The sequence below is a fragment of the Roseovarius salincola genome (assembly GCF_026891095.1).
GTDB classification, from domain to species: Bacteria; Pseudomonadota; Alphaproteobacteria; order Rhodobacterales; family Rhodobacteraceae; genus Roseovarius; species Roseovarius salincola.
In genome coordinates, this window is the sequence record NZ_JAPTNL010000004.1 from 113,968 (window position 1) to 167,397 (window position 53,430).

Below are 53,430 nucleotides of genomic sequence, written 5' to 3' on the forward strand. Positions count from 1 at the left end.
CACCGATGGCGAGGTCAATGTCGCCATCGTTGGCAAATATACCCAGCTTGAGGATGCCTATAAGTCCATCAAGGAGGCCCTGACCCATGGCGGCATGGCCAACCGCGTGAGGGTGCGCGTGGAATGGGTCGATGCCGAAATCTTCGACACCGAAGACCCCGCCCCCCACCTTGAGGGTTTTCACGCGATCCTCGTGCCCGGCGGCTTTGGCGAACGCGGCACCGAGGGCAAGATCAAGGCCGCCCAGTTCGCCCGCGAGCGCAAGATCCCGTATATGGGCATCTGCCTCGGCATGCAGATGGCGGTGATCGAAGCGGCGCGCAACCTGGCAGGGTTGCAGGATGCCGGCTCCGAGGAGTTCGACCACGAGGCCGGCAAGAAGCGGTTCACCCCGGTGGTCTATCACCTGAAGGAATGGGTGCAGGGCAACGAAAAGGTCAAGCGCAAGGTCAGCGACGACAAGGGCGGCACCATGCGCCTTGGCGCCTATGACGCGACCCTCAAGGAAGGTAGCCGCGTCGCTGAAATCTACGGCACGACCGCCATCGACGAGCGCCACCGCCACCGCTACGAGGTGGACATCAAGTATCGCGAAAAGCTCGAAGAGGTCGGCCTGTGCTTTTCGGGTATGTCGCCCGATGGCCGCCTGCCCGAGATCGTCGAATGGAGCGATCACCCCTGGTTCATCGGCGTGCAGTTCCACCCGGAGCTGAAATCCAAGCCCTTCGATCCCCACCCGCTCTTCGCCGACTTCATACGCGCCGCTCTGGCAACTTCGCGTCTGGTGTAAGCGTGAGGCCGCGGGCTGACGATGCGACGGTCGTGGCTGGCGTTTTGTCCCGGCTCGCCGCTCCGCCCTTCGCGCCAAGGCGTGACCCGACCAACCGTCAGGCCGATGCCCGGGCACGATTCGCCGCCGCTAGCGGCCGTTCTTGTAACGCAGGAGGCGCCGGGACACGCCCAGCCCGGTCAGCGGACTCAGAATATCGCTCAGCAGGCTCCCCGGCGGATCATAGACCGCCGTTTCCTGCGAACGGTCCAGCCGCAGCGTATCGTCAAGCAGCATATTCACGACCTCTTCGTCCAGAAAATACCGCCCCTTGCGGGCCATGGCGTGATCGTCACGCTGATAATTCATCCATTTCGCCAGCCGCTTGCGCTGTGCCACGTCGCGGCCCGGATCGACCAGATAGAACCCGCTGTTCACCCGCAGGCAGATATTGTCCAGAAGTCGCGCAACGCCTTGATACTCTTCGGTGATGTGGCGCTTGGAAAGATAGTTGAACCGCTCCGGCTCGCCATTCAGAAATGCCGTCAGCGCCGACCCCAGGTCAATACAGCGCTGCGCCATGACAAAGCCCATGACCCGCTCGGGATAAAGGCCCCAGTCATAGCTGCGGGCCAGCTCCCGCAACTCTGCGGGGCTGGCGTTGCGGGCCATCTCGAGATGCTCGTCCTCGGTGCCGGTGCTCCAGTCGAAGTCAGCGATGGAATCCATGCCTTGCTCCACAAACGCAGAAGTCTCTTCTGCTTTGACGTCGGTCGCGTTTAGATTGTCCTCAGAAATCGCAATTTCTAGGGAGCAATTGTGACCGAGATGCGGCCATTCCAGATCAGGCGGATTTTCGCGTGTTGCCTCGCTTTCCTTGCGGCTCTCGCATCCCTGCCAGGCACCGCCCTGGCCGAACCCGTCCTGCTGCCCGCGCCCTATGCGCAACTGGAACAGGAACTCGATGCCCGCATCGATTTCGAGACCCTGCCACGGCGCGCCGAACCGGGCATCAACCTTGTTGCGCCGATCCGGGACGGCGGCGCCTGGCTGGGCGAGCGCCTTGCAGGTCAGCGCGTTTCCGGCCGCGTTCATGACGGTCTGCACGGCACCCCGGCCCTGCCGCTTTCCGTGCGCGCGGGCGCGCCGGGGGCCAGCCTGTCGCTGGCCTATCATCGCGGATTCGGATCGACCGCGCTTTTTCCGCTCGGACCGGTCGGCTTTCCCGCGCTCAAGGCGCGCGGCGAAGGCGCGGTGGCGGTGCTGTTCGATCACGGCCAGCGCGCCATGGGCCTGCGCATCCACAGCGATTACCCCACCCCGCTGGGGCAGGCCCGCCCGCAGGGCACGATAACGCTGACCTTCTATCGCGCCGACGGGCATGTCATCGGCCAGATCCGACGCCGCCTTTCCGGCGGTGTCAACGAACTGGGCTTCCGGCGGGCGGGCGACATCGCCGATATCGCGGCATTCACGCTGACCAATGACGATCCGGGCGGGATTGCTCTTGATGATATCCTCTATCAGACTGCGCCCATGGCGTTCTGAGGGAAAGGAATACGATGATTCGTGATATTGCGCTGGTCGCGCTTTTCCATGGCGACAGGGCCTGAGATGTTCACGCGGCTCCTTGCGGCGCTCGCCGCGCCTTCGCGCCCGGCCCCCCTGCCCGAACCCGATGCCAAGCTGGCGCTTGGCGCGCTGATGGTGCGGGTGGCGAGATCCGACCATCTCTACCGCTTTGAGGAAATCAGCCGGATCGACCGCCTCCTGTCACGCCTGCACGGGCTCAACCCGGTCGAAGCCGCCAAGATGCGCGCCACCTGCGAAAAGCTGGAACATGTCGCCGACACCGAGACCGCCAACCTGGCTCATCTGATCCGCGAATCCGTGCCCCATGCCGACAGGATCGACGCGCTGGAAGCCATGTGGGAGGTGGTGCTTGCCGATGGTGTGCGCCGCGACGAGGAACTCGCCGTGGTCGCCGCCGCACAAGAGGCGCTTGGCCTTTCGGATTCCGACAGCGACAGCGCCCGCACCCGCGCCGAAGCGCAATAGCCATTGGCGCGGATGCGCCAAGCGCCTATATTCAACCGCATGTTTGCAGATCTTATCAACAGACTCACCGGCGCCGCTCCCGAACAGCTCGATTCGCTCGATGCGCGCCGTGCCCTCACCGCACTTCTGGTGCGCGTTGCGCGGTCCGACAGCCATTACGCCGCGACGGAAATCATCCGCATCGACCGGATCATCTCGACCCGTTTCGGCCTCGACAAGGACGAGGCCGAGACGTTGCGCGTGGAAGCCGAGCAGCTTGAATCCGAAGCCCCCGACACCGTGCGCTTCACCCGCGCCATCAAGGACGCCGTGCCCTATGAGGACCGCGTCGGCGTGATCGAGGCGCTTTGGGATGTGGCCCTTGCGGATGGTGCGCGCGATCAGGACGAAGACGCGCTGGTGCGGCTGGTCTCGAACCTTCTGGGCGTGTCGGACATGGACAGCGCCAAGGCCCGCCAGCGGGTGGATCAGCGCCCTTGATCGCCAGCCTGCCGATGTATGACCGCCCCGAAACAGCGGCGGCGCATGACCGGCTGTGGCGTGCGATCCGCGATCAACTGGGGGACGGCCCCGCCGCCCTGACACGCGGCGGCGATCCCTGGCAGCACTGGCAAAGCCCCGATCTTCTGCTCTCGCAGACCTGCGGCTATCCCTACCGCGCGCGCCTGCACGGCCATGTCACCCTTGTCGGCACGCCCGATTTCGGGCTTGAAGGCTGCCCGCCGGGGCATTACCGCAGCCTGCTGGTCGTGCGCCGCGACGATGCGCGCCGCGAAGTCAGCGCCTTTGCAAGCGCGCCTTTCGCCTATAACGAAGCCCTCAGCCAGAGCGGTTGGGCCGCACCGCAGAACATGGCGGCGGCGCAGGGATACGCCTTCGTCAATCCGGTCCGCACCGGCGGGCACCGCGCTTCGGCGCAGTCCGTGGCCGAAGGACGCGCCGACATCGCCGCGATCGACGCCCAGACATGGCGCATGATCCTGCGTTACGACGCCTTCGCCGCTGATCTGCGCGTGATAGCGCGGACCCCGTCCAGCCCCGCCCTGCCCTATATCACCGCCACCCGGAACGATCCGGCGCCCCTGTTGCGCGCGCTCGACGCCGCAATCAAATCGCTCGACGCGGGCGATCGCGAAACGCTCGGCCTGCGCGCGGTGCTGCCCTTGCCCGCCGCCGCCTATCTCGCGGTGCCCAATCCGCCGCCACCCGCGTTCGAAACGGGCTGACGCAGCGTCGATATGGGGGAAAATCCGCCCGGCCAGCCGTTTTGCAAGTTGCATCATGCGTTTTTTTCCGTCCTATTGTCGGGTCAGACCTGACTGAAACCAACGGATGCCGCCCTTGCCAGATCCCACGCCGGTCATCGAAATCCGCAACCTGCACAAAGCCTATGGTGCGCTCGAGGTCATCAAGGGCGTCGATATCACCGCCCATAGTGGCGACGTGGTCTCGCTGATCGGCTCATCGGGCTCGGGGAAATCGACGATCCTGCGCTGTGCCAATCTTCTGGAAGACAGTCAGCAGGGTGATATCCTGTTCAAGGGCGAGCCCGTGAAATGGCGCGGCAGCGGACTGCACCGGCATCCGGGCGATTTCAAACAGGTGCTGCGCATCCGCACCAACCTGTCCATGGTCTTTCAGCAGTTCAATCTCTGGGCGCATATGACCATCCTGCAAAACGTGATGGAAGCCCCCGTGACGGTGCTGGGGCGCGACCGCGCCGAGGTCGAGGAGTCCGCGCGGGGCTATCTCGACAAGGTCGGGATCGGTGACAAATGCGATGTCTACCCCGCGCAGCTTTCGGGCGGCCAGCAACAGCGCGCCGCCATCGCCCGTGCGCTCTGCATGGAACCCGAGGCGCTGCTTTTTGACGAACCCACAAGCGCGCTCGATCCCGAACTCGAACAGGAGGTCGTGCGCGTCATCAAGGCCCTCGCCGCCGAGGGCCGCACCATGATGATCGTCACACATGACATGAAGATGGCGGCCGATGTCTCGGATCACGTCATCTTCCTGCACCAGGGGCTGATCGAGGAGGAGGGCGCGCCCGATACCCTCTTCGGTGCCCCCAAATCCGGGCGGCTGCGGCAGTTTCTCAGCTCGACCATGGCCGCCTGACCACAGCAAGAAAAGGGAGTAACCTAATGAGAAAATTCATCCTTTCCACCGCCGCACTGGCCGTTTCGGCCAGCATGGCCATGGCGCAGGACGTGGTGCGCCTCGGCACCGAGGGCGCCTATCCTCCGTGGAACTTCATCAACGATTCCGGCGAGGTCGACGGGTTCGAGCGCGAATTGGGCGACGCGCTGTGCGAGCGCGCGCAGCTCAATTGCCAATGGGTCACCAATGACTGGGATTCGATCATCCCCAATCTCGTCTCGGGCAATTACGACGTGATCATAGCGGGCATGTCGATCACCGACGAACGCGACGAAGTGATCGACTTCACCCAGAACTACACGCCGCCCGATCCCTCGGCCTACCTTGCCATGTCCGACGGCGTCGACCTCGAAGGCGGCGTGATCGCGGCGCAGGCCGGGACCATTCAGGCCGGCTATGTCGCCGAAAGCGGTGCGACCCTGGTCGAATTCGCAACCCCCGAGGAAACCATCGCCGCCGTGCGCAACGGCGAGGCCGATGCGGTTCTGGCGGACAAGTCCTTCCTCACCCCCATCGCGGGCGAAGATGCCGAGCTGATGATCGTCGGCCCCGATGTGGCGCTTGGCGGCGGCGTCGGGCTTGGCGTGCGCGAATCCGACCCCGAGCTGAAAGCCACGCTCGATGCGGCGATCCAGTCCATGAAGGACGATGGCAGCCTCAACGCCATGATCGAGAAATGGGACGTCGCCTCGACGTTCTGAACACCTGAGACACGCCCGGCCCCGGCCGGGCGTGCCCTCGTCAAGGCGGAAACCATCGGAAACAACCCATGTTCTCCTTCTGCGCCGATCCAGACACGCTCTCCGGCCTTTCGTGGCTGTCGTGCTATCTCACGACCGGCAAGCACATGCAGTTCTACCTTTCCTTCGGGACGGTGCTGCTGTTGCTGGCAATCACGGCCCCCTCGGCGCTGCTTTTCGGGTTCTTCGGCGCGGCGTCCGCACGCTCTCGGGTCTGGCCGGTCGCATGGTTTGGCAAGGGCTACATCGCCATCGTGCGCGGCGTGCCCGATATCGCCTTTTTCCTCTTTTTCGTGATCGCGCTCGACCAGGGCTTCGAATGGGTTCGCCACCAGGTGCTCTGCCCCGACTGGGATCAGCCAATCCGCCAGGGAAATGATTTCATCGTCTGCGCCCAGGCCAAGCTGCCGCGCGGGAATACCGCGCAGTGGGTGCACGAGGTCTATGGCTTCTTTCTGGCGGTGCTGACCTTCTCGATCGTGTTCGGCGCCTTTGCCGCCAATGTGCTCTTTGGCGCCATGCGCGCGGTTCCCCATGCGCAGCTTGAAACCGCCGAGGCCTATGGCATGTCGCGCCGCCAGACCTTCTGGCGCATTCTCGTGCCGCAAATGTGGGTCTATGCGCTGCCCGGCCTCAGCAATCTGTGGATGGTGCTGATCAAGGCCACGCCGCTGCTGTTTCTTTTGGGGATCGAGGATATCGTCTATTGGGCGCGCAGCCTTGGCGGCACCGCCAACCCGCGCTTCACCCAGTATCCGCATGGCGACTGGCGCATGTGGTACTTCCTGGCGCTGCTGATTTTCTATCTCGGCTTCACGCGGATTTCCGAAATCTACCTCGAGCGGCTGATGCAGAAACTGATGCGCGGACAGGCCACCAGCGGCGGCGGCGACCAGCGAAAGGCCACCGCATGAGCTGCTGGCAGACGGTTCAGGATTACGGTCTGCGCAGCCTCGGGATCGGCGAACGCCTGCTCCCGCGCGAGAATTTCACGCTTTGCGAACAGGTGACGCTGATCGGCTCGGGCCTGCTTTGGAACATCTATTTCGGCGCACTGGCGCTTCTGGCGGGATTTTTCCTCGCAACCGCGCTGGCCGTGGGCAAGGGCGCGCGAAACCGGGCGATCCGCAAAAGCGCAAGCTGGTTCATCTTCGTGTTTCGCGGCTCGCCGCTCTTCATCCAGTTCTTCTTCGCCTATTTCGCCTTCCTGCAACTGAAATCCGTCAGCCCCGTCTTCGATCCCTTCACGTCTGCCTGGCTCGGGGCGCTGATCGTGCTGTTCTTCAACACCGCCGCCTATTCCGGCGAGATATTCTACGGCGCGCTGCGCGCGATACCGCGCGGCGATATCGAGGCCGCCGACGCTTACGGCTTTGCGGGCTGGCCGCGCTTTCGCCGCATCGTCTGGCCGACCATGCTGCGCCTCGCCTGGCCGGCCTATACCAACGAGGCGATCTTTCTCTTTCACGCCACGACGCTGGTGTTCTTTTCGGGCTTTCCGGCCTGGCAGCAACGCGGCGACGCGCTCTATTACGCCAATTACTTCGCCGACAAGACCTTCAACCCCTTCGTGCCCTACCCGATCCTGGCGGGCTATTTCATCCTGCTCACACTGGGGATCATCGCATTTTTCAGCCTGATCAACCGCCGCCTCAACCGCCACCTGCCCCAGGCCGCGCGCCGTGGTCTCAAGCTCAGGGTCAACATCATCCGCTAGGCTGGATCGGGGGCGCTGCCCCCGTCGCAGCAAGCTGCGACTCCCCCGAGGTATTTTCCGCCAGATGAAGGGCAGCTCGCAAAAAGCGGCTTGGGTGCGAGAGCAGTCTGGCATTGACAGCGCCCCCATCAGACAACGTCGCCTCGAGATTGAACAAGGCAACCTGAAAGAAGGACGGCTCGGGCCTCTGGCCCTGAAGGCTTACGAGACGCATAAACAGAACTTAAAGCGTAAAGGATCGGATGGCAGATGGTTCAGCCCCCTGCGGCTGCATGTCTTGCCGAAACTTGGCAAGATGCCAATTGTCAAGATCGACCAGGAAGACACCGAACGCCCTCATTCCTCCCTTGAGCACAGAACGCCGAAGGAGGCATATTGGCGCGGTCGAAACAAGACAGTGGCGGCATCAAACCGTGACAGGTCCAATCAGGGACTGTCGCGCTCTGATCCCAAGCTGAGGTGATCCGGTCGGCGGCCTGGGCCACGGGCAACGTGCCGCCAACGACAAATCCGTAATACTTCGGTCCATTCGAAACCACTGTGGCGGGTGACCCGTTTTTGTCGAGAAGCGCAAGCGTGTCGGCAGCATCGGTTCCGGCGTCGGGCAGATGCTCGTCGAAATCGGCCAGGCCGTCGAGCGCGCGGTCGGGATCGTGACGGCCAGTTTTGGCCGGCACTACCAAGGCTTGCGGATTGGCAGGAACGCAGGAACACGCCTGCGGTAATCCCGGTAGATATCTCCGAGTTCGGCCACGAGATCGGCTTCTTCGAAGATCGTTGCGATCAGCACGTAGGCTGCCGTTCCCATCGCGAAGACAAGCTGGCCCATGGTCATATGCGGCGTAATCCACGGAACGAGCATCCAGCCAAGACTGATCGGATGACGGATCACTCCGTAAAGCCAGCGTGCAGTGAAACCCGCTTCGCGTGCAGACACATCCGTCACCCTTTCCCATGCCTGAGCGAGGCCGAAGAAACGGAGGTGACCGATCGGAAAGGTGGCGCTGAACATCAGGCCCCAGACTCTGAGATAGGCCGCCCACAACAGCCCGGCGCCGATCGCATCGCTTACATGCCAGACGGCCTCGGGAATTGGCTGCCAGAGCCCGACGAGGATCACGGTCAAGGCGGCAGTCATGTAGAGATAGGTCGCCCGTTCCAGCTCCGGTGGTATCAGCCGCGTCCAGTGTCGTTTGAACCAGCGCCGCGCCGTGATGGAATGATGCAGACCGAAAACCCACAAAAGCCCGAGGTTGATGGCAACGGACGGCCAGAAGGCACCTGGCTCACCCGCGTCGATCGCCCAAGGCAACGGCAAGTCGGCGAGGAAGCTGACGATCAGCGCAATGCTCGCCAGTCCCGCGACGTAGCCTCCGGCAGCGTAAAGAAGGGTAAGACATTTCCTCAACATGTGTCTGTCCTTTCCATGAGGATGAGGGTCAGGCGAGCCGCAGCGCGCGATAGCGCCGCAGGCGCAGAACTGTGAGCGCGGATGCGATGAGGCTACCGCTTGCCAGCGCGATCCAGAGGCCGGTCACTCCGAGACCAGCGGCGGTTAGCAAGAGAGCCGTTGGCAGTGTCACGCCCCAATTGCCGAGGAGCGAATAGACCATGGGCATCCGGGTGTCCTTTAGCCCGCGCATCAGCCCTGTCGCCACGGCACCGATCGGCACGAGCAGTTCAGAGAGCGCGAGAAGCATGATCAACCCCGCTGCCGTGGCCGCAGTTGCAGGATCCTGAAGGACGGCACCGGCCAGGGGGACGGCGACCGCGCCGAGAATCGCGGCATGGGCCAAGCCCGCAGCCAGCGCCAGACGTGTGCATGCAGTGAACGTGAACCTCTGGTCACCAACCTCTGATCGGCGCGCCATGCGCACGGCGGCCCCCTGTTGCAGTCCAATTGAGACGGCATAGACGAGACCGGCGAGGCGGATCGTCAGTGCATGGGCGGCCGCCGCCTCGGCTCCGAAGCGGGCCGCGAAGAGGGTGGCGCCAAGAAAGACGCCCAATTCCGCGAGCATCGTGAAGCCGATGGGCAAGCCCACGCGCAACGCTTCCCGCAATTCACGGATCGCAGCGCATTCAAGGCCCCAATCGCCTTGTCTCTTGCAGGCGAGCCCAAGCACGACCGCGATCCCGCAGGCGACAAGCAGCGAGGACAGGCCAAGACCCGTGATCCCGAATCCGCTCCAAGTCCCCACGCCGTGCATCAGCATCCAGTTCAGCGCGGCATTTGCCGGAATCGCGCAGGTCGTGATGCGGGCGATGAGACCCGGGCGTTCCAGCGCCAGCAGGCGATTTCGCAGGACGGCGACACAAAGCATCGGCACGAGAGTCGCGGCCATGGCCTGCGTGTACCCGCGCCCGTCGTCCAGAAGCGCCTCTGGGATGCCCAGCCAACGCAGATAATCAGGTGCCGCCCAGACCAGCGGCACGGTAACAAGGGTGAGCAACACGGCGAGCATCCATCCGGCGGCCCGCAGGCGGCGAAGCGACGTGTTATCCTGCGCCTCGGCTGCGGCGGCATAAAGCGGCGCGAGCCCGCTGATGCATCCGGCCGCGAAGACAAAGACGATGCTGTAGAAATCGCTGCCAACCGCGACGGCGGCGAGGCCCCCGGCGCCGAAGCTCGCGGCCATCAACGTGTCGGTCACGCTCATGGCCATATTGACAAGCGCAACGAGTGTCATTGGCGCCGCAAGGCGGAGAAATGCGCCCGTTTCGGCACGCAAGGGAGAAGCCGGGCGCAGATGCGCGCCCGGTAAGGTTGTTTCGGTCATCGGTCTTTCTTTCGGCTAAGACGGTCCGCGCGGCCTCTCAGGCCCGGGCAACGAACCAGACGTTCAACGGATCATGCGGCAGGACGTGTCGCTCGACAGTGGCGAAGCCCGCATCGGACAGCATCGCTTCGGCCGTTTCCCAACCCCACATGGTCCCAAGACCTTCGCCGCCCTGCCCGATCGAGACCGGTGTGCAATGCGTCAACGAAATCGCGTAGAGAAGCGAAGCCATGGGGAAATCGAGATTGTTCTCAAGTCTCGAAGACCCGCCAATATCCTGTACCAGATAGGTTCCGCCCGGCTTCAGCGAAGCCCTGAGGCCGTGGATCAAACCTTCAGGGTCCTTCTGATCGTGAATCGCGTCAAAAGAGGTGATGAAGTCAAACCGTTCCTGCTCGGCGAACCCGGTCAGATCTTTGGCCTCAAAGTTCACATTCCCGAGGCCGAGCCGCCGCGCGGCTGCCCGGGCCCAACCGATAGCATCACCGCAAAGATCGTACCCTGTGAAGCTGCTGTTTGGATAGCGCTTTGCCATCTCGATGAGTGCGCCGCCCCGGCCACAACCGGCATCAAGGACCTCGATCCCATCGGCAAGCCTGTCCTCTATGCCTCCCGCCAGCGGCAGAACATGGTCAAATAGCGCCTCCGCTACGGTTTGCGCGCTGTCTTCGGCCATGATCTGGTGAAAGCAGGGATAGTCAACATAATCTGTCCCCTCTCCCGTTTCGAAACAGGCGATGGTCCGGTCCTGCACCCCGCCCATAAGCGCTACATGCTGGGCATAGACCGCGAGGTTGCCAAGCGGCGCGCCGCGCGTGAGGCAGGCGGCACGATCGGCCGGAAGATGGTAGCACGATGTCTCGGGGTCGTAGTCCACGACCCTGCCCGTCACCATGACGGCAAGCCACTCACGGACATAGCGTTCCGCCAGACCGGCCGCGGTGGCGATCTCGAGGCTTCCGGCCGGGGCCATATCCGCCATCGTGTCGAATAGACCTGTCCTGTGACCCAGCGACAGCGATACGGCGATCGCACCCTGGTCGATGATTCCCGCGATGGTCTCAGCGAAACGCTCGGCATTCGCGGCGGAGATGTTCTGACGTTCTGCGGTCATGTCGTTTGTTCCCGTTTTGCGGATGGATGCACTGGCGATAACCGTACAGGCGGCCCCTCGATAAGGGCGGGACTGGACAAGAACAGGCTGATCCTGCCATTCTTGGCTATGAACATTGAAAAAATGACTGCCGGCCCAAGGATTGCCCTCCTCGCGCTCCCCGAAAGCACGCCGGCAGCCATCTATGGTCTCTACGAGGTCTTCCTGTCAGCCGGCCGGACCTGGGAACAGCTGACCGGCGAACCCTCGGACGTGCCCTTGATGACACCGCGCATCGTCACCGCAGATGGCGCACCGGTCGAGACAACCTACGGTCTTGCGATCACGCCGCACGAGGCGATGGGAGAGGCCGACATCGTGATCGTGACGGACCTCGTGCTTGACCTCGACAAGCCGTTCGCGGGCCTCTGGAGCCGCCAGATCGAATGGCTGCGCGAGAAATACGCAACCGGCGCCACGGTCTGTTCGGTCTGCACCGGGACCGCCGTTCTGGCCGAGGCGGGGCTTCTCGATGGTCTCGAGGCGACAACGCATTGGTCACTCGCGGACCTGCTGCGGCATAACTACCCTGAGGTGCGGCTCGCGGCGCAGAAGATCCTCGTCCCCGCCGGTCCCGAGCACCGCATCATCACCGGAGGCGGCGCGACCGCTTGGGAAGAACTCGCCCTTTATCTTGTCGCAAGATTCTGCAGCCCGGACGAGGCCGTGCGTATCGCAAAGATCTTTCTGTTCGGCGACCATTCGGAGGGCCAGTTGCCATTTGCCGGTGTCCGACGTCCCCGCCGGCACGATGACGCCGTGATCTCGGAGATCCAGGGTTGGATCGCCGACAACTATCACCGCGCCAATCCCGTGGCCGCGATGGTGGAACAGTCGGGCCTCACCGAGCGCACCTTTATGCGCCGCTTCCGTGCGGCGACGGGCTCCACCCCGATGGAATATGTGCAGACCATGCGGATCGAAGAGGCGAAGCATCTGCTGGAGACGAGCGAGGCGGCCATCGATCAGGTGGCGATAGAGGTCGGGTACGAGGATTCCAATTTCTTCCGTCGCCTGTTCAAGCGACGCGTCGGCGTAACGCCTGCTCGCTATAGGCAACGCTTCTCTAAGCTGCGTCTGCTCGGAGGCAGGGCCTGAGATCAAATTCAATGGCGCAGACGCAGTGCTTAGGCGCGACCGCGTGCCCAAAGGTGCGCGCTCATTGTGATGGTGCGGACCCCTGGATTCTGGGGCAGGGAGATGAGAGGAGACGCTGCTGACGGGCGCGGCGAATTCACACTTTCCGCTCTGTAAACATTTCTAAAATGGTCCCAGTGGAACACCATGTCAGGTGTTTGGGGTGAAAATGGCATGTGGATAAAAGTGAGGATTGACCGGGTGCGAGATTGCGTAGGTGCATAAGAAGATTGTTTTTTATGCTTTACAGATCTCCCGTCGGAGGCGTCCCCCAGTCGCCACGGGCACCGGCGGGGCGCGGGGTCACTGGCCCAGCATCCAGCGCCCATCGGGCCAGAAGGCATGAAAGGCGAAGGCGAAAAGCAGATCATGCGGCAGGTCGCGCCCGCGCGCATCGCGCACCCGGATATTGCCCACGTCACGCCCCTCGGCGATCAAGGTGGAATCGAGCGCCGACGCCTGGCCGGCCTCCCAAGTGATCGACACCCCCGCCTCCTCGATTTCGCCGGCACGGCGCACCCGCTCAAGCGGCCAGGCCCTGTCGCCCACACGCACCACGCGCGCCAGCGCCGGCACGCCATGCGGCGGAGGCGCGCCGTCATACAGAAAGGGCCGCACCGCGCTGTCATAGCCACCATAGGGATTTTGGCCATAGCGGCGCGCATGGTCCGGTTCGGCCATCACAAGCCCGTCGGGGTGGCGCGCGCGGAACTGTTCCCAGCTTTCCATCCACGAGGGCAGCTGGCGCAGCTCGGTCCCCGTCATGCGCCCCACGATGGCCTCGCCCAGCGCCTGTTGCCACCAGCTTTCGCTTTGGCGGTCGAACATGATCATGTCCGAGTTGCGCAGCTTACCCGAAACGCCGAACTCCAGCACCCCCTGCGCGCTGCGCCGGTCGAACACCATGGCCGAGTTGCACAGCGGGCAGAAGGTGACCGCCACCGGCACCCCCGCCACGCTGTCATTGACGATCTCGTGCCAGGTCAGATAGCGCAACGGATAGGCGCGCGGGACGGCGTCCCCGATCTCGAGCGTGATCACCGGCTCGCGCGCGCCGATCCCGCTTTCCTCGCGCGCTGGGATGAATTCGGGGGCGCTCAATGCCGGGATGCCGTCTTTCGGCGGGCCGCCCGATATGATCTCATTCCAGCTTTCCACACTGGTGGTCGTGAAATCGGTGCGCGGCCACTCTCGTCGCCAGGTCGAGGGATCGGCGGCGGCCAACTGGCCACTCAAAGCGAGGAGGACTGTAGCAAGGAGCGAGAATCTGAACGGTCGGGGGAAAAGGGGCATGGCACATCCTCCTGGCAGGTTGCCCGCATGATGCCCGCGCCGCGCCGTTCCGGCTAGAGGCGCGCACGCAGACGTGACGCACCGTGTGAATCAGTGCGGGTCCTCTTTCCCTTTGCGCGCCTTCATCTCGCCAAGCGCCTTGTCCCAGCGGCTGTGGTTCAGCACCTTGCGGAACGCGCGCTCCAGTTCGGCGACGCCGTTGTTTTCATACCAGCGGCCATGGGCGATAATCACCCGCTCGGGCGCCCAGGCGATCATCCGCTCCACATCCGTGCCCAGTGCAGTGCGGTCGCGAAAGCTGCGCCGCATGTCGGGGGGCATGGTGCCGTCGGGATCGTCAAGCCCGGCGATCCAGACGATGGGGCGCATCCAGACCGGCAGCTTGGCGGTCTCGAAGGCCTCGATCAGGTCGGTCAGGATGAGGGTGCGGCTGGCGCGGTGAAAGAACACCGCCTCGCGGTGCAGCTTGCTGCCGCGCACGATCATCTGCTCGATCTGCCCGCACCACGGCTCTTCGGCGCAGTCCCATTGCAGCGCGTGATCGAGATGCAGCGCGAGACCCTTCTTCTCAGCCCGCGCGGCCACACCCGGCGCGCCCCAGGCCAACGCTGCGGGAAAAGCCGCCTGCCAGTCACCAAGATGCGCGTAATGCAGCCAGTTCGGGGCGATCAGGTGGCGCACCGGGCCGATCGCGTCAAGCTCGCGCCGCAGCCCGTCGGTCAGCCGGGTCGGCGAATGCACCCAGATATCGCCATTCTCCAGCCGCACGACGGTGGCGCGGGTGGAAAACGGCATCCCCATGAAGCGGATCGCCGGCCCGTCGATCAGCCATAGCCCGTCGGCCACGGGTTTGAGCGTGTCGAGCGGCTCGTATCCCGTGGCCTGCATGGCCTACTCGGTCACCGTGACCGACTGCATCACATCGGGCTGGCCGACAACCGAACCGTTGCGGCCCTTGCCGCGCTTGATCGCATCGACCACGTCCATCCCGTCCGTCACCTCGCCCACGACGGTATATTGCCCGTTGAGATGCGTCGCCGGGGCGAACATGATGAAGAACTGGCTGTTGGCGCTGTTCGGGTCCTGGCTGCGGGCCATGCCGATCACGCCGCGCTCGAAACCGATATCCGAGAACTCGGCCGCAAGGTCGGGGCGGTCACTGCCGCCCATTCCCGCGCGGCGCATGTCGCCGCCCTCAAGCTTGCCGAATTCCACATCGCCCGTCTGCGCCATGAAACCCTCGATCACGCGGTGAAACACCACGCCATCATAGGCCCCCGCCTCGGCCAGCGCGGTGATCCGCTCCACATGCTGCGGTGCGACATCCTCGAAAAGGTCGATGGTGACGGTGCCATTGGCCTCGCCCGCCACGTCGATCTGCAAGCCGGTGGCCAGCGCCGGACCGGCCATCAGGCTGAAAAGAACGGCCAGTTTACGCATCGCCCGCCACCTTCACGCTGATCATCCGGTCGGGATTCGCGGGCGGCTCGCCGCGCGTGATCGCGTCCACATGCTCCATGCCGGAAATCACCCGCCCATAGACGGTGTATTGCCCGTTGAGGAAATGGTTGTCGCTGAAATTGATGAAGAACTGGCTGTTGGCGCTGTCCGGGCTCTGGCTGCGCGCCGCGCCGATGGTGCCGCGGTCATGCGGGATGCGGCTGAACTCGGCCTTGAGGTCCGGCAGATCGCTGCCCCCGGTGCCAGCCCGGCCAGGATTGTAATCCTTTTCCATGTTGGCATTGGCCACATCGCCGGTCTGGGCCATGAAGCCGTCGATCACACGGTGGAAGGCCACGTTGTCATACTGGCCGCTGCGCGCCAGTTCCTTCATCCGCTCGCAATGGCCCGGCGCGATGTCGGGCATCAGTTCGATGGTGACCGTGCCGTCCTTCAACGCGATCAGGACGGTGTTCTCGGGATCCTTGATTTCGGCCATCTGGCCCTCCTTGACTGCATGCTTTGCCCGTTACCTAAGACGCCAGACCGCAATTGCCAAGCGCAGAGCTTGACGCCCCGCGCCCGACAGGCCATGAGAAGCGCGCGTTTTGATGAGGCGGCAGGAGCAGAACAGTTGGGTATGAACTGGAAATCCATCGACGACATGGATCTTGACGGCAAGACGGTGCTGACCCGCGTCGACATCAATGTGCCCATCGAGAACGGCCGCGTCACCGACGCCACCCGCATCAACCGCATCGTGCCCACCATCGAGGCGATCCTGGCCGCGGGCGGCAAGCCCATGCTGATCGCCCATTTCGGCCGCCCCAAGGGCAAGGTGGTGGACGAAATGTCGCTGCGCCCGGTCGTGCCCGCGCTGGAAAAGGCGCTCGGGCGGCGCGTCACCTTCATCGAGACGCTCGATGGCGCCGAGAACCTCACCGACGAGGCCCGCGCCGCCGATGTGCTGCTGCTCGAGAATATCCGCTTTCACCCCGGCGAAGAGGCCAACGACCCGGATTTCGCCGCGCGCCTTGCGGGCCTCGGTGACATCTATTGCAACGATGCCTTTTCCGCCGCTCATCGCGCCCATGCCTCGACCGAGGCGCTGGCGCGCCACCTGCCCTGCTGCGCCGGACGCCTCATGCAGGCCGAACTCGAGGCGCTCGAGGCCGCGCTCGGCACGCCGCAACGCCCGGTGGTGGCGGTGGTGGGCGGCGCCAAGGTGTCGTCCAAGCTCGACCTGCTGGGCAACCTCGTGGAACGGGTCGACCAACTGGTGATCGGCGGCGGGATGGCCAATACCTTCCTGGCCGCGCAGGGCCTCGGCGTCGGCACATCGCTGTGCGAACACGACATGGCCGACACCGCGCGCCTGATCATGACCAAGGCGGGCGCCGCGGGCTGCGAAATCCTGTTGCCCGCCGACGTGGTGGTCGCACGCGAATTCAAATCCGGCGCGGCGCATGAAACCGTGCCCGCCCATGCCTGCCCCGAGGATGCGATGATCCTCGACGCCGGGCCGCAATCGGTGACCCGCATCACCACGGCCTTTGACGCCGCGCGCACGCTGATCTGGAACGGGCCGCTTGGCGCCTTCGAGATCGAACCGTTCGACGCCGCCACCAATGCCGCCGCCGCCCATGCCGCAGGACTCAGCCGCGCGGGCAAACTAGTTTCGGTGGCGGGCGGTGGCGACACGGTCGCGGCGCTCAACAAATCGGGCGCGGCGGCGGATTTCACCTATATCTCCACGGCTGGCGGTGCCTTCCTCGAATGGATGGAAGGCAAGGATCTGCCCGGCGTCGCAGCACTTCAGACCTGACGCCGCCACGTTCACGGGGGCCTGCCCCCCCGGCCAAAGACACTGCGGCACGCTCTTCGCACCTGCTTCAAAAAGACAGCTTTGCGAAATCCCTCCGATCTTGTAACAGGTCGGCACAACATATGAGAAAGCAGGCAATGCCCGATCAATCCGAAGCTGCCCGTCAGCTTGGCGAGGACCGTCCTGCACGGGAATGGATCAGAATCCTCGCGGAGTACCGTGAACCCGACCCAAAACGCAGTTCATTCGAACTTGCGGTCACTCTCGGCCCGTTCCTGATCTTGTGGGCGCTTGCCTGGTGGTCCATGTCGCTCAGCTATTGGCTGACGCTCGCGCTCTCGCTGGTGAACGCGGGGTTCCTGCTGCGCCTCTTCGCGATCCAGCACGATTGCGGGCATGGCGCATTCTTCCAGAACCGGACCCTGAGCGACTGGCTCGGTCGCGTGATCGGGGTGCTGACACTGACACCCTATGACGTGTGGCGGCGCTCCCATTCGATTCACCACAGCTCGGCGGGCAATCTCGGGCGGCGCGGCATGGGCGACATCCAGACCATCACCGTCGCGGAATATCGCGACCTGAAACCGCTCAACCGTTTGCTTTACAGGCTTTATCGCAACCCGGTTGTCCTGTTCTGCCTCGGGCCGGGCTATCTGTTCTTTGTCCAGAACCGGCTGCCGCTGGGGCTCATGGGCAATGCCAGATACTGGGTCAGCGCCATGTGCACGAATGCCGCGATATTCGCCTGGGTGGCGGCGGTTCTCTATTACGGTGGCCTCGTGCCCATCCTGTTGATTTTCCTGCCCTCGACACTGCTTGCGGCCACGGCCGGGGTCTGGCTCTTCTACGTGCAACACCAGTTCGAAACCACGCATTGGGACAACGAGGAGGACTGGCAATTGCATGACGCCGCGCTTCACGGCAGTTCGCACTACGTGCTGCCCCCCGTCCTGCAATGGGTGAGCGCCAATATCGGCGTCCACCATGTGCACCACCTTTACAGCCGCATCCCCTTCTATCGCCTGCCCGAGGTGCTGCGGGATCATGCCGAACTGGCCGAAAGCAATCGCATGACCATCCGGGAAAGCCTGCACAGCGTGCGGCTGCATCTCTGGGACGCCAAGTCGCGCCGCCTGGTCTCTTTCGCCGAGGCGAAGGGGCTTTGAAACCCGGCCCGCAGGCGTCGCGCCGTTAGCGCCACCACGATTGCATAAATCCGCCCCCTCGCCTAAGACGGCGCAGACCTTCGCGCGCGCAGGCGCGAGGCAGAAAACAACGTCCATGAACCGGGGAGTCAGATCATGTCCAGGGAACGTCAGGCCGAGCAGGTCCGCAACGCAAACGGCTTTATCGCGGCGCTCGATCAGTCGGGCGGCTCGACCCCCAAGGCGCTGCGCCTCTATGGCATCGAAGAGGACCGCTACGGCTCGGATGCCGAAATGTTCGACCTCATTCACGCGATGCGCTCGCGCATCGCCCGCGCCCCGGCCTTCAATGGCGATCACATCATCGGCGCGATCCTGTTCGAGATGACGATGGAGCGCGAGATCGACGGCAAACCCTCGCCCGACTACCTCTGGCAGGAGCGCGGCGTGGTGCCCTTTCTCAAGGTCGACAAGGGGCTGGCCGAGGAGGAAAACGGCGTCCAGCTGATGAAGCCGATGCCCGATCTCGATGCGCTGCTGGAACGGGCGGTGAAGGCGGGAATCTTCGGCACCAAGATGCGCTCGGTCATCAACGCCGCCAATCCCGAAGGGATCAAGGCGGTCGTCGCCCAGCAGTTCGAGATCGGCCGCCAGATCCTTGGTCATGGCCTCGTGCCGATCATCGAACCCGAGGTGACGATCAGCATCGCCGACAAGGCCGAGGCCGAGGAAATCCTGCGCGACGCCATCGCCGCCGAACTCGATGCGCTGCCCGACGGCCAGCAGGTCATGCTCAAGCTGACCCTGCCCGAGACCGCGAATCTTTATGCGCCGCTCATCGCCCATCCGCGCGTGATGCGCGTCGTGGCGCTCTCGGGCGGCTATGCGCGCGACGAGGCCAATGCCCGGCTGGCCCGCAACAGCGGCATGATCGCCAGCTTCAGCCGCGCCCTGACCGAAGGGCTTTCGGACGCGCAATCGGACGACGCGTTCAACGCCACCATCGGCGAGTCGATCCGCAGCATCTACGACGCATCCGTCGCGGGCTGAGGGCGGCGGTGCAAGGGGGGGCGCTGCCCCCCGTCCCGGACAGGTCCGGGACTCCCCCCGGGATATTTCGGAACAGAAGAAGGGCGCGGTCCGGGGCAGGGCCAGAGCGGCGCGATATTTTGATCAAATTATTGTGGCGTCCGGCGCGATGACCGATTAGCCTTTGGGAGCGCTGTTCTCAGGAGTGTTCCGCGATGGAGCTTGCCGATTACCCCACGATCCGGGTCGCCGCCTGCGACCTCAATGGCCAGATGCGCGGCAAGCGCATCCCCGGCGCCTATGCCCTGAAGCTGGATGCGGGCGCGGTCAGGATGCCGCTTTCCGTGCTCAATGTGGATATTTTCGGGGCCGATATCGAAGGCTCGCCGCTGGTCTTTGACTCGGGCGATGCGGATGGGGTGCTCTATCCGACAGGGCGCGGCCCGGTGCCCCTGCCCTGGCTCGACGCGCCCCAGCCGCTGGTGCCCATGGCCATGCATCACGAGGACGGCACCCCCTTCGAGGGCGATCCGCGCCATGCGCTCGTCGGGGTGCTGGACCGTTTCGGCACGCGCGGCTGGCAGGTGATCGCCGCGACCGAGCTGGAATTCACCCTGGTCGATGACAGCGGCGAGGCCCTGCGCCATGTGCGCGACCCGCGCTCGGGGCGGCGGCTCGAGGCGCCGGGGATCCTGTCGATGGCGCAGATGGATGCGTTCGACCCCTTCCTGACCGCGCTTTACGAGGCCTGCGCGGCCATGGGCATCCCGGCACAGACCGCCACCAGCGAGGCCGGAATCGGCCAGTTCGAGGTGACGCTGGATCATCAGGACGCGCTGCGCGCCGCCGATGATACCTGGCTTTTCAAGACGCTGATCAAGGGTCTGGCACACCGGCACGGCTTTTCCGCCAGTTTCATGGCAAAACCCTTCGGCAACGATGCGGGCAACGGGATGCACCTGCATTTCTCGGTGCTGGACGGCGACGGGCGCAACGTCTTCGACGACGGCGGCGCGAAAGGCACCGACACGCTGCGCGCCGCCGTGGCCGGCTGCCTTGCGGCGCTGCCCGCCTCGACGCTGATCTTCGCGCCCCATGCCAACAGCTATGCGCGCCTCGTGCCCGGCGCCCATGCGCCCACCGGCGCCTCCTGGGCCTATGAGAACCGCACCGCCGCCATCCGCATCCCCGGCGGCCCGCCCGCCGCGCGCCGTATCGAACACCGCGCCGCAGGGGGCGACATCAACCCCTATCTCACCTTCGCCGCGATCCTCGGCGCCGCGATCACCGGGGTCGAGACCGGCATGGAGCCCCCCGACCCGATCACCGGCAACGCCTATGAGCACGACCTGCCCCGCATGGCGCCGGACTGGGAAACCGCGATCGACCGCTTCCGGGGCGATCCGCTGATCGCCGCCTTCCTGCCACCGGAACTCATTGCCAACCTCGTGATGACCAAGCGCCAGGAACTGCGCCTGATGCGCGACATCGCCCCCGAAGCCCAGTGGAAAACCTACCTCGAAACGGTGTAGGCTGCGCCACAAGGCACCATCCCGGCAAGATGCGCGCGAGGGGCTTGCCCGCGCCTTTTGGCTGGGTTAGCCTGAATTTGATCAAATTATGGGGTTCCCATGAAAATCGGGATACTGCAGACCGGACACGCCATCGACATCGTGCGGCGCGAACTGGGCGATTACGACGCCATGTTCGCGCGCCTGCTTGCGGGGCATGGCTTTACCTACCAGACTTGGAACGTGGTCGATGAGGACTATCCCGCCAGCCCCGCCGACGCCGATGGCTGGCTCATCACCGGCTCCAGGCACGGCGCCTATGAGGACCACCCCTGGATCGCCCCCCTGGAGGCGTTCATCCGCGCGGTCTATGCCGATGGCCGCCCACTGGTGGGCGTCTGCTTCGGCCATCAGATCATCGCCCAGGCCCTTGGCGGCAAGGTGATTAAACATCCCGACGGATGGGTGATCGGGCGCACCGAATACGACATCGAAGGCCAGCACCTGCCGCTCAATGCCTGGCACCAGGACCAGGTGGTCGAACTGCCCAAAGACGCCGAGGTGATCGGCGCCAACGACGCCTGTGCCTATGCCGCGCTGCTTTACGGCAACCGCGCCTACACGATCCAGCCGCATCCCGAATTCACCTCGCAGATGATCGGCCAGCTGATCCGCCATCGCGGCCCCGGCGTGGTGCCCGACCCGTTGCTGGCGGATGCCGAAACCAAACTCGATGCCCCGATCGAAAGCGATGTCATCGCAGACCGCATCGCCGCATTCTTCAAGCAGGAGCGCTGACATGGCCGACTGGAAAGACACCCTCCCCGAGGCGGCGCAGGCCTATCTGGAGGGCCGCCGCCTCGACGAGGTGGAATGCGTCATCGCCGACCTGCCGGGCATCGCCCGCGGCAAGGCCGTGCCCGCCTCCAAATTCGCCCGCCAGCAGCATTTCCACCTGCCCGACTCGATCTTCTTTCAGACCATCACCGGCGACTGGGGCGAAGCGGCGGGCGAGGAGGGCTTCATCGAACGCGACATGATCCTCAAGCCCGACATGTCCACCGCCACCGCAGCCCCCTGGACCGGCGACTGGACCCTTCAGGTGATCCACGACGCCTATGACCGCGACGGCGAGCCGATCCCCTTCGCCCCGCGCAACGTGCTCAAGCGCGTCGTGGACCTCTATCACAAGCACGGCATGAAACCGGTGGTCGCGCCGGAAATGGAATTTTTCCTGGTGGCGCGCAACCTCGATCCGGCCAAGGCGATCGAGCCGATGATGGGCCGCTCGGGGCGCCCCGCCGCCGCGCGCCAGGCCTACTCCATGACCGCCGTGGACGAATTCGGCCCGGTGATCGACGACATCTACGACTTCGCCGAGGCCCAGGGCTTCGAGATCGACGGCATCACCCAGGAAGGCGGCGCCGGTCAGCTTGAAATCAACCTGCGCCACGGCGACCCGGTGAAGCTGGCGGATGAAGTCTTCTACTTCAAACGCCTGATCCGCGAGGCCGCGCTCAAGCATAACTGCTTCGCCACCTTCATGGCCAAACCGATCGAGGACGAGCCGGGCAGCTCGATGCATGTCCACCACTCGATCCTCGACCCCGAAACCGGGCGTAACCTCTTCGTCGGCCCGCAGGGCGGCGAGACCGACGCGTTTTTCCACTTCATCGGCGGCTTGCAGAACCACCTGCCCGATGCGGTGGCGGTGCTGGCGCCCTATGTCAATTCCTACCGCCGCTACGTCAAGGACCACGCCGCGCCGATCAACCTGGCATGGGCGCGCGACAACCGCACCACCGGCATCCGCGTGCCGCTGTCCCCGCCCGAGGCGCGACGGGTCGAGAACCGCATGGCCGGGATGGATTGCAACCCCTATCTCGGCATCGCCGCAAGCCTCGCCTGCGGGCTTCTGGGAATGATGAACGAGACCCGACCCGACCCCCAGTTCAAGGGCGACGCTTATGCCGGCGACTCCGATATCCCCCGCGTGCTCGGCGAGGCGCTCGACATGTTCGATGCGGCCACCGACCTGCATGACATTCTGGGGCCGGATTTCGCCCGCGTCTATGCCATCGTCAAACGCGCCGAATACGAGGAATTCCTTCAGGTGATCAGCCCGTGGGAGCGCGAACACCTCCTGATGAACGTCTGACCTGCGGACCGCCCGAACCATGAATCTGCTATTTGCCAATGACCGGCAGGGCCAGTATCCCGACAGCTGGTATGCCGCCACCGCAAGACCGCTGGACCGCTTTGCGCCGTTGCGCGGGCAGGTCAAGGCCGATGTCTGCATTATCGGCGCGGGCTATACCGGCCTCTCGGCGGCACTTCACCTGGCCGAAGCCGGGCTTGACGTGGTGCTGCTCGAGGCGCATCGCGTCGGTTTCGGCGCTTCCGGGCGCAATGGCGGGCAGCTTGGTTCCGGCCAGCGGATGGAACAGGACAGGCTGGAAAAGCTGGTCGGCCCGGATGACGCCGCGAAGCTCTGGGATCTGGCCGAAGACGCCAAGGCGCTGGTGAAATCCCTGATCGCGCGCCACCGGATCGACTGTGATCTCAAACCCGGCATCGCGCATATGTGCTTTTCCAGGGCCGAGGTCGCCGCCGAACACGCCTATGCCGATCACCTCGCCGCGCGCTATGGCTATGACGCGCTGCAAAAGCTGGACCGCGACGGCGCACAGGCGCTTTGCCCCTCGCCACGCTATGTGGGCGGCTCGCTCGACATGAGCGCGGCGCATCTTCACCCCCTCAACTACGCGCTCGGTCTGGCGCGCGCCGCGCGCGACGCCGGGGCGCGGATTCATGAAAACACGCTGGTGTCACAGATCCACAAGGGCAGCCCCGCGCGGGTGCAGGCCGGGCAAGGCGCGGTCAGCGCCGATCATGTGATCCTCGCCTGCAACGGATATCTTGGCGGGCTCGAACCCAGGGTCGCGGCCCGCGTCATGCCGATCAACAATTTCATCGGCGCGACAGAACCGCTGGGCGACGAGGCCGCCCGCGTGCTGACCCGCGACATCGCCGTGGCCGACAGCAAGTTCGTGGTGAACTACTTTCGCCTCAGCCCCGACAAGCGGCTGCTGTTCGGCGGCGGCGAAAGTTACGGCTACCGCTTTCCGCGCGATATCGGCGCGACCGTGCGCAAGCCGATGGCGCAGATCTTCCCGCATCTTGCCAATGTGCGTTTCGATTACACCTGGGGCGGTACGCTGGGCATCACCATGAAACGGATGCCCTATCTCGCGCGCCCCGCGCCCAACATGCTTTCGGCCTCGGGCTATTCGGGCCATGGCGTCGGCAGCGCCACCCATGCGGGCAAGCTGATGGCCGATGCGATCACCGGGCAGGCCGACGGATTCGACACGATGGCGCGCGTGCCCGCACCCGGCTTTCCGGGAGGGCGCGCATTGCGCTCGCCGCTCCTGGTGCTGGCGATGACATGGTTCGCCATGCGCGACAGACTCGGCGTCTGAGCCTCGCGCGCGGCCCTCACCAAGACGTGCCCGCGCCGTGTTGTTTCAGACCTCCGCACCCCTTTCACGCCCCTGTGCCCGGATGACCAACATCACGGCGACAGGATATATTTTTTATTTTTATCAATAAGTTGAACTCAACCGGTTTTACCCTGCATCATCGCTCACACCCGATCCCGAATCCGAAACCACAGCCCCTTGCGCAGACCATGTCACCGCTGCGTGTCCCGGTCGTGTTTTGCCAGGGTCGGGCACGGCTCCTAGGCTGATGACAGTGAAACCGAAAAGGAGAATGACATGACCAAAACGGCACATACCCAAACCCGCCGTATCGCCGCGCTCGTCATCGGCGCAGCCCTCGCCGCCACCGCCCTGCCCGTCAGCGCGATGGATTACAGCCAGATCGAAATGCTGCCCCGTCATTACAGCGACGCCGGCTTCAGCAGGCTGAGTGAACATGATGTCTACATGATCGACATCGCCCACAAGCGCGGGCAGCGCATTCTGATCGGCGATCGCAGCCCCTCGCAAAGCCGCGCATTCGTCGACCAGACCCTGAAATCCGGCACCGGCGCGCGCGCATCCACCCGCGCGGGTTCGTAACGCAGACCCACCACTCACGACCCGTCGGGCGCCCCTCACCGGGCGCCCGGCAGCTTTGGCCGCCGTGGCGTCCTGTCACAGAAATTTTGCTTGGGCCGCGCGCAGTTTTGTTTTAGTTTTCCCGAAAATACACTTCAGGAAAGCCGAAGCTGATGACCCTTCCGCCCAATGCCTTCGATGCCGAACCCATCCCCGAAGCCGCCCGCGCCGAAATCGACCGGATGCTGCAATCGGGCGATCTGTTCCGCTATACCGCCCCGCAGGACGCGCCGGTCACCCTGCTCGAGCAGGAATTCGCCGCCACCATGGGCAGCGCATACGCGCTCGCGGTCTCCTCATGCTCGGCGGCGCTGTTCCTGTCACTCAAGGCGCTTGGCCTGCCGCGCGACGCGCGCGTGCTGATCCCCGGCTTCACCTTCGCCGCCGTGCCCTCCTCGGTGGTGCATGCCGATTGCATCCCCGTCCTGTGCGAGGTCGGCGAGAATTACCGCATCGACATCGCCGATTTCACCGCCCGGCTGGATGATGTGCAGGCGGTCATCATCAGCCACATGCGCGGCCATACCAGCGACATGGACGCGATCATGTCGCTGTGCACGGCCCGCGACATCCCCGTGATCGAGGACGCCGCCCATTCGCTCGGCACCACATGGGCGGGGCGCCGGATCGGCACGATCGGGCGCGTCGGCTGTTTCAGCTTCCAGTCTTACAAGCTGCTCAATGCCGGCGAGGGCGGCATCCTTGTCACCGACGACGCCGATCTGGTGGCGCGCGCCGTCATCATGTCCGGCGCCTATGAACATAACTGGGCCAAGCATATGGGCCACGACGACCCCGACCTCTCCGCCGCCTTCGCCCGCTGGCAGAACCGCCTGCCCCTCTATAACCTGCGCATGAACAACCTCAGCGCCGCAATCATCCGCCCGCAACTGGCCGAGATCCCGCGCCGCGTCACGGACGGGCGCGCCAATCACGACCATGTCGCCGCCAGGATCGAAACCAGCCCCTGGCTGCATGTCCCGCCCAAGCTCGGCCCCGAGGAACGCGCGCCCGACTCGATCCAGTTCAACCTGGTCTCCATGAGCGATTCCGACGCCAGCGCCTTTGCCAGCGCCGCCCAGGCGCGCGGCATCAAGGTGCAGATCTTCGGGCTTTCCACCGACAATGCCCGCGCCTTCTGGAACTGGGGCTTCCTGCCGCAGGATCCCGGCCCTTTGCCGCGCACCCGCGCGATGCTGATGCGCGCCTGCGACGTGCGCCTGCCCGCGCGCCTCACGCGCCCCGAACTGGACGTAATCGCCGACACGCTGATCGCCGCCGCGCGCGACGTGATGGGCGAGGCGCGCAGCTACGGCACCTGAGCGCGCGGGCGCCTCACAGCACCGTCAGGGTTTTCTCAAGGAACGGATAGCGCGCGATCGCCGGATCCACGATGCGCTCCTGAAGGATCGGGCGCAGGGTCCCGGCGACGCTGGCGGGCATCTGGCCCAGAATATCCCTGCGCGCGGTCAGGCTGATGGTCCGTGAAAGCGGCTCGAACGGCAATTCCATCACGTCGATCTGATCGGCAAAGCGGCGCGCCCGCATCAAGGCCAGCGGCGGCAGTATCGTCCATCCCGCCCCCTGCCCGACCAGCGCCATGATGGCGTGATAGCTGTCGATCTCGAACCGATGGCGCAGAGTCATGCTCTGGCGCGTCAGATGCGCGCTGACCAGTCGTCCCATGTAATGGCGCTGCGTGTAAAGCACCAGCGCCATGCGCTTCAACTGGCGCAGCATGTCCTTTTGCGGGTTCACCGCCCCCTTGGGCGCCACCACCACGAAGCCTTCTCGCAGCACCGGATGCACCTCGGCCCAGTCGCCCGGCGTGCCCAGATCGGCCCCGACGATCACATCCAGCGCCCGCTGATCCAGCAGATCGAACAGGTGATGGCTCGCACCGGTCTCCAGCAGAAACTGGCAACCGCGCATGTCCGTGGCCATATGCGTCAGCAATCGCGGCGTCACATCGGCCTCGAAATCCTCGATCATGCCCAGCCGGAACCGGGTCAGCATCGACAGGTCCGACATTGCCAGTTCGGCGCGCGCCTGCGTCGCCTCGTTCAGGATCACCTGCGCATGGCGCTTCATGATCTCGCCCGCGGGAGTCAGGCGCACGGGGCGCGCATTGCGCTGCAACAGCGTCGCACCCACCGCACCTTCGAGATTGGTCAATTGCTGGCTTACCGCCGAGGGGCTCGCCCCTAGGCGCTTGGCCGCCGCCGAGATCGAGCGCTCATCGGCGGCCGCCATGAACACTTCGATACCCCAAAGCGTTATCCGGCCCGGACTGTCGACCATGGAACGGTTACTTGTTCATCTTGGACAGTTTTTGCTGCAACTCGGCAAGCTGCTTGCGAATCTCGGTCAGGTCCTCGTCCTCACCGGCCTCCGCCGCTGCGGATTTGGACTCGTCCTCGCGCTCGGGGCCGCTTTTCAGCCCGCCGATCCCGCCCGTCACCGCCTTCATGAAGGCTTCCTGCTGGGCGCGCATCGCATCCATCCCCGGCATGCTGGCCAGCGGGTTGTTCTTGGTCATGTTCTCCATCATCGCCGACTGCCCCTCGCGCAGCATTTCAAAGCTGGCGGCCAGGAACTCGGGCACGACACTGGTGGCCTGGGTGGTGTAACTTCGCACAAGGTCGGTCAGCACGCTGATCGGCAGCACGCTTTCGCCGCGGCTTTCGTGTTCGGCGACGATCTGCAAAAGGTATTGCCGGGTCAGGTCGTCACCTGATTTCAGGTCGATGATCTGCACTTCGCGCCCGTCGCGGATAAACTCCGCGATATCCTCCAGCGTCACGTAATCCGATGTCTCGGTATTATAAAGACGGCGGCTGGCGTAGCGCTTGATCAGTAATGGTTTCTCTGTCTCGGCCACTGCGCGGTCCTCCGGATGTTTCAGCGCTGCAGCACAGCTTATGCCAGTGCAGAATAAAAAGAAAGGGCGAGCCGCAATCGGCTCGCCCTTGTCATACCGGCCCTCTCAGGGAGGAGGAGGAGATCAGGCCGTATGTTTTCGTCCGCTTACTTGGCGGCCGTTGCTTTCTTGGCAGCCGAAGACACCTCGTCGGTGGCTTTCTTGACGGCCTTTGCGGCGTCTTCCTGCATGTCTTTGCCGGCGCTCATCATCAGTTCGACGGTGTCCATCTGAACCTTTTTGGCGATCTCGGCGAAGGCGGCCATGTTCTCGGCGGCCACTTCGGCATTTGCCGATGCGAAATCGGTCATTGCCTTGGCATAGTCGGCCGGCTCGGCCTTTGCTTTGCTCATCTCGGTCATCTTGGACAGGGTTTCCTTGGTCCACTTGCTCGAGATTTCGGCCGATTTCTCTGCCGCGTCCAGTGCGACGCCCGAGAGCTTCTCGCTCAGGGCTGCCTGGCTGTTGAAGGCGTCTTCCATCGCTTTGGTGTCGACGGGGAACGAGCCCATGATGTCTTTCATGACGGTGCTGAAGTCTTGTGCTTTTGCCATTGGTAAATCCAGTCCTTGCTTGCTTTGCATTTCTGCGAGTTGTTTCGCACGTTTCTGCGTCTGCAAAGAATATGCATGCTGCAGTGCAGAAAATCAACCCCTTTTTGCTGCGCTGCAGCATAAACAGGGAAATGCATTTAAATCAGTCGCTTGACCTGGATTTCACATAGGTGCCGGGCGCCGGGGCTAATGGCGGATGCGCCGAATCGCCGGGCTCCCTTGCGTCAACTTTCTTGCCCGAGCGCCTGCGCAGCCAGGCCTCCCAGCGCGGCCACCATGACCCTTCGTGAAAGGTCGCACCGTCCATCCACGCATCGGCGTCCCCGCTCAGGTCGTCATTGGTGTAATGGCCGTATTTCTTCTTTGAGGGCGGGTTGACGATGCCCGCGATATGGCCCGACTGCGAGACGATGAACTCGCGCTGGCGTGCGCCGGTCTGGCGGAACCCGCGATAGCAATCCTTCCAGGGCGCGATATGATCGCTCTGGCAGGTCACCGACATCAGCGGGATCTTCACATCCTTGATATGAAGCCGCTCGCCGCACAGCTCATAGCCCTCGTTGACGAAGGCGTTGTGCTGGCACAGCCCGCGCAGATACTCGACCGTCATGCAGCCCGGCAGGTTCGCCCCGTCGCCGTTCCAGAACAGCAGATCGAAGGCCGGCGGCGCCTCGCCCATCATGTAGCTTCGCACGGCAGGCTGGTAGATCAGATCGTTCGAGCGCAGGAAAGACATTGTGCGCGACATGATGAAGGAGCGCAGAACGCCCTGTTCCTCGACCTCCCTTTCGATCCCGTCGACGAAATCGTCCTGCAGGAACGGGGTGAACTCGCCCTGTTCCGAAAAATCCGTCAGCGCGGTGAAGAACGTCGCCGAGCGCACCGATTTGTCGCCCCGCTTCGCCATCAGCGCCAACGTCAGGTGCAGCGTCGTGCCCGCGATGCAATAGCCCACCGCGTTGACCTGCTTGGTGTTGCAGATCGCCTTGGCCTCGCGGATCGCGGTCATGAACCCCTCTTCGACGTAATCCGCCATCCCCACATCGGCATAGGATTCATCCGGGTTCACCCAGCTCACCACGAACAGCGTGTAACCCTGCTCGGTGATCCACTTGATCAGGCTGTTCTCCGGCTTGAGGTCGAGAATGTAGTACTTGTTGATCCAGGGCGGAAAGATCACCACCGGCGTTTCGTGCACCTGCCCGGTCGCGGGCGCATACTGGATCAGCTCCATCATCCGGTTGCGATAGACCACCTCGCCGGGCGTGGTGGCGATGTTGCGGCCCAGCTCGAAGGCGCTCTCATCCGCCAGCCTGACCAGCATCTCGCCGTGATTGGCCTCCAGATCGGCCACCAGGTTCTCCAGCCCCCGCACCAGGCTCTCGCCCTCGGTCTCCACCGCCTTTTCCAGCGCGTCGGGGTTGGTGCCCAGGAAATTCGTCGGGCTCATCATGTCGATGATCTGGCGCGAGAAATACTCCAGCCGCCGCTTTTCGACCGGATCGAGATCATCCACCTCCTGCACCGCGTCCCGGATCGCGCGCGCATTGAGCGCATATTGCTGCTTCACATAATGAAAATACGGATGCGTCTCCCACAGCGGATTGGCGAACCGCTTGTCGCCCTTCAGCGAATCATCGACATCCGTCAGCGTGCCGGGCTCCGGCGCATAAGCCTGCGCCAGATGCTTTTGCGCCTCCATGAAATGGCGCACCGATTCGCCCCAGTACTCAAGCTGACGTTCATAAAGCTTGCCGGGATTCTCCAGCATCTCGGTCCAGTAGGACGCCGCCGCACGCGCGAACAACTCCTGCGAGGGGCCGCTCAACTCGGGATTGGGCGGATTTCTGGCCGAAAGCGCCTTGATCAACCGCTGCGACAACTCCTCGACGCGCGCCAGATTCCCGGTCATCTTGTCGAGATTCTCCGCCGCACCATCCTCGTTTGTTGCCATATTCACGAATCCCTTTTAAATTTCTGCTATGCAGCATACCCTGCCCCTGCCGGTCGGACAGTGCGGCGAAACGAACCGGCCCGCCGGTAGAGTAGGAGATGTCGATGCGTTACATGATGACATATGACATGATGGAGACCCTCCGGAACACGAACCAGTGGTTGGGCGCATCGGCCCTCTCTGTTGCATCCTATCCGGTTTTCGCCATGACGCCAAACCCCGCGCTGCAATGGATGGCGGCCTGGGGCGAAGTCACCGAACGCACCTTCCAGCGCATGACCGCACGGCCCGACTGGGGCATCGATTCGATCACCGGCGAGGACGGGCGCGACCACCTCATCAATATCGAAACCGTGGTCGAGGCCCCCTTCGGCGACCTGATCCACTTCAATGTGACCGGACGCGAAGAGATGGATCGCCGCGTGCTTCTGGTGGCGCCGATGTCGGGGCATTACGCGACACTGCTGCGCTCGACCGTGCGCTCGCTGCTGCCCGATTGCGAAGTCTATGTCACCGACTGGCACAATGCCCGCGACATCCCGGTGTCCGCCGGTCGCTTCGACATCGAGGACTACACCCTTTACCTGATGGATTTCATGCGCGCACTCGGCAGCGACCTGCATGTGATCGCCGTTTGCCAGCCCGCACCGCTGACCCTGGCCGCCACCGCCTACCTGGCCGAACTCGAACCCGAGTCCCAGCCCCGCTCGCTGACCCTGATCGGCGGCCCGATCGACCCCGACGCCACACCCACCGACGTGACCGATTTCGGCCGGCGCGTCACCATGGGCCAGCTCGAGGAAACCATGATCCAGCGCGTCGGCTTCAAGCACAAGGGCGTCGGGCGCAAGGTCTATCCGGGACTGTTGCAACTCTCCTCCTTCATCTCGATGAACGGCGAGCGCCATGCCAAGGCGTTTTCCGACCAGGTCCTGCGCGTCAGTCGCGGCGAGGCCAGCGACCATGACCCCCACAACAAGTTCTACGACGAATATCTCGCCGTGATGGACATGCCCGCGGAATTCTACCTGTCCACGGTCGAACGCATCTTCAAGGGGCTTGAAATCGCGAAGAACGAATTCATCGTCCACGGTCACAAGGTCGATATCGGCGCAGTCACCAAGGTCGCGGTCAAGACCGTCGAAGGCGCCAAGGACGACATCTCGGCCCCCGGACAATGCGTGGCCGCGCTCGACCTGCTGACCGGCCTTCCCGACAGCATGAAGGCCAGCCATGTGGAACCCGAGGCCGGCCATTACGGCATCTTCGCCGGGCGCAGCTGGCGCAACAATATCCGCCCGCTGGTGCTGGATTTCATCGACGCGAATTCCGAAGATCCCGCCAAGCGCAGCCGCACCGCCCCGCGCAAGGCGAAAAAGAAGACCAGCGTCAAGAAATCCGAAGCGGCCTGAGCGCCGCCCCGCCCCGGCTTGTGCCGCGTCGGCGGGGGCGGTCATGCCACCCCGCGCGGCTCAGCGATCGCTTTCGTCCCCGCGCTGTTTCGCGCGCCCGTCGCTGCGCGCACCGCCCATGCGCCAGCGCAACCAGCGCCAGATCGGCACCACATCCAGCGCCGCCACCGCGACCCCCAGCGGAAACATCCAGAACCCGATCACCGGCAGAAAGCCGAACACGCCCCCCACCATCAGCAACACCCCCGCCAGCAACCGCAGCCCGGGTGGCAGGCGCCGCTTGGTCCAGACCTGAACACGCCGACGGGTCCGCCGCAGCCTTGCCTGCCAGCCCCGCCTGGGTTCAGGCATCTGCACGGCTTTGCAATACATAGGGCTGCTCGATCCAGGCCCGCAGCGCCGCCGTCGTCGCCTCGGGCTGTTCAAGCGGCGCAAGATGGCCCGCGCCCTCGATCACTTCCAGACGCGCATAGGGGATCAGTTCGGCCATGAAACCATGCCGCTTCATCGGCACCAGCATGTCCTCGGCGCCACACAGCACCAGCGTCGGCACGCGGCAGCGACGCAGCACCGATTGATAATCGCGCCGCCGCTGCATCGCCCTTATCTGGCGGATGATCGCGCCCTCGCCGACCCGCAGCGCCATTGCGACCTGCTCGGCCACCACCGCCTGACGGCGATGGCCCGGTGCCAGCGCCTCGGCAGGCACCAGCGTCTGCACCGCCTCTTCCAGGCGGCCCGACTTCAGCTTGATGATCGCAGGCTCGTAATCCGCCGCCGCCTGCGGCGTCTCGGCCAGCGGCGAGGTATCTATCAGCGCCAGCCGCGTCACCCGGTCGGGCGCGCGGCGCAGAAGCTCCATCGCCACCATCCCGCCGATCGAATGGCCCGCCAGCGCAAAGCGCGCCGGCAGTTGATCCAGCATGGAGGACGCGATCTCTTCCAGACGCTCGCCCACCGAAACCGGTGCCACCATGACCGCGTGTTCGGCGCTCAGCGCTCTGATCTGCTCATGAAACAGATGGGAATCGCACATCAATCCCGGCAGCAGCACCAAGGGATCACGCATTCGGGTCTGCTCCTTCTGTCATTCGGGGCGCCTGCCCACCTTGCCACAGGCGCGCGCAGGGTCAAGCGCCGCCGCCCGCCCGCGACAATACCTCCTCCAGCGCGCTTTCGATCAGCTCAAGACAGTCGGGATCGGAAAACCGGTGATCCGCCCCATCCACCAGCGTCAGGCGCATGTCGGGGCTGGCGGCATGATCCAGCAGGCGCAGCGCAACTGCCATTTCCACATCCGCATCCGCCGTGCCTTGCAGGAAGCGCACCGGAAAGGGCAACGGCAAGGGCGAGCGCAAAACCAGATGATCGCGCCCGTCCTCGATCAGGCGGCGCGTGATCACATATGGCTCGCCGTAATCGCTTGGCAGCGCCACCTGCCCTTCGCTCATCAGCGCGGCGCGCTGCGCGGCGTCGAACCCCGCCCACATGGAATCCTCGGTGAAATCGGGCGCGGCGGCGATCGTCACCATCCCCGCCACCCGCTCGGGCATCGCCCGGGCGCATAAAAGCGCGATCCATCCGCCCATGGACGAACCCACCAGGATCTGCGGCCCCTCGGTCAGTCCGCTGATCGCCGCCATCGCATCCGCCGCCCAATCGCCGATGCAGCCATCCGTGAAGGCTTCGGATGACTGCCCGTGCCCAGAGTAATCAAAGCGCAAAAAGGCCCGCCCGCTCCGGCGCGCCCAATCCTCCAGATGCACCGCCTTGGTGCCCTCCATGTCGGATTTGAACCCGCCCAGAAACACCACGCCCGGCACTGCGCCCGCGCGCCGGTGATAGGCCAGTCTGCGGCCCTCGGCCATGGTCAGGAAGTCTGCGTCGCTCATGCCGGTCCTTCTCGCTTGTTGGGTCTAGGGTCTTGTGCCGTTTCGCGGCCAATCTTGCATCCCGGCGCAGCCTTGGGCAAACCGTTTCGGGCGTCGTTTCAGGGCGGTTTTCGCGGTTCTGTACCAAACTCTGCGCGACCTCCCCGGTTTTGGTACAAAACCGATTTACAAAACAGACGTTTTGTACGCTCCGTCCGGCTTGACTTGCGCCGCTCAAGGCGTAAAACCTCTGCAAACCAGACCAACCCGCAACCGGGCGTTCCGTGGGCGCCAAACCGACGAGGAGCTTCAGGCCAATGGCCCAGATTTCCCTTACTTTTCCTGACGATAGCCAACGCCACTATGATGCCGGGGTAACCCCGGCCGAAGTGGCGGCCGATATTTCGACCTCGCTTGGCAAAAAGGCGATCTCGGCCAATGTGAATGGCCAGCACTGGGATCTTCAATGGCCGATAGAGGAAGATTCCTCTATTGAAATCAACACGATGAAGGACGAAGCTCCGGCGCTCGAACTGATCCGTCACGACCTCGCCCACATCATGGCCCGCGCCGTCCAGGAGCTTTGGCCCGACGTCAAGGTCACCATCGGCCCCGTCATCGAGAACGGTTGGTATTACGATTTCGACCGCGCCGAGCCCTTCACCCCCGAAGACCTTGGCGCGATCGAAAAGAAGATGAAGGAAATCATCAACTTACGGGATCCCGTGCGCACCGATATCTGGGACCGTGAGCGCGCGATCCGGCATTATCAGGACAATGACGAACCCTTCAAGATCGAGCTGATCGAGGCCATCCCCGGCACCGAACCCCTGCGCATGTACTGGCACGGCCACTGGCAAGACCTCTGCCGCGGCCCCCACCTCCAACACACCGGTCAGGTCCCCGCCGACGCCTTCAAACTGATGTCCGTCGCCGGTGCCTACTGGCGCGGTGATTCCGACCGCCAGATGCTGCAACGCATCTATGGCGTAGCCTTCATGAATCGTGAAAAACTCAAGGAATACATGAACTTCCTTGAGGAAGCCGAGAAGCGCGATCACCGCAAGTTGGGCCGTGAGATGAACCTTTTCCACATGCAGGAAGAGGCGCCGGGACAGATTTTCTGGCACCCCAACGGCTGGTCGATCTACACCAGCCTGCAAGACTACATGCGCCGCCAGCAGCGCGTTGGCGGCTATGTAGAAGTGAACACCCCACAGGTCGTCGACCGCAAACTGTGGGAAGCTTCAGGCCATTGGGACAAGTATCAGGAACACATGTTCATCGTCGAAGTCGACGAGGAGCACGCCCGCGAGAAATCCATCAACGCGCTCAAGCCCATGAACTGCCCCTGCCATGTCCAGATCTTCAACCAGGGCCTCAAATCCTATCGTGATCTGCCGCTGCGCATGGCCGAGTTCGGAAGTTGCAACCGCTATGAACCCTCAGGCGCGCTGCATGGGATCATGCGGGTGCGCGGATTTACCCAGGATGATGCGCATATCTTCTGCCGCGAGGATCAGATCGAAGCGGAAACCCAGAAATTCATTGAGTTTTTGTCCGAGATCTATCGCGACTTGGGATTCGAGAATTTCGCCGTGAAGTTCTCGGACCGCCCCGAGAAACGCGCCGGCAGCGACGAGGTCTGGGACAAGTCCGAAGCCGCCCTCAAATCCGCCACGCTGGCCGCCGGTGCCGACTTCGAGCTCAACCCCGGCGAAGGCGCCTTTTATGGGCCCAAGCTGGAATTCGTGCTGACCGACGCGATCGGGCGGGACTGGCAATGCGGCACGCTTCAGGTCGATTTCGTCCTGCCCGAACGGCTGGGCGCCACCTATATCGGCGAGGATGGCGCCAAGCACCGCCCGGTCATGCTGCACCGCGCGGTCCTGGGCAGCTTCGAGCGATTCATCGGCATCCTGATCGAGGAACATGCCGGCAAACTACCCTTCTGGCTGGCGCCACGTCAGGTTGTGGTGGCCTCGATCGTGTCCGAGGCCGATGCTTATGTGCACAAGGTGGTTGATGCCCTGCGCGCCACCGGGGTCCGGGCCGAGGCCGACATCCGGAACGAGAAAATTAACTACAAGGTTCGCGAACACTCTGTCGGCAAGGTGCCTGTGATCCTGGCCTGCGGCTTGCGCGAAGTCGAGGAAAGCACCGTCTCACTGCGCCGCCTTGGTGAAAAGCAGACCAGCGTTCAGGCCCTGGATGACGTGATCACGGCGCTTTCGCGTGAGGCCACACCGCCCGATCTGCTGTAACAAAGGACGCGTTGAACCCTCGATTTCAGCGCGCGATTGTTACGACGCGCGCGGGAGCCGCGTCGAATTTGTTGATATTCCAGCATTTTTCTCCTTAGAGCGTGTTCACGGCTCTTGACGGGTCCGTGTCTGACGGGCTCGTGAATAGGTTTGCGCACCGCTTCCGCTCTACCCTCTGGCTATCACCGGACGCGCCTCGTCAAGGCGACGGCGTCCAGTGATATGACCTGCAACCCTCTGAGGGAGAGAAAAACTATGTCCAATACCATGAAGACCGTGGCCATCGCTGGTGCCATGACCGCTGCACTGACCGCCTACACCAATCCGGCAGCCGCCCAGGACGCCAAGGAGAAGTGCTATGGCGTTTCGCTCGCCGGAGAGAACGACTGCAAGGCAGGCGCCGGAACCACCTGTGCCGGTTCTTCGACCGTCGATTACCAAGGCAATGCCTGGACACTGGTCGAGGAAGGCACCTGCGCCGATATCGACCTGCCCGAGATGGCCGATGGCAGCGAGCGTTCGGGTTCCCTCGAGCCGCTGGATCGCGACCTGCCCTCGTGAACCGGCTCAAGGGATGCGCGGCCCCCCGCGCATCCCGCCCTGCCCGAATTTTGCGACAGGAGGTTCACGATGCTGGACGCACGTTCACTTTTCCCCGGCCTGCCCGCCGGTCCCGGCGTTGGCTACAAACCACAGCATTTCCCCGCCATCATGGACGATCCGCGTCCGGTCGAATGGCTGGAAATTCATGCCGAGAACTACATGGGCGATGGCGGCCGGCCACTGGCCCAGTTGCGCCATCTGGCCGAACGGTTCGCAATTTCCGTACACGGCGTCGGGCTCAGCATCGGTGGCGAGGGTCGGCTAGACCGCGATCACCTCGCACGGCTCAGGCATCTGTGCGACTGGCTGCAACCCGCCAGCTTTTCCGAGCACCTGGCCTGGTCCACTCATGACAGTCATTTTCTCAATGATCTTCTGCCCTTGCCCTATACCGAAGCCACGCTGACCCGCGTCGCCGACCATGTCGACGAGCTCCAGGAAGCCATCGGGCGGCGCATGCTGCTGGAGAACCCGTCAAGCTACCTGACGTTTGACGAAAGCACGATGAGCGAAACCGAATTCCTGACCGACATCGCCCGGCGCACCGGATGCGGGCTGTTGCTGGACGTGAACAACGTCTTCGTCTCGGCTACCAATCTGAACCTCGATCCGCGCGCCTATATCGACGCGTTTCCGCTTTCGCATGTGGGCGAAATCCATCTTGGCGGGCATGACGAGGACCATGACGACCACGGCGCGCCGCTACTGATCGACAGCCACGGGCGCGCGGTGGCCGATCCGGTCTGGGCGCTGCTTGACTACACGCTGGCGCACGCAGGCGCGCGGCCCCTGTTGATCGAATGGGACTCGGATGTACCGGAATGGCCCATCCTGGCCGCCGAGGCGCAACGCGCCGCCAACGCCCTGCAGCAGGTTCCGGCATGAGCCCGACGCAGACCCTGTTTCACGACGCGCTGCTTGATGGCAACGCCCCAGTCCCTGATGGCCTCAGCGACGGTCAGGGGCGCGCAGCGGGGCGGCGTTTCGATGTCTATCGCAACAACGTGGCCGTCAGCCTGACCGAGGCGCTGGAGGTGGGATTTCCGGCCATCCGCTCGTTGATCGGGCCGGAGAACTTCAAGAAGATCTCGGGCCTTTTCCTGCGCCAGAAGCCGCCATCGACGCCGATGATCATGCAGTATGGCACTGAATTTCCGGCCTTTCTCGAACAGTTCGCGCCGCTTTTGCATCTGCGTTACCTGGGCGATGTGGCGCGCCTTGAACAGGCGCAGCGCGAGGCTTATCACGCAGCTGACCGCGCCCCCGTCGAGGCCGGCGAAATCGAGCGCCTGTCCCCTGATCTGATGGCGCAGGCGCGCCTTGAACTGGCGCCCGCGCTGCGCGTGCTTCGGTCGCCATGGCCGGTGCATGGGATCTGGCGTTACGCTTGCCAGGATGGCGCGCCCAAGCCCGCAGCTGTTGCCGAGGATGTCGTGATCACCCGACCTGAGTTCGATCCCGTCATCAAGGTCTTGCCGCCGGGCGGCGCCGTGTTCCTGAACGCGTTGCGCGATGCGCACAACCTGACAGAGGCCGCCGAGGCGGCACTTGGCGAGGCGCCCGGTTTTGACCTGGCCGAAATTCTGGGGCTGCTTCTTGCAGGCCAAGCCATCACCGCAGTCATTTCCCCAAAGGAGCAATCCACATGATCCTTGTCACGTATTACAACCGTTTCTCCGCCATCATGGGGCGTGCTGACTGGCTGGTGCCGACACTTGCGCGGCTGATCTTCGCCGGGGTTCTTCTGACCTATTTCTGGGTGTCCGGCGTCACCAAGCTGGGCGACGGGCTGCTGGGGCTCTTTGTACCCTCTGCCGGAGCCTATGCGCAGATATTCCCCCGCGCGATGGAGGCCGTCAGCTATGATCCGGGCCAGCTTGGCGCGTTTCATTGGCTGGTCGTTATGGCCGGGACGTGGGCCGAATTTCTGCTGCCGTTTCTGGTGGTTGCGGGCCTGCTGACGCGGCTCGCGGCGCTTGGGATGATCGGCTTCGTCGTCCTGCAAACGCTGACCGATCTCTATGGCCATGGCGCCATTGCCGAGTCCGGCACGCTTGGCGCCTGGTTCGACAAGGTGCCGGATTCCGTCATCGCGGACCAGCGGGCCTTCTGGGTCTTCGTTCTGGTGGTGCTGGCGGTCAAAGGGGCGGGGCCAATATCGCTGGACCGGCTGATTTTCAAAAATGCGCCTTCGGCTCATCCGGCTTCCCCGCAGCCAGCGCCAGTACAGCGCCAAGCGCCGTGAAACCGATGGGAAACATGGTGAAGACGTTGAAATCAAAGGCGTAATACATCGCGCCTGCCGAAATCAGCATCAGCACCCCACCCCAGAGAGCCCGAATTCGCGCCATCGCACCCCCGGCGATCGCCAGAAGCGGCGCGAGGAAGCTGACGGTGCGGACAAGCCCAACCCGGTCGACCTGCCGCGCCAAACCCTCTATCTCGCCGAATTCATTGATGAATTCGGTGTAACCAAAGCTGAAGAAGCCGATCAGCATGGCGAAAAGCCCGCCGATGATACCAAGAACAAGGGCTGCGTTGCGCATGGTTTTGTCTCCCTTCAATTGAGGCGACGTGGCTTAGCCGAGCAGTGCGGCCTGCGTATCCTTGCCCCAGCCAAGATAAAGCGTGCCGTCCTGTTCGATCAGTGGGCGTTTCATCAGGGTCGGGTGATCCTTGAGCAATTCCAGAGGGTTGCGCGCCCTCTCGGCTTCGTCAAGTCCGCGCCATGTGGTTGAGCGCGTATTGAGCAACGCCGCGCCGAAACGGGCATGGGCGGATTTCAGCACCGCATCAGGGATGCCTTCGGAGCGGACATCCACGAATGTCGCATTCGGAAGTGATTTCAGTACCTTGCGGCACGTATCGCATGTTTTCAGACCGTACAGTATCATCGCTACCTCCAGCTCACCTTGCCTCAATAACGGGCAGCGGCGATGGCGTCACCTGTGTTTTGCTTGCTTTTTACATGGCCCGTGCAATCATCGGGCGCGCCACAGGCGTTTTCAGGGTCGGCCAGCACATTTCGAGTGCCGGATCATGGGCGGAACCTGCGGCGAAGAACCCCCGCTTTGGCGGGAGAATGGACGTCAGGAAGGAGAGACGGAATGCCCACAGGCACCGTTAAATGGTTCAACACCACAAAGGGATACGGCTTTATCGCGCCCGACGAAGGGGGCAAGGATGTGTTCGTGCATATCTCGGCTGTCGAGCGTTCGGGGCTGACCGGGCTCGCGGATAATCAGAAGGTCGGATATGAATTGCAGGACGGGCGCGACGGGCGCCAGATGGCGAGCGATCTGAAGCTATTGTAATCAGCCACATCATGAGCCTGGCGCGGGGCTGCGCAGCCCCGCCCTGACGGTATTCCGAATACCGGCGGACATGGTACAAATCGTCCGTTTTGTACGCGCGTTTTGTACATGACTCGCGCGCAGGCCGGTTCGTTTCGTACAGAACCCGCCAGAGCGCCCCGATCGGGGCGCCGCAAGCCCCGCTTCAGCCCTGCCAGCCGGTGGCCCGCGCCACCATCACCCCGGACCAGGCCGACACCCCGGTCAGCACCGCGCCCCAGGTCACATCGGTCGCCACCATCCGCCAGTCCCAGCCGCGCAGGGTGGCGAAATTGGTGAACTCGTAGGTGCCATAGGCCATCGCCCCCAGAGCCGCACCCGCCAGCAGCGCGTTGAGCGGCGCACCGGCGCGCAGCGCGGGCAGCGAGACGAACCACAAGACCCCCGCCACATAGAAGAGATAGAACAGCGCCGCCGGGGCCAGCCGGATCTCCTCGGCCATGATGTCGCCGATATGGGCCTCGAACAGGGGCTTCAAGACGGTCGTGAGCATGACCGCATCAAGGGCGAGGAACACGACGGCGGTGACGATATAGAGAACGAGGAGGTTGAGCATGTCGGCCCTTTCGGCGGTGAGGTGTGTGGGAATATACGCGCAAAGGGGCGGGTTGGATCGGTTTTATCCGTGCGGTGGGGTTGGGGGCGGGTGGGCGCCGGTCCGGAGCGGCGGGTTCGGGAGTGGCGGGTTCGGGGGTGGCGGGGTGAACCCCGCCCTACGGAGGGGGTAAAGGTCGGTTGGGGCGACAGAAGGGGCGCGCCCGTGGCCTGATCGGGGATGTTGGTGTGTCTGGAAAAATTCTTCCGATCCGGCAACCAATGTCACGATCTTTCCTGAAGACCTGCGATTCGGCAAATTCCTGCACAGCGTGAAACATGCCGGATCGAGGCCAGGTGCATGTTGTCAAGAACACGCTCAAGACATTTATAGAAATCAATTTTCAAGAGACTCCGCTGCGAAATGCGAATGGCGGGAATCGCCCGCGAGCGCATCGCATTCATTTTTGGCCAAGCGGATTCTTGCAGAGCATCTGAAGTGAACGCGTTGAGTGCCTACATTGAACTTGCACCAAAGATCGGGTTGCTCCCGATGCGATTGAAAAAGGAGATTAATCATGTTGCGCAAGACTGTTCTGACCACGGCTGCCATCCTGCCCCTTCTGGCGACAGGGGTATCCGCCCAAGAGGCTCTGGTCACGACGCAAGGTGATGACGAGTTGCGTGGCGAATGGGTAATCGGGGCATCTATCAATTCTCCCGAAGGCGAGGCGATCGGCAGTATTCAAGATATCATTCTGGACGAGGAAGACGGATCAGTGACCGCGGCTGTGGTTTCGGTCGGTGGTTTCCTGGGAATCGGCGCCAAATCCATCGCCATTTCATGGGACGAGCTTCAAATGGATTGGGACGCAAGTGAGATCGTCGTGGCTCTGACCCGGGAAGAAGCCGAGGAGGCGCCCGAATATGAATTCCGGGACCGCGAGTATAAGCCTGCCCCTGCCGGCGATACAGGGACTGGGACTGGCACCGACATGGGCACGGGCACCGGCACCGGAACGGGCACCGGAACTGTAGAGTAACCCTTTCACTTCATGTTCCTCATCCCCTGCCAAGGGCTGATCCCTGGCAGGGGAGAACGACTGTATCGGGACGTTCCGCCAACATGCAAAGGAATCCGGCAGGGTGGCCCTCTGGGGCAAGGTCCGGGTGACGCCATGCGGGGTGGCTGGCATCGAGCCGAGGTGCATGTGGCGGGGTGAACTCCGCCCTACGCTTCGATCACCGCCATGAATTCCCGCCATTCGCCCTTGGACATGCCGGAGCTTTCCTGAGTCACCTCTTCGCCCTTGAGCATGCGGCGCAGGCAATCGAGGCCGCGGGCCGAGAGCGTGGCGCCACCCATGCGGTAATCCTCGAAGGCCTTGTAGGCCGCGGGCACCCAGTCGGCGGTGATCTTGCAGATCGCGTCGGCATAGACGCGGATTTCATACTGGGCATGGGTATCGGCGCGCAGGCGCAGGAAATGCAGCAGGTTGTGCAGGTCCACCTTCCAATACCATTGCGTATAGATATTGGCGGGCAGGTTCATGCGCGCCAGTTCACGCGCCAGGCCCTGTTGCCCCTCGTCCGAGATCATCGCCTCGTAATTGTCATAGCAGCGCATCGCGTCATCCTGAAGGATACGCAGCACGCGGTCGGCCTCTTCGCCTTCGAGCGCGGCACCCCGGCCCTGGTTGTTGGTGGTCGACTGTGCCGCCAGAGCATCGGGCGCGGGGATGTAGAATTCGCGATCAAGGATCGAATAGCGGGCCGAGTATTCGTTGACATTGGCGGTGCGGTGGCGGATCCACTGGCGCGCCACGAAAACCGGCAGTTTCACATGCAGCTTCACTTCGCACATCTCGAACGGGGTCGAGTGCCAGTGGCGCATCAGATAGCGGATCAGCCCCTCGTCATTGGACACGGATTTCGTGCCCTTGCCGTAACTGACCCGCGCGGCCTGACAGATGGCGGCATCGTCGCCCATGTAATCCACCACCCGCACGAAGCCATGATCGAGCACCGGATGCGCGGTGTAGAGGTGCTTTTCCATCCCCGGCGCGACGGTGCGAAGCGTGTCCTGGGGCTGGCTGCGCAGGCTGTCGATCTCGGCCTGTTGATCGGGCGTGAGGGGCATCGGGGATTCCTTTCGGTGCAAAGCCATCGTCGCGAGTCGGGATTCACTATATCTTGCGGAGGGCAGCAGTGAAAACGCCAATATCGGGTGGACTTGCCACGATGCTGCCCGGGTGGGTCGACAGGGAGGGGAATGAGCCTATCCTGTGAAGCGACAGCAACGAGGAGTCAGGCGATGCGCATACGCTATCTGCACACGATGGTCCGGGTGAAGGACCTGGAGGAAAGCATGAAATTCTATGAATTGCTGGGCCTTCGCGAGACCCGGCGGATGGATGTTGAAGCCGGGCGGTTCACGCTGGTCTTCATGGCGCCCGAGGGGCAGGAGGAATGCCCCGTCGAGCTGACCTGGAACTGGGATGGCGATGAGGGGCTGCCTTCGGACAGCCGCCATTTCGGGCATCTGGCCTATGAGGTCGAGGACATCTATGCCATGTGCGCGCATCTTCAGGCCAATGGCGTGACCATCAACCGCCCGCCGCGCGACGGGCGGATGGCCTTTGTGCGCAGCCCTGACAATATCTCGATCGAGCTGTTGCAGGCGGGCGGCGCCAAGCCGCCCGAGGAACCCTGGGCCAGCATGGAAAATACAGGCCATTGGTGAGGGCCGCCCTGCTGGGGGCGGCGGTCTGGGCCATGGGCGCATGGCCCGCCACTGCCGCCTGCCGGCTGGCGCTGGTCCTGGCGCTGGATGTGTCCTCGTCGGTCGATGCGGGGGAATACGAGTTGCAGCGCACCGGGCTGGCGGGCGCGCTCGATGCGCCCGAAATCCGCCACGCGATCCTGAAAGGTGGCGAGGGCGATGTGGCGCTGGCGATCTATGAGTGGAGCGGGCGCTACAAGCAGAAGCTGCTGCTGGACTGGAGCCTGCTGCGCGGGCATGGCGATATAGACCGCGCGGTGGCGGCGCTGGCGCGCGCGACGCGCAGCGAATCCGAGTTTCCCACCGCAATGGGCTATGGTCTGGGCTATGCGGCGTCGCTGCTGGCGCGCGCGCCGGTCTGCACGCGCCGGGTGATCGACGTGTCGGGCGACGGGATCAACAACGAAGGGTTCGGCCCGCACCTGGCCTATCGCCACTTCCCGCTGGAGGATGTCACCGTCAACGGGCTGGTGGTGCTGGGGGATGCGCCCGAGCTTCTGGATTTCTATCGAAACGAGGTGATACGTGGCAAGAATGCCTTTGTCGAGGTCGCGCGCGGTTACGACGACTACCGGCGCGCCATGTCGCGAAAATTGTTCCGCGAGATCAACGACATCATGCTGGGCGCCCTGCCCGGCCAGCCCGGCCGGTCAATAGATGTAGCGGATCTGGTCGGTCCAGTAGCGTTCGACCCGGCGCAGCGCGCCGGTGATCTGGTCGATCCCGTCCGCGCCAAGGACGCCCTTGCCCTGCAGCGCGTCGGCGTGGCGGCCGAATAGCGCGGCGACGATATCGCGGATCGCGCGGCCCTTGGCGGTCAGCCGGACGCGAACCGAGCGGCGGTCGATCTCGCATCGCTGGTGATGCATATAGCCCATTTCCACCAGTTTCTTGAGATTGTAGCTGACATTGCTGCCCTGGTAATAGCCGCGGGTTTTCAGCTCGCCCGCGGTCACTTCGTTCTCGGCGTTGTTGAACATCAACAGCGCCTGAACCGGGTTCACCTCGAGCACGCCGAGGCGCTCGAATTCGTCCTTGATAACATCAAGAAGCAGCCGGTGCAGCCGCTCCACCAGTGACAGGGCATCGAGATAGCCCGTCACGAAGCTTTGCTGTTCGGCCTCGGCCATCTGGGTGTGCAAGCTCATCTTCGTCTCCGTGCGATACGTTTGGGAGAGGAACCTGAGCGAAAATACCGAAAAATCCGTAAACCGATGCAATAACAGCTAAAATGCGCGCTATTTTACTGCGGCGCCACCGCTGAGCGCGACGCGTCCGACAGCATGGCGATCTCGGCGACGAGGTCGCGAAAGGGATCGGGCACCGGGGCCTGCCCGGTGACCCATTGATAAAGATCCTGGTCGTTTTCCGAAAGCAGCCGGTCATAAAGCGCCAGCTGCGCATCGCCCAGCCCATCGAGCCGGGCCGCGGCATAGCGCGACAGGATGATGTCCATCTCCTTGATGCCGCGGCGCATCGAGCGCATGGCAAGGCGTTTGATCCGGGTGGCGCGGTCTTCTTCAGGCACCGGCCTCATCCTTGAGCTTGGCGCGAAGGCTTTTTTCCAGCCGCCCGAGCCGGTCGGTATATTGCACCAGATGGGTGCGGATATCGCGGATCTCGGTCAGCATCTCGGTCACGTCGCGCGACAATTCACGGTCTTCGCCGGGGCCGTCGGGGCCTTCGCCTTCGCCAGACAGAAGCCAGAGCAGCGACACGTTCAAAAGCCCGGCCATCATCGAGAGCTTGTTGGCGCGCGGTTCGCTGAGGTCGTTTTCCCAGCCCTTCAGGGTCTTGAGCTTGACGCCGAGGCGCTTGGCGAGTTCGGCCTGGGTCATCCCGGCCTGTTCGCGCGCGCCGGCGACGCGGTCGCCGAACGTGGTGGCGTCGGGGTCGAACCAGCCTTCGGTCGAATCGTCGTTCATCTGTCTTCCTTTCAAGTGGTCTTGCCGGGATGCTTGATCCGGGTTGGCACAGAACCTATGACATGCGGTATCGCTATACAAACCGGAGGCTGTCATGAACCCCCTTTCCGCGACACTATCTCGCGTCAAACCGTCTCCGACCATCGCGGTCAGCACCAAGGCGGCGGAAATGCGCCAGGCGGGGCATGACGTGATCGGCCTGGGTGCGGGCGAACCCGATTTCGACACCCCCGACAACATAAAGCAAGCGGGCATCCGTGCAATCAACGAGGGCAAGACGAAATACACCGCGCCCGACGGGATCCCCGAATTGAAACAGGCGATCTGCGACAAGTTCGCCCGCGACAACGGGCTGAGCTACAGCCCCGCGCAGGTCAGCGTCGGCACGGGCGGCAAGCAGATCCTCTATAACGCCCTGATGGCGACGCTCGATCCCGGCGACGAGGTGATCATCCCGGCGCCCTATTGGGTCAGTTACCCGGACATGGTGCTGCTGGCGGGCGGTGAGCCGGTGGTCGTGCCTGCGGGCATCGAGACCGCCTTCAAGCTGATGCCCGAGGCGCTGGAGGCCGCGATCACCCCCAAGACCCGCTGGTTCATCTTCAATTCGCCCAGCAACCCCACCGGCGCGGGCTATTCGCGCACCGAACTGAAGGCGCTGACCGATGTGCTGATGCGCCATCCCCATGTCTGGGTCATGACCGATGACATGTATGAGCATCTGGCCTATGACGATTTCGAATTCTGCACCCCGGCGCAGGTGGAACCCGGCCTTTTTGAGCGCACGCTGACCTGCAACGGCGTCTCCAAGGCCTATGCGATGACCGGCTGGCGGATCGGCTATGCGGCGGGGCCGGAGATTCTGATTGCGGGGATGCGCAAGATACAGTCGCAAAGCACCTCGAACCCTTGCACGATCAGCCAGTGGGCCGCGCTGGAGGCGCTGAACGGCCCGCAGGATTTCATCAAGGCCAATAACGTGATCTTCAAGCGCCGCCGCGATCTGATGGTGGAAAAGCTGAACGCGATCGAGGGGATCGAATGCCCGGTGCCCGAGGGCGCGTTTTACGTCTATCCCTCGATCGAGGGGCTGATCGGCAAGACCAGCAAGGCGGGCACCAAGATCAACGATGACGAGACCTTCGCCACCGCGCTTCTGGAAGAAACCGGCGTGGCGGTTGTTTTCGGCGCTGCCTTCGGGCTTTCCCCGGCGTTCCGTGTCAGCTACGCTACGGCGGACGAGGCCCTGGAAGAGGCCTGCGGGCGCATTCAGGATTTCTGCGCCGCGCTGAAGTGAACAGGGGGCGGACAGGATGGCGGGGGACCTGCCTGATTATTATTTCAGGGTGCGCGAGAATGGCGCATTCGTATTCCGCGTGGATACCGAGAACCGGCAGCGCCGGATCGACCTGGAACAGATCGCGGTGGTCAATATCCGCAACGGTCAGATCAAACCGCATGGCGACCGCGAGCTGACCCCGGAGGACCTGCGCGAGATCGAAGAGTGGATGGAGGACCGCAACGCCCTGCTGGCCGAGCGCGACATCGACGATATTCACCGCGCCGTCGATTACCTGAACCAGACCACCCACTGGGTGCAAAGCCGCGCCACCGATGAACAGCTTGATCATGTGACCGACTCGCTGCTGCTGGCGATGCATGACCTGCGTTCCGTACTGGTGCGCAAGAAGGCCGATCGCATGCTGAAGGACGAGTGAGCCCGTTGCGCGCGCCCCACCGTCACGGTGCTGTCGGCTCCCGTTAACCCCTCGTTGATATTTCCCCTTCCCATGGACGCAGCAATATGGGGCATCCGTGGCGCCGCCCGGATGCGGAAAGGGAACTTCGATGAACAAGGCTATCACCGACGGGGTCGTCTTCATGCCGCCGCCCTTCGAGGCGGGGCTCGACATGTGGTCGAGCGGCGACGGCACTCCGGGTTCGGACAGCTATGAGGGCGCCATCAACGCGGCTTTCGTGCCCGTCGATCAGGATTTCGGCGGCGCGCTGGAACTGGTCAAGACCGAGACCCTGCAAAAGCTGCGCTACATGGGGGAAACGCCGATCCTGCCGGGCTGCTATCTGCAGGTGCGGGTGCGCGCGAAGGCGATGAGCGGCAACCTGCCCAGCCTGCGCATCGCCGCCTGGGCGGGTGGCGCGGGAGGCGCACATGTCGAGGGGCTGGTCGAGACCGGCCCGCAGGTCAGCCTGACGACCTATGGCGAGGTGGTCGAGGTGAGCGCGATCATCGGGCCGGGCCAGCGCAACGGTGTTGACATGGCTTGGGGCACGGTGCCCATCTATGCCCATATCGGGCTGGACCTGACCGGCCCCAATGGCGGCATCCTGCGGATCGACGATATCGAGATCGAGGACGTGACGCAGGTTTTCCTGCGCGACATGCTGGGTTTGGTCGATGTGCGTGATTTCGGCGCGGTGGGCGATGGCGTGAGCGACGACAGCGCCGCCTTCGAGGCCGCCGACGCGGCTGCGAACGGGCGCGAGGTGCTGGTGCCTGCGGGCACCTATTTTCTGGGTGACAGCGTCACCTTCCAGAGCCGCGTGCGTTTCGAGGGAACGGTCACCATGCCCGAGGACAAGATCCTCGGCCTGACCAAGAATTTCGACCTGCCCGCCTATATCGAGGCCTTTGGCGATGACGAGGAACTGGCCTTCAAGAAGGCGTTCCAGGCGCTGCTCAATACCGCCGGGCATAACGAGCTGGACCTTGGCGGGCGGCTGATCGGGCTGCGTGCGCCCGTCGACTTGCAGGCGGCGCTGGCCAACCGGACCTTTTTCAACCAGCGCCGTGTGATCCGCAACGGGCAGTTCTCGGTCTTTCCCGGCAGCGCATGGGATACCGAGGTCAACACATCGCAGGCCAGCTATTCGCCCAGTGACCCCAAGCGGCTGACCGGCGTCGAGAATGTGGCCAACGTGCCGGTGGGTTCCCTGATCGAGGGCAATGGCGTGGGGCGCGAGGTTTACGTGCGCGACCGCAACATCGCCGCGCAGACGCTGGAGCTGAGCGCGCCGCTTTATGATGCGGACGGCACCCAGGTCTTCACCTTCAGGCGGTTCAAATACATCCTCGATTTCAGCGGCTTTTCCGATCTGGGGCGCTTTCACCTGGCGGATGTCGAGCTTCAGTGCGGCGGCGAGTGCAGCGGCATCCTGTTGCCGCCCCAGGGCAGCGTTTTCGCGCTGCGCGACTGTTTCATCGTCCGCCCCAAGGATCGTGGCATCACCAGCCATGGCGAGGGCTGCCAGGGGATGCTGATCGACCGCTGCCAGTTCCTGTCCAACGAAAGCCCGCTCCCCGCGACCGAGCGCCAGACCATCGCCATCAATACCAACGCCAATGACGTGAAGCTGCGCAACAACCGTGCGGTGCATTTCCGCCATTTCGCGGTGATCGGCGGGTCGAGTTCGATCATTTCGGGCAATCACTGGTTCCAGGGCGACACGTTGCAGAATTCGCCGCGCGTGGGCGGGCTGGTTCTGACGCGGATCAACAACCGGGGCACGATCGACGGGAACTATATCGACAACAACTTCATCGAATGGGTGAACGAACACGATCAGGCGCCTGATTTCGCATCTGAATTTTCGTTCAGCCAGCTCAGTATCACCGACAACACCTTCATCGTGAGCCACGTGGCACCCTGGTTCAACTGGCTGGTGATCAAGCCGATGGGTCCGGGGCATTTCCTGAACGGGCTGACCGTCACCGGCAATGCCTTTCGCGTGATCGGAAATCAGATCGACCGTGTCGAACGGGTCGACACGAGCTTTGCCAGCCTCGATTTCAACCGCTCTTATAACGTGACCTTCCGCGACAACACCTTCAACAACGTGGCGAATCCGGTCGCCAGCCCGGTGACGATCGAACATACCGAATCGAGCCCGTCGCAGGTCTGGAGCATCGATGCCGATTCAAAGCTGCCGTTCAACGCCTGGGCGCAGGTGGTCGAATCGGTGGTCGCGGAAGGGCCGCTGCGCAATGCGAGCGGCCAGGTCCATTACGGCGCGCCCTATTACCTGGCCAAGCAGGGGCCGGACAATGACCGCATCACGCTCAGATGGGAAGAGCCGGTGGAAGGCACGGTCATGGTCAAGGTGCGTATCGACGACCCATTCTGACATTCGTTGCGCTAGAAGTTGTGCCAGAGCGCCAGTTTCAGCGCCAGCGCGTCGCTGTTCCTGATCCCGGTCGTCATCCCGACTTCGAGGTGGCGGCCGGGTGCGCGTTCGATCACCCAGGACTGCGCCAGCTTGAACTGCGCATCGCCCGAAACGGGCTGTCGGGCCTGGAGCTGCAGGATCGCGCGCGATTTACGAAAGGCCTGCATGCCGAAGGTCAGATCGCCTTCCCAAGCGATCTCGCGCCCCTCGTCGATGATCAGCGCACGGGCATCGAGCACCAGCCAGCCGTTGCGCCCCTTCCAGTCGAGCCCGCCCCCGAAGGACAGCGCCGGGCGCAGCACCGGATCGTCATCCGCCAGCCCCGCACCGAGTTCCACCGCCAGGCGCATCCCGCCGTCTGCGGTGGCGAAATGCCGGCGCGCGAAGACGATCGCCTTGGACATCGCGCCCGAATGCCCGCCAAGATCCAGCCCGAGGGTCATCGTGTCGCGCCAGCCATATTCGCCATAAATTCCGACGAAATCGCCACCGGTCAGAAGGTCTCCCTCGAGCGAGAAGGACAGGAACGTCTCGCCCTTGTCACGCATCCACGGCCCGGCCTGAAGCGGCAGCGCGCAAAAACCCAACAGCAGTATCAGCAGCATGCGCATCGCTCACCTCCAGATTCACTTATCGTCAATCGAGGTAAACCGCAGGTTAACGGCGGCGGGCGGGCCCCGCCCGGAACGCTGCACCAGGCCACCCACAGAAGAATTTGCCCCGCGCCGCCAAGCTGATAGGCTGAGATTCGGCCAAGGAGGTGTGCCATGCCCAAGATCGAGACGTCCAGCAGCTACCAGACGGTCATCACCACCTTCGAGATGACCCCCGGAACCTGCCAGGACCTGATGGACGAGCTGACCGAAGCCTATCGCGAATTCATCTCGAAACAGCCCGGTTTCATCGCCGCCGGGCTGCATGTGAACGACGCGCAGACCCGGATCGCCAATTATTCCCAGTGGCGCCAGCGCGAGGACTTCCTTGCCATGCTGCGCAGCGATGAGATGCGTGCGCGCAACCGGCGGATCAACGAACTGTGCAAGAGTTTCGAGCCGGTGATGTATGACGTGACGGCGACATTCAACTGACCATGAAGGACGAAGGCGACGCCCCGCGAAACGCGCTGAACGAGGAATTGCATGCGCTGCGCGCCGAAGTGGCGCGGCTCAATGCGCATCGCTTCGTGCGGATTCACAACTCGATTCCGCGGCTTCTGTTGTTCAACCTCGCGCGCGGGCTGGCGTTTGGCCTTGGCACTGTGCTGGGGGCGTCGGTACTCTTGTCGCTGTTGGCCTGGGCGCTGAGCCAGGTGGAGTTTCTGCCGATCATCGGCGAGTGGGTGGCCCAGATCGCCCGGCAGATCGATTCGAGCGTAGAGTGATTGCGGCACGGTGGCGCCGACGTGACCTGTATCAATGTGGCGCATCGCGCGATCTGCGAGGGTGGGTCGAATTCAAAATGGAGGATAACATGTACAAGAATATTCTGGTTCCCGTTTCATTCGAGGAAGACCGCGATGCGGCGGGCGCGATCAAGGTGGCCGAAACGCTGGCAGGCGACGATGGCAAGATCACGCTGGTACACGTCATGGAGGAGATTCCCGGTTATGCGATCACCTATGTGCCCGACAATTATCTTGTCGAAAGCCGTCAGGCGATCGAGACCGAGCTGCGCGACATGGCGGCCCCGCTGGCCAATGGCGCAAGCGAAGTGGTGACTGGGCATTCGAGCCGCACGATCCTTGATTATGCCGAGAAGAACGGCGCGGACTGCATCGTCATCGCCGGCCATCGCCCCGGCATGCAGGATCTGTTGCTGGGCAGCACCGCAACCCAGGTCGTGCGCCATGCCACATGCGCGGTGCATGTGATCCGCTGAACGGTTTGCGCGCAATTGGGCGGCGGCGGCGCGGGGCACCCTGCCCTTGCGCCGCCCGTCCCGCATCAAGGGAGGATATCATGCGAGCGATCATCACGCTGGCCACCATTTGTCTTGGAATTTCGGCCGCGCCGCTGGCCGCGCAGGAGCCGGTGAATATCCGGCCTGACCGTCCCTCGGTCACGGTCGAAACACCAAACGGCCCGGTCGAGATCAAGCGGCTTCAGGACAACGACCACGAAATCACCGGCGAATGGGCGCGCACCTCGCGCCCCTGCCCGTCCTTCTGCATCCAGCCGATGACCCCGGCGCCGGGCGTCACCACCATTGGTGAGCTCGAATTGCTGGATATGCTGGAAGATTCCGACACCGTGCTGGTGGACAGCCGCACCCCCGACTGGTTCGAGGGCGGCACCATCCCCGGCGCGATCAACATTCCCTATACGCAGGTGGTTGACCGGCTGGGCGATCTGGGCTGCGAGATCGATTTTGACGGCTGGGATTGTGAGAATGCCCGCCCTGTGGCGTTGTTCTGCAACGGGCTCTGGTGCGGGCAAAGTCCCTCGGCGATCCGCAACATGATTTCGGCGGGCTATCCGGCCGAGCGGATTTTCTATTATCGCGGCGGCATGCAAAGCTGGCGGGTGCTGGGGTTGAGCGTTACCGGCGACTGAAGGGTGGCATCACGCAAGGATAGGCGCGCCCGTCCGGCAACCGGCAGAGATTCGACAGAAATTCCTTTGGCAGCGCGCCATATTGCGCCAGCCGCTTGGAACGGTCGAGCGCGTCTAGATAATCCGAACAGGCCGCGTTGTAATAGATGTCTCGCCGTTCGGATGAGGTGAACCAATGCGCAAAGGCCGCCGCCATGACGGCGGCGGGATCGGCGCCCCGATTCATATCGCGCGCGATCACCGCGGCGATCGCGCATTGGGTGGGCCAGGCCTCGGCGGCCTCCCAGACCGCGAGGTCACCCGCCTCGCGCAGATGCCATGCGGCCAGGAGGCTGATCGCGCAGGCATCGGCTTCCATTGCCATGACGGCGCGGGCATGCTCTTGCATGGACAGCCCCGCAGCAGGGCAGGCCCCGGTCTGGACTTGCCACAGATGACGCAGCTCATGCAGCAGGACGAGCCGCTGCATCGGCGCAGGCAGATCGGCGGAAAGCACCAGCCGCGCGCCGGTGGCGTCGAGATAGCCATGCGCGTCAGTCAGACTGTCATCAAGGCAGATCTCGGGGCGGCGGGATTCGAGCGCCGCCTGCATCGAGGGGAAGGCCAGAGCCAGCGGACGCAGCCCATCCAGCAGCGCGGCGATGCGCGGTGCGCTGTCATAAGGGTAACCGGCGCAGACCGGCGCGGCCCGCGCCCCCGCTGGCGACAGCAGGGACAGGATGGCGACCACGGCCAGAAAGAGGAAACGCGCGGCGCACATCCCGCCAGAGTGTCGTCAGGGCGCGGCCCTGTCCAGAGGCTTGGATCATCGCCCCAGAAAGATGCGGACAAGCGCGATCACCAGCGACAGCACCACCGAGACCAGGATCGCGCTGGTGATGGGGATGAAGAGGCGCAGATTCTCGCGCTCGATCACGATATCGCCCGGCAGGCGGCCAAGCCCCAGGCGGCTGAGCGGCCCCCAGAGCAGCCCGGTCGCGATGAGCACAAGGCCCGCAAGGATCAGGAAACGCGCCATGCGGGCAAAGATAGGTGCCGCGCGGGTGGATGTGTAGGGGTTAAGGCGCCAAGGGCAATCGCTTGAGGACCCTGAAGCGCGCATCCGCTATGGCGATCCGCCAGCGCTTGGCGGCGATGGGCGTGCCGGCGGCGGTGACATGGGGCATGACATCCAGCCTGTCGCCGCTCAAGACCCCCTGCGCCGAGGCCCCGCCCGCGAAACGCAGGACCACGGGGCCGTCCGCTGGACCGGACGCGATGCGCCCGGTCGCGCCGGGATAGAGATGGGTATCGGCGGGTTCGAGTTCGGTCATCGGGTGCGAGTCTAGCATCTCTGGGGGCCGGCGCCGATAAAAGCCACCTCTGCAGGGTCTGGACGTGCTATCTTGACGTTGCGTCAATAAGGGGCGCTTCAAACGACCAGGTCATAACGAAAAGGGAGGACGTGCCATGTTTGCACGCATTACGCGATTTCAATTGAAGCCCGGCGCCCGCGATGCGGCGATGACCACGATGGAGAGCATGAAAGCCGACATCATGGCGCTGCCGGGCCTGAAGGCGTTCATCAATGTCATGGACGATGACGGCAAGGGCTATGTGATGTCGCTGGTGGAAAGCCGCGAACTTTCGGACGCGAATGC

The 53,430-nt window shown here is 63.7% G+C and carries 63 protein-coding genes and 1 pseudogene (2 of these 64 cut by a window edge); 38 read left to right on the forward strand and 26 right to left on the reverse strand.

The window, feature by feature from the left end; genetic code table 11:
- Nucleotides 1-790: the 3' end of a CTP synthase gene (gene pyrG / locus N5A93_RS07120; protein ID WP_268954386.1), read on the forward strand. 854 nt of this gene lie to the left of the window's left edge; only the last 790 of its 1,644 coding nucleotides appear in the window; the start codon falls outside the window, past its left edge; it ends in the stop codon at nt 788-790.
- 129 nt (nt 791-919) lie between these two features.
- On the opposite strand, the gene N5A93_RS07125 is transcribed toward pyrG, so the two are convergent.
- Nucleotides 920-1,498 carry a hypothetical protein gene (locus tag N5A93_RS07125; RefSeq protein ID WP_268954387.1) on the reverse strand — a complete coding sequence of 193 codons (579 nt, stop codon included), beginning with the start codon at nt 1,496-1,498 and terminating at the stop codon, nt 920-922.
- Between the two features lie 90 nt (nt 1,499-1,588).
- On the opposite strand from N5A93_RS07125, the gene N5A93_RS07130 reads away from it, so the two are divergent.
- The 9 genes from N5A93_RS07130 to N5A93_RS07170 all read left to right on the forward strand — a co-directional run bounded on the left by N5A93_RS07130 (nt 1,589) and on the right by N5A93_RS07170 (nt 7,907).
- Nucleotides 1,589-2,317 carry a hypothetical protein gene (locus tag N5A93_RS07130; protein ID WP_268954388.1) on the forward strand — a complete coding sequence of 243 codons (729 nt, stop codon included), beginning with the start codon at nt 1,589-1,591 and terminating at the stop codon, nt 2,315-2,317.
- Nucleotides 2,318-2,365: 48 nt separating this feature from the next.
- Nucleotides 2,366-2,827, forward strand: a complete 462-nt coding sequence (locus N5A93_RS07135) for a tellurite resistance TerB family protein (RefSeq protein ID WP_268954389.1) — start codon at nt 2,366-2,368, stop codon at nt 2,825-2,827.
- A gap of 39 nt (nt 2,828-2,866) precedes the next feature.
- Nucleotides 2,867-3,307 (forward strand): tellurite resistance TerB family protein, encoded by a 441-nt coding sequence (locus N5A93_RS07140; RefSeq protein ID WP_268954390.1) that lies wholly within the window; start codon nt 2,867-2,869, stop codon nt 3,305-3,307.
- Nucleotides 3,304-4,053 carry a phosphate/phosphite/phosphonate ABC transporter substrate-binding protein gene (locus tag N5A93_RS07145; RefSeq protein ID WP_268954391.1) on the forward strand — a complete coding sequence of 250 codons (750 nt, stop codon included), beginning with the start codon at nt 3,304-3,306 and terminating at the stop codon, nt 4,051-4,053. Before N5A93_RS07140 ends, N5A93_RS07145 begins: the two co-directional genes overlap by 4 nt.
- Nucleotides 4,054-4,168: 115 nt before the next feature.
- Entirely contained in the window at nt 4,169-4,945 is a 777-nt protein-coding gene (locus N5A93_RS07150; protein ID WP_328405652.1) for an ABC transporter ATP-binding protein, read from the forward strand.
- A 26-nt stretch (nt 4,946-4,971) separates the two neighbouring features.
- The gene (locus tag N5A93_RS07155; RefSeq protein WP_268954393.1) at nt 4,972-5,688 is read left to right on the forward strand and encodes a transporter substrate-binding domain-containing protein; all 717 of its coding nucleotides are present in this window, start codon (nt 4,972-4,974) and stop codon (nt 5,686-5,688) included.
- A gap of 68 nt (nt 5,689-5,756) precedes the next feature.
- Nucleotides 5,757-6,641 (forward strand): ABC transporter permease, encoded by an 885-nt coding sequence (locus N5A93_RS07160; protein WP_268954394.1) that lies wholly within the window; start codon nt 5,757-5,759, stop codon nt 6,639-6,641.
- Complete coding sequence (locus N5A93_RS07165) at nt 6,638-7,444, forward strand: ABC transporter permease (RefSeq protein WP_268954395.1); 807 nt, start codon at nt 6,638-6,640, stop codon at nt 7,442-7,444. The genes N5A93_RS07160 and N5A93_RS07165 overlap by 4 nt, the downstream gene beginning before the upstream one ends.
- Nucleotides 7,445-7,508: 64 nt before the next feature.
- Nucleotides 7,509-7,907, forward strand: a complete 399-nt coding sequence (locus N5A93_RS07170; RefSeq protein ID WP_268954396.1) for a hypothetical protein — start codon at nt 7,509-7,511, stop codon at nt 7,905-7,907.
- 213 nt (nt 7,908-8,120) lie between these two features.
- Here N5A93_RS07170 and N5A93_RS07175 read toward each other — a convergent pair whose 3' ends face one another.
- The 3 genes from N5A93_RS07175 to N5A93_RS07185 are packed head-to-tail and all read right to left on the reverse strand — an operon-like array spanning nt 8,121 to nt 11,338.
- Nucleotides 8,121-8,855 carry a methyltransferase family protein gene (locus N5A93_RS07175; RefSeq protein ID WP_268954397.1) on the reverse strand — a complete coding sequence of 245 codons (735 nt, stop codon included), beginning with the start codon at nt 8,853-8,855 and terminating at the stop codon, nt 8,121-8,123.
- A gap of 28 nt (nt 8,856-8,883) precedes the next feature.
- Nucleotides 8,884-10,224, reverse strand: coding sequence for an MATE family efflux transporter (locus tag N5A93_RS07180; protein ID WP_268954398.1), 1,341 nt, complete (start codon nt 10,222-10,224; stop codon nt 8,884-8,886).
- A gap of 37 nt (nt 10,225-10,261) precedes the next feature.
- Nucleotides 10,262-11,338, reverse strand: coding sequence for a class I SAM-dependent methyltransferase (locus N5A93_RS07185; RefSeq protein WP_268954399.1), 1,077 nt, complete (start codon nt 11,336-11,338; stop codon nt 10,262-10,264).
- A 108-nt stretch (nt 11,339-11,446) separates the two neighbouring features.
- Between N5A93_RS07185 and N5A93_RS07190 the strand changes: the two genes are divergently transcribed.
- Nucleotides 11,447-12,475 (forward strand): GlxA family transcriptional regulator, encoded by a 1,029-nt coding sequence (locus tag N5A93_RS07190; protein ID WP_268954400.1) that lies wholly within the window; start codon nt 11,447-11,449, stop codon nt 12,473-12,475.
- Between the two features lie 342 nt (nt 12,476-12,817).
- Here N5A93_RS07190 and N5A93_RS07195 read toward each other — a convergent pair whose 3' ends face one another.
- The 4 genes from N5A93_RS07195 to N5A93_RS07210 form a co-directional block, all read right to left on the reverse strand.
- The gene (locus tag N5A93_RS07195; RefSeq protein ID WP_268954401.1) at nt 12,818-13,807 is read right to left on the reverse strand and encodes a DUF3179 domain-containing protein; all 990 of its coding nucleotides are present in this window, start codon (nt 13,805-13,807) and stop codon (nt 12,818-12,820) included.
- 90 nt (nt 13,808-13,897) lie between these two features.
- Nucleotides 13,898-14,695 carry a DUF4336 domain-containing protein gene (locus N5A93_RS07200; RefSeq protein WP_268954402.1) on the reverse strand — a complete coding sequence of 266 codons (798 nt, stop codon included), beginning with the start codon at nt 14,693-14,695 and terminating at the stop codon, nt 13,898-13,900.
- A 3-nt stretch (nt 14,696-14,698) separates the two neighbouring features.
- On the reverse strand, nt 14,699-15,247 hold the full coding sequence (locus N5A93_RS07205; protein ID WP_268954403.1) for a peptidylprolyl isomerase: 549 nt from the start codon (nt 15,245-15,247) through the stop codon (nt 14,699-14,701).
- Nucleotides 15,240-15,746 carry a peptidylprolyl isomerase gene (locus N5A93_RS07210; protein ID WP_268954404.1) on the reverse strand — a complete coding sequence of 169 codons (507 nt, stop codon included), beginning with the start codon at nt 15,744-15,746 and terminating at the stop codon, nt 15,240-15,242. The genes N5A93_RS07205 and N5A93_RS07210 overlap by 8 nt, the downstream gene beginning before the upstream one ends.
- A 141-nt stretch (nt 15,747-15,887) precedes the next feature.
- Here N5A93_RS07210 and N5A93_RS07215 point away from each other — a divergent pair, with 141 nt between their 5' ends.
- The 9 genes from N5A93_RS07215 to N5A93_RS07255 all read left to right on the forward strand — a co-directional run bounded on the left by N5A93_RS07215 (nt 15,888) and on the right by N5A93_RS07255 (nt 26,203).
- A complete protein-coding gene (locus N5A93_RS07215; protein ID WP_268954405.1) occupies nt 15,888-17,072 on the forward strand; it encodes a phosphoglycerate kinase in 1,185 nt (394 codons plus the stop codon).
- Nucleotides 17,073-17,209: 137 nt separating this feature from the next.
- The gene (locus N5A93_RS07220) at nt 17,210-18,238 is read left to right on the forward strand and encodes a fatty acid desaturase (RefSeq protein ID WP_268954500.1); all 1,029 of its coding nucleotides are present in this window, start codon (nt 17,210-17,212) and stop codon (nt 18,236-18,238) included.
- Nucleotides 18,239-18,373: 135 nt separating this feature from the next.
- The gene (locus N5A93_RS07225) at nt 18,374-19,267 is read left to right on the forward strand and encodes a fructose bisphosphate aldolase (RefSeq protein ID WP_268954406.1); all 894 of its coding nucleotides are present in this window, start codon (nt 18,374-18,376) and stop codon (nt 19,265-19,267) included.
- A 194-nt stretch (nt 19,268-19,461) separates the two neighbouring features.
- The gene (locus N5A93_RS07230; RefSeq protein WP_268954407.1) at nt 19,462-20,778 is read left to right on the forward strand and encodes a glutamine synthetase family protein; all 1,317 of its coding nucleotides are present in this window, start codon (nt 19,462-19,464) and stop codon (nt 20,776-20,778) included.
- A 99-nt stretch (nt 20,779-20,877) separates the two neighbouring features.
- The gene (locus N5A93_RS07235; protein ID WP_268954408.1) at nt 20,878-21,555 is read left to right on the forward strand and encodes a type 1 glutamine amidotransferase; all 678 of its coding nucleotides are present in this window, start codon (nt 20,878-20,880) and stop codon (nt 21,553-21,555) included.
- Nucleotide 21,556: 1 nt separating this feature from the next.
- Complete coding sequence (locus N5A93_RS07240; protein ID WP_268954409.1) at nt 21,557-22,915, forward strand: glutamine synthetase family protein; 1,359 nt, start codon at nt 21,557-21,559, stop codon at nt 22,913-22,915.
- 19 nt (nt 22,916-22,934) lie between these two features.
- Nucleotides 22,935-24,239: an NAD(P)/FAD-dependent oxidoreductase gene (locus N5A93_RS07245; protein WP_268954410.1), complete on the forward strand. Its 1,305-nt coding sequence runs from the start codon at nt 22,935-22,937 to the stop codon at nt 24,237-24,239.
- A gap of 297 nt (nt 24,240-24,536) precedes the next feature.
- A complete protein-coding gene (locus tag N5A93_RS07250) occupies nt 24,537-24,842 on the forward strand; it encodes a hypothetical protein (protein WP_268954411.1) in 306 nt (101 codons plus the stop codon).
- 152 nt (nt 24,843-24,994) lie between these two features.
- Nucleotides 24,995-26,203 (forward strand): DegT/DnrJ/EryC1/StrS family aminotransferase, encoded by a 1,209-nt coding sequence (locus tag N5A93_RS07255; RefSeq protein WP_268954412.1) that lies wholly within the window; start codon nt 24,995-24,997, stop codon nt 26,201-26,203.
- Between the two features lie 13 nt (nt 26,204-26,216).
- Here the strand turns inward: N5A93_RS07255 and N5A93_RS07260 are convergent, their stop codons facing one another.
- The 4 genes from N5A93_RS07260 to phaC form a co-directional block, all read right to left on the reverse strand.
- Entirely contained in the window at nt 26,217-27,182 is a 966-nt protein-coding gene (locus tag N5A93_RS07260) for a LysR family transcriptional regulator (RefSeq protein WP_268954413.1), read from the reverse strand.
- A 7-nt stretch (nt 27,183-27,189) separates the two neighbouring features.
- Entirely contained in the window at nt 27,190-27,762 is a 573-nt protein-coding gene (phaR, locus tag N5A93_RS07265) for a polyhydroxyalkanoate synthesis repressor PhaR (protein ID WP_268954414.1), read from the reverse strand.
- 146 nt (nt 27,763-27,908) lie between these two features.
- On the reverse strand, nt 27,909-28,355 hold the full coding sequence (locus N5A93_RS07270) for a phasin, PhaP (RefSeq protein WP_268954501.1): 447 nt from the start codon (nt 28,353-28,355) through the stop codon (nt 27,909-27,911).
- Between the two features lie 142 nt (nt 28,356-28,497).
- Nucleotides 28,498-30,309, reverse strand: coding sequence for a class I poly(R)-hydroxyalkanoic acid synthase (gene phaC / locus N5A93_RS07275; RefSeq protein WP_268954502.1), 1,812 nt, complete (start codon nt 30,307-30,309; stop codon nt 28,498-28,500).
- A gap of 104 nt (nt 30,310-30,413) precedes the next feature.
- Between phaC and phaZ the strand changes: the two genes are divergently transcribed.
- Nucleotides 30,414-31,721, forward strand: coding sequence for a polyhydroxyalkanoate depolymerase (phaZ, locus tag N5A93_RS07280; RefSeq protein ID WP_268954415.1), 1,308 nt, complete (start codon nt 30,414-30,416; stop codon nt 31,719-31,721).
- A 60-nt stretch (nt 31,722-31,781) separates the two neighbouring features.
- Here the strand turns inward: phaZ and N5A93_RS07285 are convergent, their stop codons facing one another.
- The 3 genes from N5A93_RS07285 to N5A93_RS07295 all read right to left on the reverse strand — a co-directional run bounded on the left by N5A93_RS07285 (nt 31,782) and on the right by N5A93_RS07295 (nt 33,613).
- Entirely contained in the window at nt 31,782-32,072 is a 291-nt protein-coding gene (locus N5A93_RS07285; protein ID WP_268954416.1) for a hypothetical protein, read from the reverse strand.
- Nucleotides 32,065-32,790 (reverse strand): alpha/beta fold hydrolase, encoded by a 726-nt coding sequence (locus N5A93_RS07290; protein WP_268954417.1) that lies wholly within the window; start codon nt 32,788-32,790, stop codon nt 32,065-32,067. Before N5A93_RS07290 ends, N5A93_RS07285 begins: the two co-directional genes overlap by 8 nt.
- A gap of 61 nt (nt 32,791-32,851) precedes the next feature.
- Entirely contained in the window at nt 32,852-33,613 is a 762-nt protein-coding gene (locus N5A93_RS07295) for an alpha/beta fold hydrolase (RefSeq protein WP_268954418.1), read from the reverse strand.
- 296 nt (nt 33,614-33,909) lie between these two features.
- On the opposite strand from N5A93_RS07295, the gene thrS reads away from it, so the two are divergent.
- The 5 genes from thrS (at nt 33,910) to N5A93_RS07320 (ending at nt 38,704) form a co-directional block, all read left to right on the forward strand.
- On the forward strand, nt 33,910-35,856 hold the full coding sequence (gene thrS / locus N5A93_RS07300; RefSeq protein WP_268954419.1) for a threonine--tRNA ligase: 1,947 nt from the start codon (nt 33,910-33,912) through the stop codon (nt 35,854-35,856).
- Nucleotides 35,857-36,111: 255 nt separating this feature from the next.
- A complete protein-coding gene (locus N5A93_RS07305) occupies nt 36,112-36,417 on the forward strand; it encodes a BufA1 family periplasmic bufferin-type metallophore (protein WP_268954420.1) in 306 nt (101 codons plus the stop codon).
- Nucleotides 36,418-36,486: 69 nt separating this feature from the next.
- Entirely contained in the window at nt 36,487-37,344 is an 858-nt protein-coding gene (gene bufB / locus N5A93_RS07310) for an MNIO family bufferin maturase (RefSeq protein ID WP_268954421.1), read from the forward strand.
- Nucleotides 37,341-38,108, forward strand: a complete 768-nt coding sequence (locus N5A93_RS07315; protein WP_268954422.1) for an HvfC/BufC N-terminal domain-containing protein — start codon at nt 37,341-37,343, stop codon at nt 38,106-38,108. Before bufB ends, N5A93_RS07315 begins: the two co-directional genes overlap by 4 nt.
- Complete coding sequence (locus N5A93_RS07320; RefSeq protein WP_268954423.1) at nt 38,105-38,704, forward strand: DoxX family protein; 600 nt, start codon at nt 38,105-38,107, stop codon at nt 38,702-38,704. Before N5A93_RS07315 ends, N5A93_RS07320 begins: the two co-directional genes overlap by 4 nt.
- Here N5A93_RS07320 and N5A93_RS07325 read toward each other — a convergent pair.
- Nucleotides 38,637-39,005: a hypothetical protein gene (locus N5A93_RS07325; RefSeq protein ID WP_268954424.1), complete on the reverse strand. Its 369-nt coding sequence runs from the start codon at nt 39,003-39,005 to the stop codon at nt 38,637-38,639. The genes N5A93_RS07320 and N5A93_RS07325 overlap by 68 nt on opposite strands.
- 33 nt (nt 39,006-39,038) lie before the next feature.
- A complete protein-coding gene (locus tag N5A93_RS07330; RefSeq protein ID WP_268954425.1) occupies nt 39,039-39,353 on the reverse strand; it encodes an arsenate reductase family protein in 315 nt (104 codons plus the stop codon).
- A gap of 213 nt (nt 39,354-39,566) precedes the next feature.
- Between N5A93_RS07330 and N5A93_RS07335 the strand changes: the two genes are divergently transcribed.
- A complete protein-coding gene (locus tag N5A93_RS07335; protein ID WP_268954426.1) occupies nt 39,567-39,773 on the forward strand; it encodes a cold-shock protein in 207 nt (68 codons plus the stop codon).
- A gap of 184 nt (nt 39,774-39,957) precedes the next feature.
- Here the strand turns inward: N5A93_RS07335 and N5A93_RS07340 are convergent, their stop codons facing one another.
- Nucleotides 39,958-40,368 (reverse strand): DUF2177 family protein, encoded by a 411-nt coding sequence (locus N5A93_RS07340; protein ID WP_268954427.1) that lies wholly within the window; start codon nt 40,366-40,368, stop codon nt 39,958-39,960.
- Between the two features lie 556 nt (nt 40,369-40,924).
- Here N5A93_RS07340 and N5A93_RS07345 point away from each other — a divergent pair.
- Entirely contained in the window at nt 40,925-41,389 is a 465-nt protein-coding gene (locus N5A93_RS07345) for a PRC-barrel domain-containing protein (RefSeq protein ID WP_268954428.1), read from the forward strand.
- Between the two features lie 188 nt (nt 41,390-41,577).
- On the opposite strand, the gene thyX is transcribed toward N5A93_RS07345, so the two are convergent.
- The gene (gene thyX, locus N5A93_RS07350; RefSeq protein WP_268954429.1) at nt 41,578-42,486 is read right to left on the reverse strand and encodes an FAD-dependent thymidylate synthase; all 909 of its coding nucleotides are present in this window, start codon (nt 42,484-42,486) and stop codon (nt 41,578-41,580) included.
- 174 nt (nt 42,487-42,660) lie between these two features.
- On the opposite strand from thyX, the gene N5A93_RS07355 reads away from it, so the two are divergent.
- Together N5A93_RS07355 and N5A93_RS07360 are read left to right on the forward strand one after the other, a co-directional pair.
- The gene (locus N5A93_RS07355) at nt 42,661-43,089 is read left to right on the forward strand and encodes a VOC family protein (protein ID WP_268954430.1); all 429 of its coding nucleotides are present in this window, start codon (nt 42,661-42,663) and stop codon (nt 43,087-43,089) included.
- 32 nt (nt 43,090-43,121) lie between these two features.
- Nucleotides 43,122-43,730 (forward strand): annotated as a pseudogene (locus tag N5A93_RS07360) (DUF1194 domain-containing protein); the annotation flags it as partial.
- A 48-nt stretch (nt 43,731-43,778) separates the two neighbouring features.
- Here the strand turns inward: N5A93_RS07360 and N5A93_RS07365 are convergent.
- The 3 genes from N5A93_RS07365 to N5A93_RS07375 all read right to left on the reverse strand — a co-directional run bounded on the left by N5A93_RS07365 (nt 43,779) and on the right by N5A93_RS07375 (nt 45,053).
- Entirely contained in the window at nt 43,779-44,276 is a 498-nt protein-coding gene (locus tag N5A93_RS07365; RefSeq protein WP_268954431.1) for a MarR family winged helix-turn-helix transcriptional regulator, read from the reverse strand.
- Between the two features lie 95 nt (nt 44,277-44,371).
- The gene (locus N5A93_RS07370; protein WP_372920734.1) at nt 44,372-44,665 is read right to left on the reverse strand and encodes a succinate dehydrogenase assembly factor 2; all 294 of its coding nucleotides are present in this window, start codon (nt 44,663-44,665) and stop codon (nt 44,372-44,374) included.
- A complete protein-coding gene (locus N5A93_RS07375; protein WP_268954432.1) occupies nt 44,649-45,053 on the reverse strand; it encodes a helix-turn-helix domain-containing protein in 405 nt (134 codons plus the stop codon). The genes N5A93_RS07370 and N5A93_RS07375 overlap by 17 nt, the downstream gene beginning before the upstream one ends.
- A 94-nt stretch (nt 45,054-45,147) precedes the next feature.
- Between N5A93_RS07375 and N5A93_RS07380 the strand changes: the two genes are divergently transcribed.
- The 3 genes from N5A93_RS07380 (at nt 45,148) to N5A93_RS07390 (ending at nt 49,196) form a co-directional block, all read left to right on the forward strand.
- Nucleotides 45,148-46,350 (forward strand): pyridoxal phosphate-dependent aminotransferase, encoded by a 1,203-nt coding sequence (locus tag N5A93_RS07380; protein ID WP_268954433.1) that lies wholly within the window; start codon nt 45,148-45,150, stop codon nt 46,348-46,350.
- Nucleotides 46,351-46,366: 16 nt separating this feature from the next.
- Nucleotides 46,367-46,771 carry a hypothetical protein gene (locus tag N5A93_RS07385; RefSeq protein WP_268954434.1) on the forward strand — a complete coding sequence of 135 codons (405 nt, stop codon included), beginning with the start codon at nt 46,367-46,369 and terminating at the stop codon, nt 46,769-46,771.
- Between the two features lie 130 nt (nt 46,772-46,901).
- Nucleotides 46,902-49,196 carry a glycosyl hydrolase family 28-related protein gene (locus N5A93_RS07390; RefSeq protein WP_268954435.1) on the forward strand — a complete coding sequence of 765 codons (2,295 nt, stop codon included), beginning with the start codon at nt 46,902-46,904 and terminating at the stop codon, nt 49,194-49,196.
- 11 nt (nt 49,197-49,207) lie between these two features.
- On the opposite strand, the gene N5A93_RS07395 is transcribed toward N5A93_RS07390, so the two are convergent.
- Nucleotides 49,208-49,843 (reverse strand): hypothetical protein, encoded by a 636-nt coding sequence (locus N5A93_RS07395; protein ID WP_268954436.1) that lies wholly within the window; start codon nt 49,841-49,843, stop codon nt 49,208-49,210.
- 162 nt (nt 49,844-50,005) lie between these two features.
- On the opposite strand from N5A93_RS07395, the gene N5A93_RS07400 reads away from it, so the two are divergent.
- From N5A93_RS07400 to N5A93_RS07415, 4 genes are all read left to right on the forward strand, one after another.
- Entirely contained in the window at nt 50,006-50,326 is a 321-nt protein-coding gene (locus N5A93_RS07400) for an antibiotic biosynthesis monooxygenase family protein (protein ID WP_268954437.1), read from the forward strand.
- 2 nt (nt 50,327-50,328) lie between these two features.
- Nucleotides 50,329-50,619, forward strand: a complete 291-nt coding sequence (locus N5A93_RS07405; RefSeq protein WP_268954438.1) for a DUF5665 domain-containing protein — start codon at nt 50,329-50,331, stop codon at nt 50,617-50,619.
- An 89-nt stretch (nt 50,620-50,708) separates the two neighbouring features.
- A complete protein-coding gene (locus tag N5A93_RS07410; RefSeq protein WP_268954439.1) occupies nt 50,709-51,116 on the forward strand; it encodes a universal stress protein in 408 nt (135 codons plus the stop codon).
- A gap of 80 nt (nt 51,117-51,196) precedes the next feature.
- On the forward strand, nt 51,197-51,790 hold the full coding sequence (locus N5A93_RS07415) for a rhodanese-like domain-containing protein (RefSeq protein ID WP_268954440.1): 594 nt from the start codon (nt 51,197-51,199) through the stop codon (nt 51,788-51,790).
- Here the strand turns inward: N5A93_RS07415 and N5A93_RS07420 are convergent.
- From N5A93_RS07420 to N5A93_RS07430, 3 genes are read right to left on the reverse strand one after another with little or no spacing between them, the layout of a single operon-like run.
- Complete coding sequence (locus tag N5A93_RS07420; RefSeq protein ID WP_268954441.1) at nt 51,777-52,550, reverse strand: DUF6782 family putative metallopeptidase; 774 nt, start codon at nt 52,548-52,550, stop codon at nt 51,777-51,779. The genes N5A93_RS07415 and N5A93_RS07420 overlap by 14 nt on opposite strands.
- A 45-nt stretch (nt 52,551-52,595) precedes the next feature.
- On the reverse strand, nt 52,596-52,808 hold the full coding sequence (locus N5A93_RS07425; RefSeq protein WP_268954442.1) for a DUF2905 domain-containing protein: 213 nt from the start codon (nt 52,806-52,808) through the stop codon (nt 52,596-52,598).
- 40 nt (nt 52,809-52,848) lie between these two features.
- On the reverse strand, nt 52,849-53,103 hold the full coding sequence (locus N5A93_RS07430; RefSeq protein ID WP_268954443.1) for a hypothetical protein: 255 nt from the start codon (nt 53,101-53,103) through the stop codon (nt 52,849-52,851).
- A 136-nt stretch (nt 53,104-53,239) separates the two neighbouring features.
- On the opposite strand from N5A93_RS07430, the gene N5A93_RS07435 reads away from it, so the two are divergent.
- A protein-coding gene (locus tag N5A93_RS07435; protein WP_268954444.1) for an antibiotic biosynthesis monooxygenase family protein crosses the window boundary here: on the forward strand, nt 53,240-53,430 show its 5' portion. The gene runs 97 nt beyond the window's last position; 191 of the gene's 288 nt are visible here — the first part of the coding sequence; its start codon is at nt 53,240-53,242; its stop codon lies beyond the right edge, outside the window.

What these genes read in the sequence shown, in the direction of transcription:
- N5A93_RS07405 (WP_268954438.1), top strand. Translation starts at nt 50,329, where the DNA reads ATGAAGGACGAAGGCGACGCCCCGCGAAACGCGCTGAACGAGGAATTG.
- N5A93_RS07305 (WP_268954420.1), top strand. Translation starts at nt 36,112, where the DNA reads ATGTCCAATACCATGAAGACCGTGGCCATCGCTGGTGCCATGACCGCT.
- N5A93_RS07320 (WP_268954423.1), top strand. Translation starts at nt 38,105, where the DNA reads ATGATCCTTGTCACGTATTACAACCGTTTCTCCGCCATCATGGGGCGT.
- N5A93_RS07245 (WP_268954410.1), top strand. Translation starts at nt 22,935, where the DNA reads ATGAATCTGCTATTTGCCAATGACCGGCAGGGCCAGTATCCCGACAGC.
- N5A93_RS07210 (WP_268954404.1), bottom strand. Translation starts at nt 15,746, where the DNA reads ATGGCCGAAATCAAGGATCCCGAGAACACCGTCCTGATCGCGTTGAAG.
- N5A93_RS07180 (WP_268954398.1), bottom strand. Translation starts at nt 10,224, where the DNA reads ATGACCGAAACAACCTTACCGGGCGCGCATCTGCGCCCGGCTTCTCCC.
- N5A93_RS07420 (WP_268954441.1), bottom strand. Translation starts at nt 52,550, where the DNA reads ATGTGCGCCGCGCGTTTCCTCTTTCTGGCCGTGGTCGCCATCCTGTCC.
- N5A93_RS07220 (WP_268954500.1), top strand. Translation starts at nt 17,210, where the DNA reads ATGCCCGATCAATCCGAAGCTGCCCGTCAGCTTGGCGAGGACCGTCCT.
- N5A93_RS07390 (WP_268954435.1), top strand. Translation starts at nt 46,902, where the DNA reads ATGAACAAGGCTATCACCGACGGGGTCGTCTTCATGCCGCCGCCCTTC.
- N5A93_RS07260 (WP_268954413.1), bottom strand. Translation starts at nt 27,182, where the DNA reads ATGGTCGACAGTCCGGGCCGGATAACGCTTTGGGGTATCGAAGTGTTC.
- N5A93_RS07230 (WP_268954407.1), top strand. Translation starts at nt 19,462, where the DNA reads ATGGAGCTTGCCGATTACCCCACGATCCGGGTCGCCGCCTGCGACCTC.
- N5A93_RS07380 (WP_268954433.1), top strand. Translation starts at nt 45,148, where the DNA reads ATGAACCCCCTTTCCGCGACACTATCTCGCGTCAAACCGTCTCCGACC.
- N5A93_RS07250 (WP_268954411.1), top strand. Translation starts at nt 24,537, where the DNA reads ATGACCAAAACGGCACATACCCAAACCCGCCGTATCGCCGCGCTCGTC.
- N5A93_RS07170 (WP_268954396.1), top strand. Translation starts at nt 7,509, where the DNA reads ATGAAGGGCAGCTCGCAAAAAGCGGCTTGGGTGCGAGAGCAGTCTGGC.
- N5A93_RS07410 (WP_268954439.1), top strand. Translation starts at nt 50,709, where the DNA reads ATGTACAAGAATATTCTGGTTCCCGTTTCATTCGAGGAAGACCGCGAT.
- N5A93_RS07160 (WP_268954394.1), top strand. Translation starts at nt 5,757, where the DNA reads ATGTTCTCCTTCTGCGCCGATCCAGACACGCTCTCCGGCCTTTCGTGG.
- N5A93_RS07295 (WP_268954418.1), bottom strand. Translation starts at nt 33,613, where the DNA reads ATGAGCGACGCAGACTTCCTGACCATGGCCGAGGGCCGCAGACTGGCC.
- N5A93_RS07255 (WP_268954412.1), top strand. Translation starts at nt 24,995, where the DNA reads ATGACCCTTCCGCCCAATGCCTTCGATGCCGAACCCATCCCCGAAGCC.
- N5A93_RS07340 (WP_268954427.1), bottom strand. Translation starts at nt 40,368, where the DNA reads ATGCTCAACCTCCTCGTTCTCTATATCGTCACCGCCGTCGTGTTCCTC.
- N5A93_RS07190 (WP_268954400.1), top strand. Translation starts at nt 11,447, where the DNA reads ATGAACATTGAAAAAATGACTGCCGGCCCAAGGATTGCCCTCCTCGCG.
- N5A93_RS07345 (WP_268954428.1), top strand. Translation starts at nt 40,925, where the DNA reads ATGTTGCGCAAGACTGTTCTGACCACGGCTGCCATCCTGCCCCTTCTG.
- N5A93_RS07195 (WP_268954401.1), bottom strand. Translation starts at nt 13,807, where the DNA reads ATGCCCCTTTTCCCCCGACCGTTCAGATTCTCGCTCCTTGCTACAGTC.
- N5A93_RS07290 (WP_268954417.1), bottom strand. Translation starts at nt 32,790, where the DNA reads ATGCGTGATCCCTTGGTGCTGCTGCCGGGATTGATGTGCGATTCCCAT.
- N5A93_RS07285 (WP_268954416.1), bottom strand. Translation starts at nt 32,072, where the DNA reads ATGCCTGAACCCAGGCGGGGCTGGCAGGCAAGGCTGCGGCGGACCCGT.
- N5A93_RS07240 (WP_268954409.1), top strand. Translation starts at nt 21,557, where the DNA reads ATGGCCGACTGGAAAGACACCCTCCCCGAGGCGGCGCAGGCCTATCTG.
- N5A93_RS07135 (WP_268954389.1), top strand. Translation starts at nt 2,366, where the DNA reads ATGGCGACAGGGCCTGAGATGTTCACGCGGCTCCTTGCGGCGCTCGCC.
- N5A93_RS07205 (WP_268954403.1), bottom strand. Translation starts at nt 15,247, where the DNA reads ATGCGTAAACTGGCCGTTCTTTTCAGCCTGATGGCCGGTCCGGCGCTG.
- N5A93_RS07395 (WP_268954436.1), bottom strand. Translation starts at nt 49,843, where the DNA reads ATGCTGCTGATACTGCTGTTGGGTTTTTGCGCGCTGCCGCTTCAGGCC.
- N5A93_RS07375 (WP_268954432.1), bottom strand. Translation starts at nt 45,053, where the DNA reads ATGAACGACGATTCGACCGAAGGCTGGTTCGACCCCGACGCCACCACG.
- N5A93_RS07225 (WP_268954406.1), top strand. Translation starts at nt 18,374, where the DNA reads ATGTCCAGGGAACGTCAGGCCGAGCAGGTCCGCAACGCAAACGGCTTT.
- N5A93_RS07125 (WP_268954387.1), bottom strand. Translation starts at nt 1,498, where the DNA reads ATGGATTCCATCGCTGACTTCGACTGGAGCACCGGCACCGAGGACGAG.
- N5A93_RS07165 (WP_268954395.1), top strand. Translation starts at nt 6,638, where the DNA reads ATGAGCTGCTGGCAGACGGTTCAGGATTACGGTCTGCGCAGCCTCGGG.
- N5A93_RS07200 (WP_268954402.1), bottom strand. Translation starts at nt 14,695, where the DNA reads ATGCAGGCCACGGGATACGAGCCGCTCGACACGCTCAAACCCGTGGCC.
- N5A93_RS07325 (WP_268954424.1), bottom strand. Translation starts at nt 39,005, where the DNA reads ATGCGCAACGCAGCCCTTGTTCTTGGTATCATCGGCGGGCTTTTCGCC.
- N5A93_RS07215 (WP_268954405.1), top strand. Translation starts at nt 15,888, where the DNA reads ATGAACTGGAAATCCATCGACGACATGGATCTTGACGGCAAGACGGTG.
- N5A93_RS07365 (WP_268954431.1), bottom strand. Translation starts at nt 44,276, where the DNA reads ATGAGCTTGCACACCCAGATGGCCGAGGCCGAACAGCAAAGCTTCGTG.
- N5A93_RS07370 (WP_372920734.1), bottom strand. Translation starts at nt 44,665, where the DNA reads ATGAGGCCGGTGCCTGAAGAAGACCGCGCCACCCGGATCAAACGCCTT.
- thyX (WP_268954429.1), bottom strand. Translation starts at nt 42,486, where the DNA reads ATGCCCCTCACGCCCGATCAACAGGCCGAGATCGACAGCCTGCGCAGC.
- thrS (WP_268954419.1), top strand. Translation starts at nt 33,910, where the DNA reads ATGGCCCAGATTTCCCTTACTTTTCCTGACGATAGCCAACGCCACTAT.
- N5A93_RS07235 (WP_268954408.1), top strand. Translation starts at nt 20,878, where the DNA reads ATGAAAATCGGGATACTGCAGACCGGACACGCCATCGACATCGTGCGG.
- N5A93_RS07425 (WP_268954442.1), bottom strand. Translation starts at nt 52,808, where the DNA reads ATGGCGCGTTTCCTGATCCTTGCGGGCCTTGTGCTCATCGCGACCGGG.
- N5A93_RS07270 (WP_268954501.1), bottom strand. Translation starts at nt 28,355, where the DNA reads ATGGCAAAAGCACAAGACTTCAGCACCGTCATGAAAGACATCATGGGC.
- N5A93_RS07415 (WP_268954440.1), top strand. Translation starts at nt 51,197, where the DNA reads ATGCGAGCGATCATCACGCTGGCCACCATTTGTCTTGGAATTTCGGCC.
- bufB (WP_268954421.1), top strand. Translation starts at nt 36,487, where the DNA reads ATGCTGGACGCACGTTCACTTTTCCCCGGCCTGCCCGCCGGTCCCGGC.
- N5A93_RS07355 (WP_268954430.1), top strand. Translation starts at nt 42,661, where the DNA reads ATGCGCATACGCTATCTGCACACGATGGTCCGGGTGAAGGACCTGGAG.
- N5A93_RS07335 (WP_268954426.1), top strand. Translation starts at nt 39,567, where the DNA reads ATGCCCACAGGCACCGTTAAATGGTTCAACACCACAAAGGGATACGGC.
- N5A93_RS07330 (WP_268954425.1), bottom strand. Translation starts at nt 39,353, where the DNA reads ATGATACTGTACGGTCTGAAAACATGCGATACGTGCCGCAAGGTACTG.
- phaZ (WP_268954415.1), top strand. Translation starts at nt 30,414, where the DNA reads ATGCGTTACATGATGACATATGACATGATGGAGACCCTCCGGAACACG.
- N5A93_RS07155 (WP_268954393.1), top strand. Translation starts at nt 4,972, where the DNA reads ATGAGAAAATTCATCCTTTCCACCGCCGCACTGGCCGTTTCGGCCAGC.
- N5A93_RS07140 (WP_268954390.1), top strand. Translation starts at nt 2,867, where the DNA reads ATGTTTGCAGATCTTATCAACAGACTCACCGGCGCCGCTCCCGAACAG.
- N5A93_RS07385 (WP_268954434.1), top strand. Translation starts at nt 46,367, where the DNA reads ATGGCGGGGGACCTGCCTGATTATTATTTCAGGGTGCGCGAGAATGGC.
- N5A93_RS07315 (WP_268954422.1), top strand. Translation starts at nt 37,341, where the DNA reads ATGAGCCCGACGCAGACCCTGTTTCACGACGCGCTGCTTGATGGCAAC.
- N5A93_RS07175 (WP_268954397.1), bottom strand. Translation starts at nt 8,855, where the DNA reads ATGTTGAGGAAATGTCTTACCCTTCTTTACGCTGCCGGAGGCTACGTC.
- N5A93_RS07400 (WP_268954437.1), top strand. Translation starts at nt 50,006, where the DNA reads ATGCCCAAGATCGAGACGTCCAGCAGCTACCAGACGGTCATCACCACC.
- N5A93_RS07185 (WP_268954399.1), bottom strand. Translation starts at nt 11,338, where the DNA reads ATGACCGCAGAACGTCAGAACATCTCCGCCGCGAATGCCGAGCGTTTC.
- phaC (WP_268954502.1), bottom strand. Translation starts at nt 30,309, where the DNA reads ATGGCAACAAACGAGGATGGTGCGGCGGAGAATCTCGACAAGATGACC.
- N5A93_RS07430 (WP_268954443.1), bottom strand. Translation starts at nt 53,103, where the DNA reads ATGACCGAACTCGAACCCGCCGATACCCATCTCTATCCCGGCGCGACC.